Source organism: Thermosediminibacter oceani DSM 16646 (genome assembly GCF_000144645.1).
GTDB lineage: Bacteria > Bacillota > Thermosediminibacteria > Thermosediminibacterales > Thermosediminibacteraceae > Thermosediminibacter > Thermosediminibacter oceani.
In genome coordinates this window covers 115,344-172,324 of record NC_014377.1, presented here as the reverse complement: position 1 = coordinate 172,324, position 56,981 = coordinate 115,344, and the positions used below count along the sequence as shown (strand labels likewise).

Annotated in this window: 59 protein-coding genes, 6 rRNA genes and 1 riboswitch (2 of these 66 cut by a window edge); of the genes, 4 read left to right on the top strand and 61 right to left on the bottom strand. The window is 51.3% G+C overall.

The window, feature by feature from the left end; translation table 11 throughout:
- From TOCE_RS12220 to greA, 13 genes are all read right to left on the bottom strand, one after another.
- A protein-coding gene (locus tag TOCE_RS12220) for a FeoB small GTPase domain-containing protein (protein ID WP_013275010.1) crosses the window boundary here: on the bottom strand, positions 1 to 371 show its 5' portion. The gene continues 220 nt to the left of window position 1, outside the view; the window shows 371 of its 591 coding nt (coding positions 1–371); it begins with the start codon at positions 369 to 371; its stop codon lies off the left edge, out of view.
- Positions 372 to 591: 220 nt separating this feature from the next.
- Entirely contained in the window at positions 592 to 981 is a 390-nt protein-coding gene (locus TOCE_RS00885) for an MATE family efflux transporter (RefSeq protein WP_041423810.1), read from the bottom strand.
- A 32-nt stretch (positions 982 to 1,013) separates the two neighbouring features.
- Positions 1,014 to 1,175, bottom strand: coding sequence for a hypothetical protein (locus tag TOCE_RS12215; RefSeq protein ID WP_013275009.1), 162 nt, complete (start codon positions 1,173 to 1,175; stop codon positions 1,014 to 1,016).
- A gap of 149 nt (positions 1,176 to 1,324) precedes the next feature.
- Positions 1,325 to 1,439 (bottom strand): 5S ribosomal RNA (gene rrf, locus TOCE_RS00880).
- A gap of 96 nt (positions 1,440 to 1,535) precedes the next feature.
- A 23S ribosomal RNA gene (locus TOCE_RS00875) occupies positions 1,536 to 4,500 on the bottom strand.
- Between the two features lie 107 nt (positions 4,501 to 4,607).
- Positions 4,608 to 6,127: ribosomal RNA gene (locus TOCE_RS00870) — 16S ribosomal RNA — on the bottom strand.
- The 16S, 23S and 5S rRNA genes sit together here, the layout of an rRNA operon.
- A 258-nt stretch (positions 6,128 to 6,385) precedes the next feature.
- Positions 6,386 to 6,643 carry a hypothetical protein gene (locus TOCE_RS00865; protein WP_013275008.1) on the bottom strand — a complete coding sequence of 86 codons (258 nt, stop codon included), beginning with the start codon at positions 6,641 to 6,643 and terminating at the stop codon, positions 6,386 to 6,388.
- 108 nt (positions 6,644 to 6,751) lie between these two features.
- Complete coding sequence (locus tag TOCE_RS00860; protein ID WP_013275007.1) at positions 6,752 to 8,110, bottom strand: stalk domain-containing protein; 1,359 nt, start codon at positions 8,108 to 8,110, stop codon at positions 6,752 to 6,754.
- 376 nt (positions 8,111 to 8,486) lie between these two features.
- Positions 8,487 to 8,601 (bottom strand): 5S ribosomal RNA (gene rrf / locus TOCE_RS00855).
- Positions 8,602 to 8,697: 96 nt separating this feature from the next.
- Positions 8,698 to 11,662, bottom strand: a 23S ribosomal RNA gene (locus TOCE_RS00850).
- 107 nt (positions 11,663 to 11,769) lie between these two features.
- A 16S ribosomal RNA gene (locus TOCE_RS00845) occupies positions 11,770 to 13,289 on the bottom strand.
- Between the two features lie 313 nt (positions 13,290 to 13,602).
- Positions 13,603 to 15,075 carry a lysine--tRNA ligase gene (lysS, locus tag TOCE_RS00840; RefSeq protein ID WP_013275006.1) on the bottom strand — a complete coding sequence of 491 codons (1,473 nt, stop codon included), beginning with the start codon at positions 15,073 to 15,075 and terminating at the stop codon, positions 13,603 to 13,605.
- Positions 15,076 to 15,095: 20 nt separating this feature from the next.
- Complete coding sequence (gene greA, locus TOCE_RS00835; protein WP_013275005.1) at positions 15,096 to 15,572, bottom strand: transcription elongation factor GreA; 477 nt, start codon at positions 15,570 to 15,572, stop codon at positions 15,096 to 15,098.
- 392 nt (positions 15,573 to 15,964) lie between these two features.
- On the opposite strand from greA, the gene TOCE_RS00830 reads away from it, so the two are divergent.
- The 4 genes from TOCE_RS00830 (at position 15,965) to cobT (ending at position 21,538) form a co-directional block, all read left to right on the top strand.
- The gene (locus TOCE_RS00830) at positions 15,965 to 16,855 is read left to right on the top strand and encodes a cation diffusion facilitator family transporter (protein WP_013275004.1); all 891 of its coding nucleotides are present in this window, start codon (positions 15,965 to 15,967) and stop codon (positions 16,853 to 16,855) included.
- A gap of 188 nt (positions 16,856 to 17,043) precedes the next feature.
- On the top strand, positions 17,044 to 18,345 hold the full coding sequence (gene brnQ / locus TOCE_RS00825) for a branched-chain amino acid transport system II carrier protein (RefSeq protein WP_013275003.1): 1,302 nt from the start codon (positions 17,044 to 17,046) through the stop codon (positions 18,343 to 18,345).
- Between the two features lie 207 nt (positions 18,346 to 18,552).
- Complete coding sequence (gene brnQ, locus TOCE_RS00820) at positions 18,553 to 19,854, top strand: branched-chain amino acid transport system II carrier protein (RefSeq protein ID WP_013275002.1); 1,302 nt, start codon at positions 18,553 to 18,555, stop codon at positions 19,852 to 19,854.
- 368 nt (positions 19,855 to 20,222) lie between these two features.
- A riboswitch (cobalamin riboswitch) is annotated at positions 20,223 to 20,398 on the top strand.
- An 84-nt stretch (positions 20,399 to 20,482) separates the two neighbouring features.
- Positions 20,483 to 21,538, top strand: a complete 1,056-nt coding sequence (gene cobT, locus TOCE_RS00810) for a nicotinate-nucleotide--dimethylbenzimidazole phosphoribosyltransferase (protein WP_013275000.1) — start codon at positions 20,483 to 20,485, stop codon at positions 21,536 to 21,538.
- A gap of 182 nt (positions 21,539 to 21,720) precedes the next feature.
- Here the strand turns inward: cobT and argH are convergent, their stop codons facing one another.
- The 48 genes from argH to TOCE_RS00570 all read right to left on the bottom strand — a co-directional run.
- Positions 21,721 to 23,037, bottom strand: coding sequence for an argininosuccinate lyase (gene argH, locus TOCE_RS00805; RefSeq protein WP_013274999.1), 1,317 nt, complete (start codon positions 23,035 to 23,037; stop codon positions 21,721 to 21,723).
- A gap of 4 nt (positions 23,038 to 23,041) precedes the next feature.
- Entirely contained in the window at positions 23,042 to 24,253 is a 1,212-nt protein-coding gene (locus tag TOCE_RS00800; protein ID WP_013274998.1) for an argininosuccinate synthase, read from the bottom strand.
- A 235-nt stretch (positions 24,254 to 24,488) separates the two neighbouring features.
- Complete coding sequence (trxB, locus tag TOCE_RS00795) at positions 24,489 to 25,409, bottom strand: thioredoxin-disulfide reductase (RefSeq protein WP_013274997.1); 921 nt, start codon at positions 25,407 to 25,409, stop codon at positions 24,489 to 24,491.
- Between the two features lie 109 nt (positions 25,410 to 25,518).
- Positions 25,519 to 25,908, bottom strand: coding sequence for a 30S ribosomal protein S9 (rpsI, locus tag TOCE_RS00790; protein ID WP_013274996.1), 390 nt, complete (start codon positions 25,906 to 25,908; stop codon positions 25,519 to 25,521).
- A 15-nt stretch (positions 25,909 to 25,923) separates the two neighbouring features.
- Entirely contained in the window at positions 25,924 to 26,358 is a 435-nt protein-coding gene (rplM, locus tag TOCE_RS00785; protein WP_013274995.1) for a 50S ribosomal protein L13, read from the bottom strand.
- Between the two features lie 59 nt (positions 26,359 to 26,417).
- Entirely contained in the window at positions 26,418 to 27,149 is a 732-nt protein-coding gene (gene truA / locus TOCE_RS00780) for a tRNA pseudouridine(38-40) synthase TruA (protein WP_013274994.1), read from the bottom strand.
- 9 nt (positions 27,150 to 27,158) lie between these two features.
- Positions 27,159 to 27,956 (bottom strand): energy-coupling factor transporter transmembrane component T family protein, encoded by a 798-nt coding sequence (locus TOCE_RS00775; RefSeq protein ID WP_013274993.1) that lies wholly within the window; start codon positions 27,954 to 27,956, stop codon positions 27,159 to 27,161.
- Positions 27,949 to 28,812: an energy-coupling factor transporter ATPase gene (locus TOCE_RS00770; protein WP_013274992.1), complete on the bottom strand. Its 864-nt coding sequence runs from the start codon at positions 28,810 to 28,812 to the stop codon at positions 27,949 to 27,951. Before TOCE_RS00770 ends, TOCE_RS00775 begins: the two co-directional genes overlap by 8 nt.
- Positions 28,797 to 29,627, bottom strand: a complete 831-nt coding sequence (locus TOCE_RS00765) for an energy-coupling factor transporter ATPase (protein ID WP_013274991.1) — start codon at positions 29,625 to 29,627, stop codon at positions 28,797 to 28,799. Before TOCE_RS00765 ends, TOCE_RS00770 begins: the two co-directional genes overlap by 16 nt.
- A 31-nt stretch (positions 29,628 to 29,658) precedes the next feature.
- Positions 29,659 to 29,991: a 50S ribosomal protein L17 gene (gene rplQ, locus TOCE_RS00760; protein WP_013274990.1), complete on the bottom strand. Its 333-nt coding sequence runs from the start codon at positions 29,989 to 29,991 to the stop codon at positions 29,659 to 29,661.
- 15 nt (positions 29,992 to 30,006) lie between these two features.
- Entirely contained in the window at positions 30,007 to 30,957 is a 951-nt protein-coding gene (locus tag TOCE_RS00755) for a DNA-directed RNA polymerase subunit alpha (RefSeq protein WP_013274989.1), read from the bottom strand.
- Between the two features lie 43 nt (positions 30,958 to 31,000).
- The gene (rpsD, locus tag TOCE_RS00750; RefSeq protein WP_013274988.1) at positions 31,001 to 31,627 is read right to left on the bottom strand and encodes a 30S ribosomal protein S4; all 627 of its coding nucleotides are present in this window, start codon (positions 31,625 to 31,627) and stop codon (positions 31,001 to 31,003) included.
- A 29-nt stretch (positions 31,628 to 31,656) separates the two neighbouring features.
- Positions 31,657 to 32,040, bottom strand: a complete 384-nt coding sequence (rpsK, locus tag TOCE_RS00745; RefSeq protein WP_013274987.1) for a 30S ribosomal protein S11 — start codon at positions 32,038 to 32,040, stop codon at positions 31,657 to 31,659.
- A 20-nt stretch (positions 32,041 to 32,060) separates the two neighbouring features.
- On the bottom strand, positions 32,061 to 32,432 hold the full coding sequence (rpsM, locus tag TOCE_RS00740; protein ID WP_013274986.1) for a 30S ribosomal protein S13: 372 nt from the start codon (positions 32,430 to 32,432) through the stop codon (positions 32,061 to 32,063).
- A 15-nt stretch (positions 32,433 to 32,447) separates the two neighbouring features.
- Positions 32,448 to 32,561, bottom strand: a complete 114-nt coding sequence (gene rpmJ / locus TOCE_RS00735; RefSeq protein ID WP_006307538.1) for a 50S ribosomal protein L36 — start codon at positions 32,559 to 32,561, stop codon at positions 32,448 to 32,450.
- Positions 32,562 to 32,582: 21 nt separating this feature from the next.
- Positions 32,583 to 32,801 carry a translation initiation factor IF-1 gene (gene infA / locus TOCE_RS00730; protein WP_013274985.1) on the bottom strand — a complete coding sequence of 73 codons (219 nt, stop codon included), beginning with the start codon at positions 32,799 to 32,801 and terminating at the stop codon, positions 32,583 to 32,585.
- A 19-nt stretch (positions 32,802 to 32,820) separates the two neighbouring features.
- Positions 32,821 to 33,108, bottom strand: coding sequence for a KOW domain-containing RNA-binding protein (locus TOCE_RS00725; RefSeq protein WP_013274984.1), 288 nt, complete (start codon positions 33,106 to 33,108; stop codon positions 32,821 to 32,823).
- A gap of 12 nt (positions 33,109 to 33,120) precedes the next feature.
- Positions 33,121 to 33,867, bottom strand: coding sequence for a type I methionyl aminopeptidase (gene map / locus TOCE_RS00720; RefSeq protein WP_013274983.1), 747 nt, complete (start codon positions 33,865 to 33,867; stop codon positions 33,121 to 33,123).
- A complete protein-coding gene (locus TOCE_RS00715) occupies positions 33,867 to 34,517 on the bottom strand; it encodes an adenylate kinase (protein WP_013274982.1) in 651 nt (216 codons plus the stop codon). Before TOCE_RS00715 ends, map begins: the two co-directional genes overlap by 1 nt.
- Positions 34,518 to 34,529: 12 nt before the next feature.
- On the bottom strand, positions 34,530 to 35,786 hold the full coding sequence (gene secY / locus TOCE_RS00710; protein ID WP_013274981.1) for a preprotein translocase subunit SecY: 1,257 nt from the start codon (positions 35,784 to 35,786) through the stop codon (positions 34,530 to 34,532).
- Entirely contained in the window at positions 35,786 to 36,226 is a 441-nt protein-coding gene (gene rplO, locus TOCE_RS00705) for a 50S ribosomal protein L15 (protein ID WP_013274980.1), read from the bottom strand. Before rplO ends, secY begins: the two co-directional genes overlap by 1 nt.
- Before the next feature lie 26 nt (positions 36,227 to 36,252).
- Entirely contained in the window at positions 36,253 to 36,753 is a 501-nt protein-coding gene (rpsE, locus tag TOCE_RS00700; RefSeq protein WP_013274979.1) for a 30S ribosomal protein S5, read from the bottom strand.
- A gap of 17 nt (positions 36,754 to 36,770) precedes the next feature.
- Positions 36,771 to 37,136 (bottom strand): 50S ribosomal protein L18, encoded by a 366-nt coding sequence (gene rplR, locus TOCE_RS00695; protein ID WP_013274978.1) that lies wholly within the window; start codon positions 37,134 to 37,136, stop codon positions 36,771 to 36,773.
- A gap of 20 nt (positions 37,137 to 37,156) precedes the next feature.
- Positions 37,157 to 37,696 (bottom strand): 50S ribosomal protein L6, encoded by a 540-nt coding sequence (gene rplF / locus TOCE_RS00690; protein ID WP_013274977.1) that lies wholly within the window; start codon positions 37,694 to 37,696, stop codon positions 37,157 to 37,159.
- 24 nt (positions 37,697 to 37,720) lie between these two features.
- A complete protein-coding gene (rpsH, locus tag TOCE_RS00685) occupies positions 37,721 to 38,119 on the bottom strand; it encodes a 30S ribosomal protein S8 (RefSeq protein ID WP_013274976.1) in 399 nt (132 codons plus the stop codon).
- 25 nt (positions 38,120 to 38,144) lie between these two features.
- Positions 38,145 to 38,330, bottom strand: a complete 186-nt coding sequence (locus TOCE_RS00680; RefSeq protein WP_013274975.1) for a type Z 30S ribosomal protein S14 — start codon at positions 38,328 to 38,330, stop codon at positions 38,145 to 38,147.
- A gap of 15 nt (positions 38,331 to 38,345) precedes the next feature.
- Complete coding sequence (gene rplE, locus TOCE_RS00675) at positions 38,346 to 38,885, bottom strand: 50S ribosomal protein L5 (protein ID WP_013274974.1); 540 nt, start codon at positions 38,883 to 38,885, stop codon at positions 38,346 to 38,348.
- Positions 38,886 to 38,908: 23 nt separating this feature from the next.
- Positions 38,909 to 39,232, bottom strand: a complete 324-nt coding sequence (gene rplX, locus TOCE_RS00670; RefSeq protein ID WP_013274973.1) for a 50S ribosomal protein L24 — start codon at positions 39,230 to 39,232, stop codon at positions 38,909 to 38,911.
- Between the two features lie 13 nt (positions 39,233 to 39,245).
- Positions 39,246 to 39,614: a 50S ribosomal protein L14 gene (rplN, locus tag TOCE_RS00665; protein WP_013274972.1), complete on the bottom strand. Its 369-nt coding sequence runs from the start codon at positions 39,612 to 39,614 to the stop codon at positions 39,246 to 39,248.
- 25 nt (positions 39,615 to 39,639) lie between these two features.
- Positions 39,640 to 39,897, bottom strand: a complete 258-nt coding sequence (rpsQ, locus tag TOCE_RS00660; RefSeq protein WP_013274971.1) for a 30S ribosomal protein S17 — start codon at positions 39,895 to 39,897, stop codon at positions 39,640 to 39,642.
- Positions 39,898 to 39,927: 30 nt separating this feature from the next.
- Positions 39,928 to 40,125 carry a 50S ribosomal protein L29 gene (gene rpmC, locus TOCE_RS00655; RefSeq protein WP_013274970.1) on the bottom strand — a complete coding sequence of 66 codons (198 nt, stop codon included), beginning with the start codon at positions 40,123 to 40,125 and terminating at the stop codon, positions 39,928 to 39,930.
- Positions 40,115 to 40,549 (bottom strand): 50S ribosomal protein L16, encoded by a 435-nt coding sequence (rplP, locus tag TOCE_RS00650; protein WP_013274969.1) that lies wholly within the window; start codon positions 40,547 to 40,549, stop codon positions 40,115 to 40,117. The genes rpmC and rplP overlap by 11 nt, the downstream gene beginning before the upstream one ends.
- A complete protein-coding gene (gene rpsC / locus TOCE_RS00645) occupies positions 40,521 to 41,213 on the bottom strand; it encodes a 30S ribosomal protein S3 (protein ID WP_013274968.1) in 693 nt (230 codons plus the stop codon). Before rpsC ends, rplP begins: the two co-directional genes overlap by 29 nt.
- 3 nt (positions 41,214 to 41,216) lie before the next feature.
- Complete coding sequence (rplV, locus tag TOCE_RS00640; protein WP_013274967.1) at positions 41,217 to 41,555, bottom strand: 50S ribosomal protein L22; 339 nt, start codon at positions 41,553 to 41,555, stop codon at positions 41,217 to 41,219.
- A 25-nt stretch (positions 41,556 to 41,580) separates the two neighbouring features.
- Positions 41,581 to 41,865, bottom strand: coding sequence for a 30S ribosomal protein S19 (gene rpsS / locus TOCE_RS00635; RefSeq protein ID WP_013274966.1), 285 nt, complete (start codon positions 41,863 to 41,865; stop codon positions 41,581 to 41,583).
- Between the two features lie 21 nt (positions 41,866 to 41,886).
- On the bottom strand, positions 41,887 to 42,714 hold the full coding sequence (rplB, locus tag TOCE_RS00630; protein ID WP_013274965.1) for a 50S ribosomal protein L2: 828 nt from the start codon (positions 42,712 to 42,714) through the stop codon (positions 41,887 to 41,889).
- Between the two features lie 36 nt (positions 42,715 to 42,750).
- Positions 42,751 to 43,041 carry a 50S ribosomal protein L23 gene (gene rplW / locus TOCE_RS00625; RefSeq protein WP_013274964.1) on the bottom strand — a complete coding sequence of 97 codons (291 nt, stop codon included), beginning with the start codon at positions 43,039 to 43,041 and terminating at the stop codon, positions 42,751 to 42,753.
- The gene (gene rplD, locus TOCE_RS00620; protein ID WP_013274963.1) at positions 43,038 to 43,664 is read right to left on the bottom strand and encodes a 50S ribosomal protein L4; all 627 of its coding nucleotides are present in this window, start codon (positions 43,662 to 43,664) and stop codon (positions 43,038 to 43,040) included. The genes rplW and rplD overlap by 4 nt, the downstream gene beginning before the upstream one ends.
- Positions 43,665 to 43,691: 27 nt before the next feature.
- Positions 43,692 to 44,321 (bottom strand): 50S ribosomal protein L3, encoded by a 630-nt coding sequence (gene rplC, locus TOCE_RS00615; protein ID WP_013274962.1) that lies wholly within the window; start codon positions 44,319 to 44,321, stop codon positions 43,692 to 43,694.
- A gap of 23 nt (positions 44,322 to 44,344) precedes the next feature.
- Positions 44,345 to 44,653 (bottom strand): 30S ribosomal protein S10, encoded by a 309-nt coding sequence (gene rpsJ, locus TOCE_RS00610; protein WP_013274961.1) that lies wholly within the window; start codon positions 44,651 to 44,653, stop codon positions 44,345 to 44,347.
- Between the two features lie 41 nt (positions 44,654 to 44,694).
- On the bottom strand, positions 44,695 to 45,897 hold the full coding sequence (gene tuf / locus TOCE_RS00605) for an elongation factor Tu (protein ID WP_013274960.1): 1,203 nt from the start codon (positions 45,895 to 45,897) through the stop codon (positions 44,695 to 44,697).
- Between the two features lie 19 nt (positions 45,898 to 45,916).
- Entirely contained in the window at positions 45,917 to 47,983 is a 2,067-nt protein-coding gene (gene fusA, locus TOCE_RS00600; RefSeq protein WP_013274959.1) for an elongation factor G, read from the bottom strand.
- 58 nt (positions 47,984 to 48,041) lie between these two features.
- Complete coding sequence (gene rpsG, locus TOCE_RS00595) at positions 48,042 to 48,515, bottom strand: 30S ribosomal protein S7 (RefSeq protein ID WP_013274958.1); 474 nt, start codon at positions 48,513 to 48,515, stop codon at positions 48,042 to 48,044.
- Between the two features lie 17 nt (positions 48,516 to 48,532).
- The gene (gene rpsL, locus TOCE_RS00590) at positions 48,533 to 48,907 is read right to left on the bottom strand and encodes a 30S ribosomal protein S12 (protein ID WP_013274957.1); all 375 of its coding nucleotides are present in this window, start codon (positions 48,905 to 48,907) and stop codon (positions 48,533 to 48,535) included.
- Between the two features lie 62 nt (positions 48,908 to 48,969).
- The gene (locus tag TOCE_RS00585; protein ID WP_013274956.1) at positions 48,970 to 49,218 is read right to left on the bottom strand and encodes a L7Ae/L30e/S12e/Gadd45 family ribosomal protein; all 249 of its coding nucleotides are present in this window, start codon (positions 49,216 to 49,218) and stop codon (positions 48,970 to 48,972) included.
- 91 nt (positions 49,219 to 49,309) lie between these two features.
- On the bottom strand, positions 49,310 to 52,864 hold the full coding sequence (gene rpoC / locus TOCE_RS00580; protein ID WP_013274955.1) for a DNA-directed RNA polymerase subunit beta': 3,555 nt from the start codon (positions 52,862 to 52,864) through the stop codon (positions 49,310 to 49,312).
- A 78-nt stretch (positions 52,865 to 52,942) separates the two neighbouring features.
- The gene (gene rpoB, locus TOCE_RS00575) at positions 52,943 to 56,572 is read right to left on the bottom strand and encodes a DNA-directed RNA polymerase subunit beta (protein WP_013274954.1); all 3,630 of its coding nucleotides are present in this window, start codon (positions 56,570 to 56,572) and stop codon (positions 52,943 to 52,945) included.
- Between the two features lie 196 nt (positions 56,573 to 56,768).
- Positions 56,769 to 56,981, bottom strand: partial view of a Ppx/GppA phosphatase family protein gene (locus TOCE_RS00570; RefSeq protein ID WP_013274953.1) — the 3' end only. Its footprint extends 699 nt past the window's final position; the window shows 213 of its 912 coding nt (coding positions 700–912); its start codon lies off the right edge, out of view; the stop codon is at positions 56,769 to 56,771.

The window sequence follows — 56,981 nt, the reverse complement described above, 5'->3', positions numbered from 1 at the left end:
CTCTCTATATTTTTGGCGTCCACCACGTGTACCACGATGTCGAAGTTTTCGTTGAACAGCAGCGTCCTTGTAACCCTCTCCTCCTCGGTGATCGGCATCAGCGAATACATGCCAGGCGTATCTATTATCTCGAATATTTCGCCGCCGATCCGGCCGGTACCTCTGAATATCTCCACCGTAGTGCCCGGATAATTGGACACCGTCACGTAAGCCCCGGTGAGTCTGTTGAATATAACGCTTTTTCCAACGTTAGGTGTCCCTACCAACACCAATTTTTTCCTGGTATTGCAGTTCTGGTGGGAAAAAGAATTGTCCTGTTTTCTCTTGAAAAATCTCGATAATACGTTTCCCTTTTGGCTGCAGCAGTCCATGAACCCTTCCTCCTTGAAAATCATTCTCATTTGTAGTGCAAAAAAATTAATTTCATTATTTATTTACTAAGCGGTCTGTTTTTTTATTCCCGGGATAATTGAGAAACGTTTTCATCGGGCCCACTTTTATTATATGACATCGGGCGGCCCTTGTCAATTATTTAATTACTACTAAATCAATGTGTTTTCTCTAATTTGATGACCACTTTCATAGACGCCTTCAGGCTATGTTTTTCATCGCCTTTTTCCACCAGCGCGAATAATAGTAGGCGAGGGTCAAAGCGGGGCTGATAATCATGCTGGAGGAAATGGCAACCCAGATCCCCGTGCTCTTAAGGGGAGTAAAATTAGCTAGGTAATAAGCCAGAGGTACCCTCATCCCCCACAGAGAAAATATAGATATAATCATGGGTACGAGGGTATTTCCGGCTCCCCGGAGGATGCCGTTGGAAACCCAGAGAAGTCCTAAGGGAATATATGCTACACCTAATATCCTGAGGATCACAGTCCCCACGGCAACCAGAGCGGGATTGCTGGTAAAAAGAGCGAGGAGTTTTTCGGGAATAGTAAACACAGCAATCGTCATATCTCTTTCGCACTTGAACTCCAAAACCCTCAGGCTCATGATGTGATTTTTTCTGTTCAGGTACCTGGCGGCCAGGTAAGCGGTATCGAGAATTTAATCAGATGGGCCGGTATACTGCCAACGGTAAAATCCATCTCCGGCAGGCCGGCCTTTGCCTTCTTATTTTCTTCCTGAAGTTCCGCACCTAGATATTCAGTGTTTTCGCCTCTGGCCTCCATATTTATAGACCTACGCTTTCCCTTTTGTGTATTAAAAACCAACGGCATAAACTTAGTTTAACAGATTTCTTATAATATGCAAAAATTAATTTTGAGATAAAAAAAAGACCTGATCAGGTCTTTTTTTAGCGTAGAAAATGAAAATAAGATTTCGGCGGCGACCTACTCTCCCAGGGGACCTCCCCCAGTACCATCGGCGCTGGAGGGCTTAACCTGTGTGTTCGGAATGGGAACCGGTGTTTCCCCTCCGCTATGGCCACCGAAATCTTTCTTTCGCTTTTTTACATCAAATTTTAATCCATTCTTTTTCAGTGCGTCAATACTGCACCCTCAAAATCACACAGTGGGTATGCTTTTTTCTTGGTCAAGCCCTCGACTGATTAGTACCAGTCGGCTCAAGGCCTCACGACCCTTACACCCCTGGCCTATCTACCGGGTCGTCTCCCCGGTGTCTTACCCCTTTCGGGTGGGATACCTTATCTTGGGGTGGGCTTCGCACTTAGATGCTTTCAGTGCTTATCCCTTCCGGACTTGGCTACCCAGCTGTGCCCCTGGCGAGACAACTGGTACACCATCGGTCCGTCCACCCCGGTCCTCTCGTACTAGGGGCGGATCCCCTCAAGTATCCTGCGCCCGCAGCGGATAGGGACCGAACTGTCTCACGACGTTCTGAACCCAGCTCGCGTGCCGCTTTAATGGGCGAACAGCCCAACCCTTGGGACCTGCTCCGGCCCCAGGATGCGACGAGCCGACATCGAGGTGCCAAACCTCCCCGTCGATGTGGACTCTTGGGGGAGATCAGCCTGTTATCCCCGGGGTAGCTTTTATCCGTTGAGCGACGGCCTTCCCATTCAGTACCGCCGGATCACTAAGCCCGTCTTTCGACACTGCTCGAGACGTCTCTCTCGCAGTTAGGCCACCTTATGCCTTTGCACTCATCGCGCGATTCCTAACCGCGCTGAGGTGACCTTTGGGCGCCTCCGTTACCCTTTAGGAGGCGACCGCCCCAGTCAAACTGCCCACCTGACACTGTCCCACCGCCGGCTTACGGCTCGTGGTTAGAACTTCAGCATTGGAAGAGTGGTATCCCACCGGCGGCTCCCCTGGCCCTGACGAGCCAGGTTCTCTGCCTCCCACCTATCCTGTACATCCAATGCCGAAATCCAATATCAGGCTACAGTAAAGCTCCACGGGGTCTTTCCGTCCAGCTGCGGGTAATGAGCATCTTCACTCATACTACAATTTCGCCGGGCCCCTCGTCAAGACAGCGCCCAAGTCGTTACGCCTTTCGTGCGGGTCGGAACTTACCCGACAAGGAATTTCGCTACCTTAGGACCGTTATAGTTACGGCCGCCGTTCACTGGGGCTTCGGTTCGAGGCTTCGCGGTTTCCCGCTAACCCCTCCCCTTAACCTTCCAGCACCGGGCAGGCGTCAGCCCCTATACGTCGGATTCCTCCTTAGCAGAGACCTGTGTTTTTGCTAAACAGTCGCTTGGGCCTATTCTCTGCGGCCCTTTCACCAGCAGTTTCCTACCAGCTACTCGGGCACCCCTTCTCCCGAAGTTACGGGGTCAGTTTGCCGAGTTCCTTAACGAGGGTTCTCCCGTTCGCCTTAGGATTCTCTCCTCGCCTACCTGTGTCGGTTTGCAGTACGGGCACCCTCAACCTCGCTAGAGGCTTTTCTTGGCAGTGTGGGTTCAGCCGCTTCGGTACTTTTTTTCCCTCCCCGTCACCCTTCAGCACCGCCAGACGGTTTTGCCTATCTGGCTAGCCTTTGGGTTTGGACGCGCTCTACCAACCGCGCGCTCGGCCTACCCTCCTGCGTCACCCCTTCGCTCAAACGGTCTCGGGTGGCACGGGATTGTCAACCCGTTGTCCATCGCCTACGCATTCCATGCCTCGGCTTAGGCCCCGGCTAACCCTGAGCGGACGAGCCTTCCTCAGGAATCCTTAGGCTTTCGGCGGGCAGGATTCTCACCTGCCTCTCGCTACTTATACCGACATTCTCACTTCCTACCAGTCCACCTAACCTTCCGGTTAAGCTTCGGCCCAGTAGGAACGCTCCCCTACCACGATGACCTTACGGCCATCATCCGCAGCTTCGGTGTAAGCCTTCAGCCCCGTTACATTTTCGGCGCAGCACCGCTTGACCAGTGAGCTATTACGCACTCTTTAAATGATGGCTGCTTCTAAGCCAACATCCTGGTTGTCTCAGCAGTGCCACATCCTTCCCCACTTAGGCTTACTTCGGGACCTTAGCTGACGGTCTGGGCTGTTCCCCTCTCGACTATGAAGCTTATCCCCCATAGTCTGACTCCCAACTATCCTCTGCCCGGCATTCGGAGTTTGATAGGGTTCGGTAACCTCTCGGCCCCTAGCCCATTCAGTGCTCTACCTCCGAGCAGGTCCAGTTGAGGCTAGCCCTAAAGCTATTTCGGGGAGAACCAGCTATCTCCGCGTTCGATTGGCATTTCACCCCTACCCACAGCTCATCCCATGACTTTTCAACGTCAACGTGGTTCGGGCCTCCACGGAAGGTTAGTTCCGCTTCACCCTGGCCATGGGTAGATCACGCGGTTTCGGGTCTACTGCGCCAAACTATCGCCCTCTTCAGACTCGCTTTCGCTTCGGCTCCGGTGCTCTAGCACCTTAACCTCGCTTGGCACAGTAACTCGCCGGTCCGTTCTGCAAAAAGTACGAGGTCGCTTCCGCTCCCTCTGCTTGTAGACACACGGTTTCAGGTTCTATTTCACTCCCCTCCCGGGGTTCTTTTCACCTTTCCCTCACGGTACTATGCGCTATCGGTCGCAAGGTGGTATTTAGCCTTGGAAGATGGTCCTCCCTGCTTCCCACGGGGTTCCACGTGTCCCGTGGTACTCGGGATGTGCCAGACGGCTGTCAGAGTTTCGCCTACAGGGCTGTCACCTTCTGCGGCCCCGCTTTCCAGCGGTGTTCGGCTACCCCTTCAGCTCGCCTCGCCTTACCGCCAGTCAGGCCCGGCACTCCCTCAACCCCCATCATGCAACGGTGGCGGCCTTTTACACATGATGGGTTTGGGCTCTTCCCCTTTCGCTCGCCGCTACTCAGGGAATCGCTGTTGCTTTCTTTTCCTCGGGGTACTTAGATGTTTCAGTTCCCCCGGTTCGCCTCCCATGCCTATGTGTTCAGCATGGGATACCGCAGGTTCTCCTGCGGTGGGTTCCCCCATTCGGGTACCCCCGGATCAACGCTTGCTTGCAGCTCCCCGGGGCGTTTCGCCGCTTGCCGCGCCCTTCTTCGCCCCCTCGCGCCAAGGCATCCACCGTGTGCCCTTAGTAGCTTGACCAAAAGCCTCAGACGCTCATTTTCATACCCACTGTGTAATTTTCAAGGTGCAGTTCCCTTCTAAAATTTATATAACCAAACAGTGTCACGCCCGGTCAAGCTCCTTAGAAAGGAGGTGATCCAGCCGCACCTTCCGGTACGGCTACCTTGTTACGACTTCACCCCAGTCGCTGGCCCCACCTTCGACGGCATCTTATGCCGGCTTCGGGTGTTGCCAACTCCCATGGTGTGACGGGCGGTGTGTACAAGGCCCGGGAACGTATTCACCGCGGCATGCTGATCCGCGATTACTAGCGATTCCGCCTTCATGCAGGCGAGTTGCAGCCTGCAATCTGAACTGAGACCGGTTTTTAGGGATTCGCTCCAGCTCGCGCCTTCGCTTCCCGCTGTACCGGCCATTGTAGCACGTGTGTGGCCCAGGCCATAAAGGGCATGATGATTTGACGTCATCCCCACCTTCCTCCGCCTTGTCGGCGGCAGTTCCTCTAGAGTGCCCGGCTTTACCCGCTGGCAACTAGAGGTAGGGGTTGCGCTCGTTGCGGGACTTAACCCAACATCTCACGACACGAGCTGACGACAACCATGCACCACCTGTGCAGGCTCCCTCGGTTTCCCTCGGGTCGCTCCCCTTTCGGTTCGCTACTACCTGCATGTCAAGGCCTGGTAAGGTTCTTCGCGTTGCTTCGAATTAAACCACATGCTCCACCGCTTGTGCGGGCCCCCGTCAATTCCTTTGAGTTTCAACCTTGCGGCCGTACTCCCCAGGCGGGTCACTTATTGCGTTAGCTCCGGCACGGACAGCTTGACAACTGCCCACACCTAGTGACCATCGTTTACGGCTAGGACTACCGGGGTATCTAATCCCGTTCGCTCCCCTAGCTTTCGCGCCTCAGCGTCAGGGTCGGTCCAGAGAGCCGCCTTCGCCACTGGTGTTCCTCCCGGTATCTACGCATTTCACCGCTACTCCGGGAATTCCACTCTCCTCTCCCGCCCTCAAGATCCGCAGTTTTGCAGGCACCTCCAGGGTTGAGCCCTGGCTTTTTACCCGCAACTTGCAGACCCGCCTACACGCCCTTTACGCCCAGTGATTCCGGACAACGCTCGCCCCCTACGTATTACCGCGGCTGCTGGCACGTAGTTAGCCGGGGCTTCCTCCCCGGGTACCGTCCTCTTCGTCCCCGGTGACAGGAGTTTACAACCCGAAGGCCTTCTTCCTCCACGCGGCGTCGCTGGGTCAGGGTTTCCCCCATTGCCCAAGATTCCCCACTGCTGCCTCCCGTAGGAGTCTGGGCCGTGTCCCAGTCCCAGTGTGGCCGTCCACCCTCTCAGGCCGGCTACCCGTCGTCGCCTTGGTGGGCCGTTACCCCGCCAACTAGCTGATGGGCCGCAGGCCCATCCACCACCGCTAAATCGCTTTCTTTACCAGCCATGCAGCCAGTAAAGGTATCGGGTATTACCCCCGGTTTCCCAGGGCTATCCCCGTGTGGTGGGTAGGTTGCCTACGTGTTACTCACCCGTCCGCCGCTGGGTAAATCTCGTGGAAAACCACTCAATTTACCCCGCTCGACTTGCATGTGTTAGGCACGCCGCCAGCGTTCGTCCTGAGCCAGGATCAAACTCTCAGGTTAATCCTTCCAATTAAGCCTTTCGGCTTTCCTTATCTCAATTACACACCTTTTGTCCGTTGAAACTCTCAGGCGTGACACTGTTCAGTTTTCAAGGATCTTGCGCCACAGTTATTTATATTACCACGTTTTTCGCCTTTTGTCAACTTCTTAGCGTTCTTTTTTCGCCTTCCGTCGACTCCGGCTTTCCCGTGAGCGCTTAAATAATATACCATAATCCTTGACGTGTTTTCAAATGACCCTATCCGCATTTATCGGTCTTTAATGCGGTATATTTGATGTTAAATAATTTATGCTCCTAATAGCTCTCTTATGTTTTGGTTTATAAAGGCCGACAAAATCGTTAATAATCCCTTCCTCCAGAAGCTCTTTGTAATCGCCGTAATCGCTTTTCAAAATCCTGTTTAATATTTGAATGTAATCCCTTCCGGTTATAGGTTGATCGAGCTCAAAGCCGCCCAGGGCGTGCATGTCGATCTTCAGGGAGAATTGTAATTTAAGGTGAATGTCGACCAGCAACGTTTTTAGGCCGTCCTGGCGGCGGATACGGCGGCTATATCTTCCGGATCGATCCCATTACCACCACCTGGTAGTCCAGTTCCTCTTTTATTCCGACGGCAGGTCCGGTCAAGTCCGATCCGCCAGCACCACTTTAATCAGCTTTTCACTATTGTCCCACATTACCCTATAACCAAGTGCATCGGCCGCCTCCCGCAATGGGAGGTAAGATGTACCCTTCAACGTGAAGGCGCCTTTTGCCCCTCTAAGGACATTGGCATACGACACCACATTTAATACGGCAGATCTTTCGCCTTTCTTTATCGTGATTTGTTTTTTCTTCGAGTCCCAGTTTACCGAAGCCTTCATATATTCCTTCAGCACCCGGGAAGACACAAAAATCTTTCCTTTTACTATGTGCACCCCGTCTCTTACGTGCATCAATTCCCTATCAGTTCTGCCCTCGAGGTTGGGCCCTATGTCGCTTAAAAAGTGAGGATCTTCTATCAATTCTGAATAAGTGCCTAAAATCCTTTTATTATCTGTAATGGCGTAGTTGTTTATCCTGCGCCCTTCAGGGGCGTTGGCCAGGTTGTTCACGTTAAAATAGAATATGGACTTGACCCTGGGATACCTTGTCTTTATGCCGTTGTACATGCGCGTTATCTTTTGTATTGCAAAGTCTTCGTAATATTTACCATCGGTTACGGTATAGTGCGTGGCGCCATACTCCGATATCTGGATGGGTTTTCTCATGCTGAAGGTATCGTAGACGTAGTCCAGAAGTTCCAATGGGTCTTCGTGGGAAGCTTTGTGCTTTATATTGTTATTATGGTAGACCACATTGTATATATTTACTCCCACCCAATCCACGTATTCGTCACCGGGGTAATATTTTATTATAGTAGACTGGGGGAAGGTGAAAACGGTCCACACCATCATCACATTGGGAGCTTCCTGCTCCATCACATCATGGACGAGCCTCCATTTTTCTATGTATTTTTTTGGGTCTCCGCTGTAGGCGGTCCAGTCGCCGTTCATTTCCGAGGCAAAACGCAAAAAAACCGGTATGCCCGCCTCTTTCAGTTTTCTGGCAAATCCCCGCAGGTATTCATCGTCCTTTACCTGATCCAGACCTTTGTTGGGCTCCCAGGCGATGTGGGCCGCTGCTCCTACCTCCTTTAATTGGTCTATCCACCATTGGGGAAACTTTTGGCCGTAACCCACGTAGAGGAAGAACGACGCATGTTTTTTCCCGGTAAGCCGGTTGAATTCCTTCATGTCACCCTTTATCAGTGTGTCCTGATAAACGTATGCGCCAAGGTATGTACCTTCAACGGGTTCGTACTTTGCAAGTTTATAGCCTTCCACTTCAATCAATACCCTTATGTCTTGCGGTTTTTGTTTAAAAGCGGGCTCAGCCTTAGCGGGCACCGGCCAGGCCAGCAAAAAAATAAGGCCCCATATGACAAACTTTAATCTCATCATACCAGTACCTCCTGATATATTTTTATTTATATTTTTAACTCTCCTTTCATAAAAGCATTGTAGTAAAGCCGCATCGACTTTTATCCCTGATGGCTTCAGCATAGACCTGATTCCACAAAGGACATAACAGCATGAGCAATTTCCACATATTCCGTCATAATTTTTCTCCCATTCATTATAATATAAAAACATTATACTACAAAATGGTCATTTTTTGGGTAAATATGTGAAAAACTGCCGACAAATAGCTGTCGGCAATCTCAATTTACGTTATTTAAAATTGGATACTATGTCCTTACCTACAGAAAAATTGATATTAAAATAAAAAAAGACCTGATTGATCAAGGTCTTTTTAGCGGAATATATAAAAATAAGATTTCGGCGGCGACCTACTCTCCCAGGGGACCTCCCCCAGTACCATCGGCGCTGGAGGGCTTAACCTGTGTGTTCGGAATGGGAACCGGTGTTTCCCCTCCGCTATGGCCACCGAAATCTTTCTTTCGCTTTTTTACATCAAATTTTAATCCATTCTTTTTCAGTGCGTCAATACTGCACCCTCAAAATCACACAGTGGGTATGCTTTTTTCTTGGTCAAGCCCTCGACTGATTAGTACCAGTCGGCTCAAGGCCTCACGACCCTTACACCCCTGGCCTATCTACCGGGTCGTCTCCCCGGTGTCTTACCCCTTTCGGGTGGGATACCTTATCTTGGGGTGGGCTTCGCACTTAGATGCTTTCAGTGCTTATCCCTTCCGGACTTGGCTACCCAGCTGTGCCCCTGGCGAGACAACTGGTACACCATCGGTCCGTCCACCCCGGTCCTCTCGTACTAGGGGCGGATCCCCTCAAGTATCCTGCGCCCGCAGCGGATAGGGACCGAACTGTCTCACGACGTTCTGAACCCAGCTCGCGTGCCGCTTTAATGGGCGAACAGCCCAACCCTTGGGACCTGCTCCGGCCCCAGGATGCGACGAGCCGACATCGAGGTGCCAAACCTCCCCGTCGATGTGGACTCTTGGGGGAGATCAGCCTGTTATCCCCGGGGTAGCTTTTATCCGTTGAGCGACGGCCTTCCCATTCAGTACCGCCGGATCACTAAGCCCGTCTTTCGACACTGCTCGAGACGTCTCTCTCGCAGTTAGGCCACCTTATGCCTTTGCACTCATCGCGCGATTCCTAACCGCGCTGAGGTGACCTTTGGGCGCCTCCGTTACCCTTTAGGAGGCGACCGCCCCAGTCAAACTGCCCACCTGACACTGTCCCACCGCCGGCTTACGGCTCGTGGTTAGAACTTCAGCATTGGAAGAGTGGTATCCCACCGGCGGCTCCCCTGGCCCTGACGAGCCAGGTTCTCTGCCTCCCACCTATCCTGTACATCCAATGCCGAAATCCAATATCAGGCTACAGTAAAGCTCCACGGGGTCTTTCCGTCCAGCTGCGGGTAATGAGCATCTTCACTCATACTACAATTTCGCCGGGCCCCTCGTCAAGACAGCGCCCAAGTCGTTACGCCTTTCGTGCGGGTCGGAACTTACCCGACAAGGAATTTCGCTACCTTAGGACCGTTATAGTTACGGCCGCCGTTCACTGGGGCTTCGGTTCGAGGCTTCGCGGTTTCCCGCTAACCCCTCCCCTTAACCTTCCAGCACCGGGCAGGCGTCAGCCCCTATACGTCGGATTCCTCCTTAGCAGAGACCTGTGTTTTTGCTAAACAGTCGCTTGGGCCTATTCTCTGCGGCCCTTTCACCAGCAGTTTCCTACCAGCTACTCGGGCACCCCTTCTCCCGAAGTTACGGGGTCAGTTTGCCGAGTTCCTTAACGAGGGTTCTCCCGTTCGCCTTAGGATTCTCTCCTCGCCTACCTGTGTCGGTTTGCAGTACGGGCACCCTCAACCTCGCTAGAGGCTTTTCTTGGCAGTGTGGGTTCAGCCGCTTCGGTACTTTTTTTCCCTCCCCGTCACCCTTCAGCACCGCCAGACGGTTTTGCCTATCTGGCTAGCCTTTGGGTTTGGACGCGCTCTACCAACCGCGCGCTCGGCCTACCCTCCTGCGTCACCCCTTCGCTCAAACGGTCTCGGGTGGCACGGGATTGTCAACCCGTTGTCCATCGCCTACGCATTCCATGCCTCGGCTTAGGCCCCGGCTAACCCTGAGCGGACGAGCCTTCCTCAGGAATCCTTAGGCTTTCGGCGGGCAGGATTCTCACCTGCCTCTCGCTACTTATACCGACATTCTCACTTCCTACCAGTCCACCTAACCTTCCGGTTAAGCTTCGGCCCAGTAGGAACGCTCCCCTACCACGATGACCTTACGGCCATCATCCGCAGCTTCGGTGTAAGCCTTCAGCCCCGTTACATTTTCGGCGCAGCACCGCTTGACCAGTGAGCTATTACGCACTCTTTAAATGATGGCTGCTTCTAAGCCAACATCCTGGTTGTCTCAGCAGTGCCACATCCTTCCCCACTTAGGCTTACTTCGGGACCTTAGCTGACGGTCTGGGCTGTTCCCCTCTCGACTATGAAGCTTATCCCCCATAGTCTGACTCCCAACTATCCTCTGCCCGGCATTCGGAGTTTGATAGGGTTCGGTAACCTCTCGGCCCCTAGCCCATTCAGTGCTCTACCTCCGAGCAGGTCCAGTTGAGGCTAGCCCTAAAGCTATTTCGGGGAGAACCAGCTATCTCCGCGTTCGATTGGCATTTCACCCCTACCCACAGCTCATCCCATGACTTTTCAACGTCAACGTGGTTCGGGCCTCCACGGAAGGTTAGTTCCGCTTCACCCTGGCCATGGGTAGATCACGCGGTTTCGGGTCTACTGCGCCAAACTATCGCCCTCTTCAGACTCGCTTTCGCTTCGGCTCCGGTGCTCTAGCACCTTAACCTCGCTTGGCACAGTAACTCGCCGGTCCGTTCTGCAAAAAGTACGAGGTCGCTTCCGCTCCCTCTGCTTGTAGACACACGGTTTCAGGTTCTATTTCACTCCCCTCCCGGGGTTCTTTTCACCTTTCCCTCACGGTACTATGCGCTATCGGTCGCAAGGTGGTATTTAGCCTTGGAAGATGGTCCTCCCTGCTTCCCACGGGGTTCCACGTGTCCCGTGGTACTCGGGATGTGCCAGACGGCTGTCAGAGTTTCGCCTACAGGGCTGTCACCTTCTGCGGCCCCGCTTTCCAGCGGTGTTCGGCTACCCCTTCAGCTCGCCTCGCCTTACCGCCAGTCAGGCCCGGCACTCCCTCAACCCCCATCATGCAACGGTGGCGGCCTTTTACACATGATGGGTTTGGGCTCTTCCCCTTTCGCTCGCCGCTACTCAGGGAATCGCTGTTGCTTTCTTTTCCTCGGGGTACTTAGATGTTTCAGTTCCCCCGGTTCGCCTCCCATGCCTATGTGTTCAGCATGGGATACCGCAGGTTCTCCTGCGGTGGGTTCCCCCATTCGGGTACCCCCGGATCAACGCTTGCTTGCAGCTCCCCGGGGCGTTTCGCCGCTTGCCGCGCCCTTCTTCGCCCCCTCGCGCCAAGGCATCCACCGTGTGCCCTTAGTAGCTTGACCAAAAGCCTCAGACGCTCATTTTCATACCCACTGTGTAATTTTCAAGGTGCAGTTCCCTTCTAAAATTTATATAACCAAACAGTGTCACGCCCGGTCAAGCTCCTTAGAAAGGAGGTGATCCAGCCGCACCTTCCGGTACGGCTACCTTGTTACGACTTCACCCCAGTCGCTGGCCCCACCTTCGACGGCATCTTATGCCGGCTTCGGGTGTTGCCAACTCCCATGGTGTGACGGGCGGTGTGTACAAGGCCCGGGAACGTATTCACCGCGGCATGCTGATCCGCGATTACTAGCGATTCCGCCTTCATGCAGGCGAGTTGCAGCCTGCAATCTGAACTGAGACCGGTTTTTAGGGATTCGCTCCAGCTCGCGCCTTCGCTTCCCGCTGTACCGGCCATTGTAGCACGTGTGTGGCCCAGGCCATAAAGGGCATGATGATTTGACGTCATCCCCACCTTCCTCCGCCTTGTCGGCGGCAGTTCCTCTAGAGTGCCCGGCTTTACCCGCTGGCAACTAGAGGTAGGGGTTGCGCTCGTTGCGGGACTTAACCCAACATCTCACGACACGAGCTGACGACAACCATGCACCACCTGTGCAGGCTCCCTCGGTTTCCCTCGGGTCGCTCCCCTTTCGGTTCGCTACTACCTGCATGTCAAGGCCTGGTAAGGTTCTTCGCGTTGCTTCGAATTAAACCACATGCTCCACCGCTTGTGCGGGCCCCCGTCAATTCCTTTGAGTTTCAACCTTGCGGCCGTACTCCCCAGGCGGGTCACTTATTGCGTTAGCTCCGGCACGGACAGCTTGACAACTGCCCACACCTAGTGACCATCGTTTACGGCTAGGACTACCGGGGTATCTAATCCCGTTCGCTCCCCTAGCTTTCGCGCCTCAGCGTCAGGGTCGGTCCAGAGAGCCGCCTTCGCCACTGGTGTTCCTCCCGGTATCTACGCATTTCACCGCTACTCCGGGAATTCCACTCTCCTCTCCCGCCCTCAAGATCCGCAGTTTTGCAGGCACCTCCAGGGTTGAGCCCTGGCTTTTTACCCGCAACTTGCAGACCCGCCTACACGCCCTTTACGCCCAGTGATTCCGGACAACGCTCGCCCCCTACGTATTACCGCGGCTGCTGGCACGTAGTTAGCCGGGGCTTCCTCCCCGGGTACCGTCCTCTTCGTCCCCGGTGACAGGAGTTTACAACCCGAAGGCCTTCTTCCTCCACGCGGCGTCGCTGGGTCAGGGTTTCCCCCATTGCCCAAGATTCCCCACTGCTGCCTCCCGTAGGAGTCTGGGCCGTGTCCCAGTCCCAGTGTGGCCGTCCACCCTCTCAGGCCGGCTACCCGTCGTCGCCTTGGTGGGCCGTTACCCCGCCAACTAGCTGATGGGCCGCAGGCCCATCCACCACCGCTAAATCGCTTTCTTTACCAGCCATGCAGCCAGTAAAGGTATCGGGTATTACCCCCGGTTTCCCAGGGCTATCCCCGTGTGGTGGGTAGGTTGCCTACGTGTTACTCACCCGTCCGCCGCTGGGTAAATCTCGTGGAAAACCACTCAATTTACCCCGCTCGACTTGCATGTGTTAGGCACGCCGCCAGCGTTCGTCCTGAGCCAGGATCAAACTCTCAGGTTAATCCTTCCAATTAAGCCTTTCGGCTTTCCTTATCTCAATTACACACCTTTTGTCCGTTGAAACTCTCAGGCGTGACACTGTTCAGTTTTCAAGGATCTTGCGCCACAGTTATTTATATTACCACGTTTTTTGTTTTTTTGCAACACCTTTTGTCATTTTTTTCGATATCTGTGTCGTTTTTTGCTACCGTGGCGTCGCAAAGGGTAATATACCACAAAGCTGAGTCTCGTTTCAACCATTATTAATTGTCTTTATCCGGCAATTTTATGCATTAAAACCAGCGATACTTTATATACCTCATTTTTTCTACGGATTAGGACTTTGGCCTCATGGTGGGGAACAGGATGACGTCCCTTATGGAATAGGAGTCCGTAAGCAGCATTACCAGCCGATCTATGCCTATCCCGAGCCCTCCCGTCGGAGGCATTCCGTACTCCAGAGCGTTTATGAAGTCCTCATCAAAGGCATGGGCCTCCTCGTCTCCGGCCTCCCGTTCTTTTAGCTGCTGCAGGAACCTCTCCCGCTGATCGATTGGGTCGTTCAGCTCGGAAAAGGCATTTGCCGTTTCCCTGCGGGTTATAAAGAGCTCGAATCGGTAAGTGAAATCGGGGTTGTCCTCTTTTCGCTTGGCCAGAGGCGATATCTCGATGGGGTAGTCCAGTATAAAAGTAGGCTGAACCAGGTGTTCTTCCACCTTTTCCTCGAATATGGTATTTAAAACCTTGCCCCTGGTATCATTATCTCCAACTTCAAGGCCCAGTTTTCTGGCAACCGCTCTTGCCTCCTCATCGGTTTTCAGCTCGTTAAAGTCCACCCCGGCGTATTTCTTTACAGCCTCCACCATGGTCATTCTGGTCCAGGGTGGAGTGAGGTCTATTTCCTCGCCCTGATATACCACCTTCGTAGTCCCCAACACTTCTTTCGCCACGTGGGAAATCATGTCTTCGGTAAGTTCCATCATATCTTGGTAGTCAGCGTAAGCCTGGTAGAGTTCTATCATCGTGAATTCGGGATTATGCTTTATCGATATACCTTCATTCCTGAAATCCTTGCCTATCTCGTAGACCTTTTCAAAGCCGCCGACGATGAGCCTCTTTAAATAAAGCTCGGTGGCGATCCGCAGGTACAGGTCAATGTCGAGCGCGTTGTGGTGGGTTATGAAGGGCCTTGCGGCCGCACCACCCGCCAGAGGCGTGAGTACCGGCGTCTCTACCTCTATAAATCCGCGACTGTCCAGGTAGTTCCTTATAGCCCTTATTATTTTGCTTCTGGTGACGAAGGTCCTCCTCACATCGGGGTTCACGATGAGGTCCAGGTAGCGTTGGCGGTATCTTGTATCCACATCTTTCAAGCCGTGCCACTTCTCGGGCAGGGGTCTTAAAGATTTGGCCAGCACCGTTATCCTGTCGGCCATGACCGATATCTCACCTTTTTGAGTTTTGAATATTTTCCCTTCTACGCCTATAATGTCCCCGATGTCGAGTTTCTTAAAGATCTCGTAAACTTCGTCACCCACGTGGTCCTTCTTTATGTATATTTGCAGGCGGCCCTTTTCGTCCTGAATGTCAAAAAAAGCCGCCTTGCCGTGACCCCGTATGGCCATTATTCGTCCGGCTATAGAAGTCTCGCTGCCTTCGAGCTTCTCGAAGTTCTCTTTGATCTCAAGGCAGTTGTGAGTTCTAACGTATTTTTGCCCGTATGGGGCTATCCCCATGGAACGGAGTTCCTCCAGTTTCTGCAGTCTAGCCCTTATTATTTCGTTGGCTTCAAGCTCCAAATTCCCCATCAATTAACCCTCCAATTAGATTACTTCTTTATCTCTTCCACCCTGTACCTTACCTGGCCCGCCGGCACCGATATCTCGATCACGTCGCCCTTTTTGGCCCCCATAAGGGCTTTGCCGACGGGAGATTCGTTGGATATTTTGAAGTCAATGGGATTGGCTTCGGCGGAACTGACGATGGTATACTCGATGGCTTCCTCGGTATCCAGATCTCTTATCAGCACCTTGGAGCCCAGGGTAACCGTCTCGGTGGAAATGTCGGCATCATCTATAACCTTGGCATTCCTCAGCTTTTCTTCCAGCATGGCGATTTTGCCTTCGACGAAGGCCTGCTCGTTTTTGGCCTCGTCGTATTCGGAATTCTCGCTGAGGTCACCGAAGGATATGGCCTGTTTTATGCGATCGGCTACTTCTTTCCTCTTAACGGACTTGAGATACTCCAGCTCCTTTTCTAATTTTCTCAGCCCTTCCTGAGTCAATACAACTTCCTTTTTCGGCATACTCTTTCTCCCCTCTTGGATATTATAAATTTTTGAAATACATGTCTATAATATATACCTCGAGCCCCACATTTATTCTAGTATAAAACGGAAAAACCGATCGTCAGCGTCACGTTAAGCTTTCGCCGTCACCTCGACAAAACCCCCTTTTTATACTTTTGTTATTATAATGCAGCGGCTAGTCGTTGTCAAGAATTTTCTATAATTTATCGTTTTAATAGCGCCGCTTTGAGTAACCAACAGTTTTCACTGTAATATAATATGTATATAAAGTCAAAGGCTTTAATACCTCCATTTTTACGTTTGTTGACCCGATACTTTCGTTATGTTATAATCTCATAAAATGTCGCGAAGAGCTACTCTTTCGCGACTATTTACTGGAGGAGTAACTGATGAACGAAAGGGTGGAAAATTTTAAAAAAATTAAAAAGGTTTTGTGGGCTGTGCTGGGCCTTAACCTGTCGGTAGCCTTTTTGAAAATTCTGGTAGGTTACAGCATATCGTCCTCAAGCATGATGGCCGACGGCTTTCACTCCCTTTCCGACGCCAGCACCAATATAATCGGCCTCATCGGCGCCGCCCTTGCGTCGAAACCCGCCGACGCGACCCACCCGTACGGGCACGGAAAATTCGAGACTTTTACGGCTACCGGAATAGCGTTGATGCTATTCCTGGTGAGTTTCAATATAATCAAAAGCGGTATCGAAAGACTCCTTAACCCACGGATTCCCGAAGTGAATTCCTTCAGCCTTATTATCATGTTCATCACCTTGGCCGTCAATATAGGGGTAATATTATACGAGGACATGGAAGGCAAAAAGCTCCACAGCCACATTCTGATATCCGACGCCGCTCATACAAGGAGCGACTTATACGTATCATTGTCGGTTATCGCAGGCCTTATCGCAGTTAAGCTGGGATATCCAATTGTAGATCCTTTAATATCCTTTGTAATAGCCCTGCTGATATTAAAAGCCGGCATTGAGATTATAAAGGATACCAGCAGAGTCCTGTGCGACGCCGCAGTGGTCGACCCGGAAAAGATAGCTTCTTTAGTCAGGAACATAAGAGGAGTCGTGGACTGCCACGGAGTGAGAACCCGCGGGCGGGAGGACGATTTTTCCATGGACCTTCACATACTGGTAAACCCATCGATGACCGTGGAGGAATCCCACAGGCTCCACCATTCTATCGAAGAGGAAATACGCCGCAACTTCAAAGGCGCCCACCACATCCTCATCCATATAGAACCTTATCCGGACTCATCCAACCAAAATACTTAAAGGGGCCGTTACTTTTCCCCCGAAAACGGCCCTTTTTTTATTTCCCCAAGGCAGGTTCTCTTTTTACATCTCATCAAAACTTGTCGAAAAGTATTAAAAGTATGTTATAATATTAACAACTAAAGATAATATTTTAAAATGACCTTTCAATGCTAAAAATTTTTTATATTTTGCAGGAGGTGTGACCGATGAACAAAAAATTCAGCGACTTAATGGTGATTGGTTTTGCCCTCTTTGCTATGTTTTTCGGGGCAGGTAACCTGATCTTTCCGCCGTCTATAGGTTTTCAGTTGAGCAGCAAATGGTTTTTGGGCTTTTTAGGATTCATGCTTACCGGCATTGGTCTTCCACTCTTAGGCATTATTGCAATGGCTCAAAACGAAGGAAGTTTTGATAATTTTGCCGGCAAAGCAGGCAAGACTTTCGCAAATGCATTAAATTTTGTTATTGTTTTATGTATCGGACCTCTTCTTGCAATACCGAGGACGGGAGCAACTACGTATGAAATGGGTATAGCACCGATTATGCCGGATTTCAACATATTGCTGGCATGTTTAATCTATTTTGCAATAAACATATATTTTACTATTAACCAATCCAGGGTAATAGACAACGTAGGTAAAATATTAACCCCTACTCTACTTATAATGCTCGCGATAATCATAATCAAAGGAATAATAGACCCAATAGGCGGATTTACTGCTTCTAAAATACCGAATCCCTTTGGTAAATCCTTTTTAGAAGGATATCAGACAATGGATGCCCTTGCTTCTACTATTTTTGCAGGAATCATAATAAATGCAATAAAAGAAAGAGGATATAACGATGTAGGGGATAAGATCAAATTAACAATTCTTTCCGGACTAATAGCTGCCCTTGGGTTACTTTTCGTATACGGCGGTCTTATGTATCTCGGGGCTACTGCTTCGACCCTCTTTGATGGAGAAATAGGAAAGACAGTGTTATTAATTTCCATAATCGAAAAGGAATTCGGGAATTTCGGCAAAGTCGCTCTCGGGCTTGCAGTCTCTCTTGCATGCATGACCACATCGGTAGGTTTAACGGCAACTGCCGCCGAATATTTCAGCCGCTTGACAAAAAACAGGATTAGCTATAAGACCATGGTAGTAATTATATCCCTCTTCAGCGCTTTTATGGGTGCTTTTGGAGTAGAAAAGATTATTAAATTCTCAGTCCCAATTCTGGTATCGGTATATCCGGTAGTCATAGTTTTAATCCTGATGAACGCCTTTGGTCCGTTTATTAAAAATAATCGTTGCTATGTATATGCAACCATTTTTACGTTGCTGATAAGTGTTGTTGATGGATTGTCAGCAGCCGGATTAAACGTTAATAAAATATATGAAGTTATGTATTATTTGCCTTTTGCCAAAGAAGGATTCGCCTGGGTATATACAGCAATTTTTGGAATTATGCTGGGCATGATGCATTCTGCTTTCAATAAGACATTGGAAAAAGAAAATAACTAATATGAGGTCTTTCCATCTATGGACGACAAAGTCAAGGGGCCGTGACTTTTTCCCGAACGGCCCTTTCTTAACTTCCCTTTTTCATACCTTATAAAACCCTGTCGACAAGTATTAAATTATGTTATAATATTGTCAACAAAAGATAATATTTTAAAATGACCTTTTAATGCTAAAAATTTTTTATATTTTTGCAGGAGGTGTCGGCCGATGAATAAAAAACTCCAAGACGTTATTGTAATTGGCTTTGCCCTTTTTGCTATGTTTTTCGGGGCAGGTAACCTGATCTTTCCGCCGTCTATAGGTTTTCAATTGAGCAGCAAATGGTTTTTGGGATTGTTAGGATTTATGCTCACCGGTATAGGCCTTCCACTCTTAGGTATTATTACAGTGGCCCTAAACGAAGGAAGTTTTGATAATTTTGCCGGCAAAGCAGGCAAAACTTTCGCAAATGCATTGAACTTTGCTATTGTTTTATGCATCGGACCTCTTCTTGCAATACCGAGGACGGGAGCAACTACGTATGAAATGGGTATAGCACCGATTATGCCGGATTTCAACATATTGCTGGCATGTTTAATCTATTTTGCAATAAACATATATTTTACTATTAACCGATCTAAGGTAATAGATTATATAGGTAAAATATTAACCCCTACTCTACTTATAATGCTCGCTATAATCATAATCAAAGGAATAATAGACCCCATAGGCGGATTTACTGCTTCTAAAATACCGAATGCTTTTGGTAGATCCTTTATGGAAGGCTATCAAACAATGGATGCCCTCGGTTCTATAATTCTTGCAGGAATCATAGTAAATGCAGTAAGAGAAAAAGGATATGATAAGCCAGGGGATCAGATCAAATTAACAATTCTTTCCGGACTAATAGCTGCCCTTGGGTTACTTTTCGTATACGGCGGTCTTATGTATCTCGGGGCTACTGCTTCGACCCTCTTTGATGGAGAAATAGGAAAGACAGCGTTATTAATTTCCATAGTCGAAAAGGAATTCGGGAGTTTCGGCAAAGTCGCTCTCGGGCTTGCAGTCTCTCTTGCATGCATGACCACATCGGTAGGTTTAACGGCAACTGCCGCCGAATATTTCAGCCGCTTGACAAAAAACAGGATTAGCTATAAGACCATGGTAGTAATTATATCCCTCTTCAGCGCTTTTATGGGTGCTTTTGGAGTAGAAAAGATTATTAAATTCTCAGTCCCGATTCTGGTATCGGTATATCCGGTAGTCATAGTTTTAATCCTGATGAACGCCTTCGGTTCGTTTATTAAAAATAATCGTTGTTATGTATATGCAACCATTTTTACGTTGCTGATAAGTGTTGTTGATGGATTGTCAGCAGCCGGATTAAACGTTAATAAAATATATGAAGTTATGTATTATTTGCCTTTTGCCAAAGAAGGATTCGCCTGGGTATATACAGCAATTTTTGGAATTATGTTAGGCATGATGCATTCTGCTTTCAACAAGACATTGGAAAAAGAAAATAACTAATATGAGGTCTGATTTGGCATATGGAGGACAAAGTCAATGACATAATAATAGAATTTATAGAGGTGAATATTCAACCAAAGTTCATCATACCGAAGAAAATATATCGCTGGCTTACGGAAACTTTCGGGGTAAAAGTAATTTATATAATCTTTTCCATTATATTGTTGGTAATATCCTATTGCGGAATAGTATCTTTACTAAAAAGAAAATACGATGTATTTCTGATGATTATTATTGCATTTTTCATAGTATTGGGTTTTATGCTTACACTGCTCGGATGGTAGGTTTTCTATCCTTTGTCGTTAAGGAATGTAATATTGATTTATTTAAAATATTCTATTATAATATTATTAACTGAAAAGTAAAACTGAATACTCAGCGGACAGGTGCCCGTATAAGGGAGAATAGGGAATCAGGTGAAAGTCCTGAGCGGTCCCGCCACTGTGAGGGGGATATTACCTTATATAATGCCACTGGGAAACCGGGAAGGCGTAAGGTAAAGATGAACCCGAGCCAGGAGACCTGCCTGTCTTGCTTTTGCTTTCGGGATGATGGTAAAGTCCCTAGCTGTGTTTTTACGCAGTTAGGGACTTTTTTAATTAATAATCCTTAAAAGGGGGTTTTTACAATGAAACTTTTAGAAGAGGCCTTAAAAAACATAGGTGATCTGGATGAAATTTCAATGAAAAAAGCCAAAGAACGCCTGGACAACCTCACCAAACCTCGGGGTAGTCTCGGAATTCTAGAGGATTTAGCCGTAAAAATGGCAGGCATAAAAAGAGAACTCTACCCGAAAATAAAAAACAAAGTAATAACAATCATGGCGGGAGACCATGGCGTCGTAGAGGAAGGCGTAAGCGCTTTTCCCCAGGAAGTTACTCCCCAAATGATATTAAATTTTCTTTCCGGTGGAGCGGGAATAAATGTTCTTGCCCGCCACGCCGGGGCCAAAATAGTATGCGTGGATGTGGGCACCGCTGCCGATGTTTTTCATCCCGATTTGATAATAAAAAAAGTAAGGCGGGGAACGGACAACATCTCACGGGGACCCGCGATGACCAGGGAGGAAGCAATAAAGGCAATAGAGGTTGGCATTGAAACGGCATGGAACGAAATAGACAAAGGTGCCGATATTTTAGGCACCGGTGATATGGGTATAGGCAACACTACCCCGAGCAGCGCAATTTTAGCCGTATATTCCGATGAACCTCTGGAAAAATTGGTCGGCAGGGGAACGGGAATTAATGACGAAAGGCTGAAATTAAAAATCAAGGCTATAAATAGGGCTCTTGAGATAAACCAACCGGACCCCAATGACCCTATAGGAGTCCTCTCCAAGGTAGGCGGGTTGGAAATAGGGGCCATAGCCGGATGCATCCTCGGAGCCGCATCACGCAGAATACCGGTAGTTATCGATGGCTTTATATCGACGGCTGGCGCAATTATAGCAGCCAAAATCGAGCCCCTCTGTACCAATTATATGATCGCATCCCATTCTTCGGAGGAGCCGGGCCATAAAACCATGTTAAAGCTCCTGGGGCTCGAGCCGATGCTCTCCATGAGAATGAGGTTAGGAGAAGGCACGGGAGCGGCTTTAGCTTTTAACCTTGTCGAAGCAGCATTAAAAATAATCAGCGAAATGGCAACCTTCGATGAAGCGGGTGTATCCGGACAATTAGAATAAAAATTATAAGAACACCCCGAACAGGGAACATATGGTATTTGCCTTTGGTTCCGGGTTTGGGGTGTATACATTTTTAGTTTCAGTATTTTCGCTTCAATGATTTAATAAATTCTTCGACTTTGTTTTTATTTTCGGGTTGAAACTTAAAAGTTTTAGCTCACCTTGCCGGTGAGCTAAAAACCCTATAAAACTTTTTTATTTTTCACTTTTTCCGGATAGCGGGAAAGGTCCAGCACATCTTCATCAAAGAGCTTGGAAAAGTTCTTGAATTCCCGAAGGCTCAAATCACTCAGTTTCTTATTCTTCTTGATACAGTAGGAAACCATCTTCCCCACCACCTCGTGGGCTGCCCGAAAGGGCATGCCCTTTTTCACCAGGTATTCGGCGTAATAGGTGGCGTCGGAAAAGCTTTCTTCTACGGCTTTCTTCATGTTTTCCTTCTTGATCTTCATGGTGGAAAGCAATTTCGGCAGTACCTTAAGGCACCCAATCACGGTATCCGCCGTGTCGAAGAGCGGCTCTTTGTCCTCCTGCATATCCCGGTTGTATGAAAGCGGCAGGCCTTTCATCACGGTCAGGACCGACATCAGGTTGCCGAAGACCCGCCCCGCCTTCCCCCGGATGAGTTCCAGCACGTCGGGATTCTTTTTCTGCGGCATAATGCTGCTGCCGGTGGCGAAGGCGTCGTCCAGCTCTATAAAATCGAATTCGGAGGTGCTCCACAGGATCAGATCTTCGGCCATCCTGGAAAGGTGGACCATGAGTATTGCCGAACAGGATATGAATTCGATGACGAAATCCCTGTCGCTGACGGCATCTATTGTGTTTTCGTAAATTCTAGAAAACCCGAGAAGTTCCCCGGTGTATTCCCTGTCTATGGGGAGCGTGGTTCCGGCCAGGGCGCATGCCCCCAGGGGCATTATGTCGGCGCCCTTTAACGCTTTCGAAAAGCGCTCCTTATCCCTCCGGAGCATGTAATAATAGGCTTTTAAGTGCCGGGAAAGGGTCACCGGCTGCGCCCTCTGGAGATGGGTGTATCCGGGCATGACCGCATCACGGTTTTCCGCAGCCAGTTTCCGGAGTACTTTCATGAGTTCGTCGATTTTTCCGACGACCTCCGCAATCTTCTCCTTTACGTAAAGGTGTAGGTCCAGAGCCACCTGGTCGTTGCGGCTGCGGGCCGTATGGAGCTTGCCAGCTACCGGGCCTATTTTCTCAAAGAGCCGGCTTTCCACATGCATGTGTATGTCTTCCAGTTCGCAGGTGAAGGGGAATTCGCCCCGTTCTATTTCAAGCTTGATCTCCAGGAGCCCCTTTATGATCTCGGCGGCCTCTTCTTTCGGGATTATGCCGGCTCTTGCCAGCATCCTGGCGTGGGCCATACTGCCTTTTATATCCTGTTCGTAAAGTCTCTTATCAAAATCTATCGATGCGGTGAATTTTTCAACCAGATCGTCGGTTTCCTTCTCAAACCTTCCGCCCCATAGTTTTTTGCTCATGCGATTATCCCTCCGTTTGAGGCTCGTTTTTCTTATTGACCCGGGCGTAAACCTTTGTGGAAAGCCCCCACAGAGTTATGAACCCCATGGCCGCCCTGTGCTCGAACAGGTCCTCCTCGGAGTACGTGGCAAGTTTTATATCGTACAGCGAACGGGACGATTTCCTGCCCACCACCATGGCGCTGCCTTTGAAAAGCTTCACCTTAACAGTGCCGCTGACGACCTTCTGGGTTTCATCTATAAAAGCATCCAGGGCTTCCTTCAGTGGCGAATACCAGAGGCCGTTGTATATCAGCTCGGCGTATTTCCGCTCGACGCCGTACTTGAAGTGCAGCACCTCTCTCGGTAGGGTCAGGCTTTCAAGATTCCTGTGGGCGTTTATGAGTAGCAGGGATGCGGGGCATTCGTAAACTTCCCTGGACTTTATGCCTACAAGGCGGTTTTCCACGTGGTCTATCCGCCCGAAACCGTTATTGCCGGCGATCTTATTAAGCTCCTGCACCAGTTCCACCGGTGCCATTTCTTTTCCATTCAGAGCTACGGGCACGCCCTTTTCGAAGGTTATCTCAACGTAAGTGGGCTCATCCGGGGTTTTTTCCGGCGACACGGTCCACTGGAAGACCTCTTCCGGCGGCTCCACCCACGGGTCTTCCAGGACGCCACATTCTATACTCCTTCCCCAGAGATTCTGGTCTATGCTGAACGGGTTTTGCCTGCCGACGGGCACCGGGATGCCGTTATTTACTGCGTACTCTATTTCTTCTTCCCTGGACATGGGCCATTCCCTTACCGGAGCGATTACCTTCAGGTCCGGTGCCAGCGCCGCCACCGACACGTCAAATCTGACCTGGTCGTTGCCCTTTCCGGTACAGCCGTGGGCCACCGCAAAGGCCCCTTCACGCCTTGCCACATCCACCAGGAGCTTTGAGATGAGCGGCCTGGAAAGGGCTGCGCTCAGGGGGTAAACCCCTTCGTAAAGGGCGTTGGCCTTCAGGGCGAAAAATGCGTAATTTTTAATAAACTCTTCCTTTGCGTCCACCACATAACACTTTATCGCTCCAACTCTCTCAGCCTTATTTTTTATAAACTCCAGGTCCTTGCCCTCTCCCAGGTCTGCGCAGAGGGCCACCACATCACAGTTGTAATTTTCTTTTAGCCATTTTATGGCAACCGAAGTGTCGAGTCCACCCGAATAGGCGAGCACCACCTTCTTCACGATATCATCTCCCCGCTGAGAAATTTTTTATAATTATACATCATTATGTATATATATTCAACCGGTGTTATAAAAATAAATACACTGAGTGTGATTTTTTTATTATCCTGCAAGAGGAGGCGGCACTTCAAGTAGCTCACATTTGGAAATAACCCATCACACAGATTATACGTTGGGCAAAATACAATAAAAAAGGACCTCGCATAAACCGCGAAGGCCCTTTTTTCAAAGGCATTTATCTCATCTGGTGCTCTTCCAGATACTTTTCGGCTGAAACTGCCGCAATGGCTCCGTCGGCAACGGCTGTTACAACCTGGCGCAGGGATTTTTCCCTTATATCCCCTGCGGCAAAAAGTCCCGGTACGTTTGTTGCCATGTTTTCATCGGTTACTATGTAACCCCGTTCGTTCAGCTGTACCAGGTCCTTCACTATGGCGGTGTTGGGATCCCACCCGATTGCTACGAAGATGCCGTCGACGGGGACCGAGGTTTTCTCTCCCGTTTTTACGTTTCTAACGACAACTTCCTCTACGGCGTCGCCGCCCTTTATCTCGTCGACCACGGAGTCCCATATGAACTTAATCTTCTCGTTTTTGAAGGCCCTTTCCTGGAGTATTTTGGTGGCCCGAAGTTCGTTCCTGCGGTGCACCACCGTGACGCTGGTGGCAAAGTGAGTGAGGTAGATGGCCTCCCCTATGGCGGTATCGCCACCGCCCACCACCATTACGGGCCTATCAGTATAGAAAGCGCCGTCGCAGGTGGCGCAGTAGGAGACTCCCCTGCCGGTGAACTCCTTCTCGCCTTTAACCCCGAGCTTCCTTGCTTCGGCACCCATGGCGAGGATGACGGTCTTAGCCTCCAAAGTCTCGGTTTTTAGCCGGATTAGGAATTTTTCTCCTACTTTTTCGATCTTCTCCACGTTTCCGTTCAAAAACTGTGCTCCAAAACGCTCGGCCTGTTTTTTCATGGCTTCGGTTAGTTCCGCCCCGCCTATGCCCTCGGGAAAGCCGGGGTAGTTCTCGATAATGTCGGTAATTGCAGCCTGCCCGCCGGGATACATTTTTTCGATCATCACCGTGGAAAGCCTGGCGCGGGCGCCGTAAATCGCTGCCGAAAGCCCCGCCGGCCCGGCTCCGATAATGGCAAGATCGTACATAGTTTCAGCCTCCCGTTTAAGTTTACAAAGTAGGCTTTTTTAAATTTATAGTACAATTTTTAACAGCTTTTGTCCAGCAAAAAAGAAAAAAGAAGGACTGCGTCCTTCTTTACCTCTTCGAGAACTGCGGTGCACGGCGGGCTTTCTTGAGACCGTACTTTTTCCTCTCGACCATACGCGGGTCGCGGGTGAGCAGACCTTCCTTTCTGAGCATGGGCTTGAAGGTCTCGTCGATCTGCAGCAAGGCTCTGGCTATGCCGTGCCTTACGGCTCCGGCCTGGCCTGTAACTCCGCCGCCCCTTACATTTGCTATAATGTCAAACTTGCCCAGGGTGTTTGTCACAACGAGAGGTCTGGTTACGTCGTTCCTCAGCGTTTCCAGCGGGAAGTACTCTTCAAAGGGCCTTTTATTGATAAGGATTCTTCCCGTTCCAGGCGTAAGCCACACCCTGGCGACAGAGGTCTTTCTCCTTCCAGTGGCGAGAACAGCTTCTTTCATGCTTAACCTCCTTCTTTATCCCTCGTAAGGTAATTCCTTAGGCTGCTGGGCCTGATGGGGATGTTCCGGCCCCCTGTAGATCTTCAGCTTTTTGATCATCCTGCGGCCCAGGGAATTGTGGGGAAGCATACCCCATACGGCTTTATATATGGCCTTTTCAGGAGCTCTCTGCAGGAAGTGACGGTAGGTTTCCGCCTTCAGACCGCCCGGATAAAGGGAATGACGGTAATAAATCTTCTTATCCAGCTTCTTGCCGGTAAGTACGACTTTATCGGCATTGACGATAATCACGTGGTCGCCGGTGTCCACATGGGGAGTGTAAATGGGCTTGTGCTTTCCCTTTAATATTTTGGCTACCTGAGCTGCAAGTCTCCCTAAGGGTTTATCGGTTGCATCTATGACGTACCATTCGCGCTTAATTTCCTCTTTTTTCGCCATAAACGTGCTCATTTTATCCCTCCTCAAATCACAAGGTTATTTTATTATAACGCTCCGGGCGTGTCAAGCTGTCAGTATATAACTTTTTCCAGGCAGAGTCCGTGAGCCGGCAGAGTCACCCCGGCTCTTTCCCGGTCCCGGGACTCTATAATCGACGGTATCTCTTCCGGATCCTTTTTACCCGTCCCTACCTCCAGCAGGGTGCCTGCGATAATCCTCACCATATTGTATAAAAACCCGTCGGCTTCCACCTCTATGGTTAAAAGCTTCCCGCACTTTTTCACATCCAGCCTCGTAATATTTCTAACCGACGTCTTTACCGAGCTTCCGGACGCCCTGAAAGCTGCAAAATCGTGGACGCCTATAAAGGCTTTTGCCGCTCTTCTCATCGCCTCCACGTCCAGCGGCAGCGGGAAGAAATAGCTGTACCTCCGCAGGAGAGGCGACGGAAAAGGGGCATTGTATATGCTATAGGTGTACACCTTGGCCTTGGCGCTGTAGCGCGCGTGAAAGTCGTCGGGAACCGCTTCGGCACCTTTGACTGCTATGTCTTCGGGCAGTTTACTGTTTATGGCGTACGGCAGCCTCTCGACCGGTATGCGGGTATTCGTTCGGAAATTGGCCACCTGTCCCCTAGCGTGAACGCCCGCATCGGTCCTGCCGGCTCCGATTATGCTTACCCTTTCTCCCGTCAGGGCATATATTGCCTTCTCCAGCACTTCCTGGACGGAAAGGGCGTTGTTCTGCTTCTGCCACCCGTGGTAATTGGTGCCGTCGTACTCCAGCAGGATCTTTACGTTCAAGGCCGTCACCTACCAGATAAACCGGCTCATGATGCTCCCGACTGCAAGAAGGCCTGTCGCGATAAAGGCGGCAAGGTCCGCTGACGTCATCCTCAGCTGCTTCATTCGGGTGCGGTTTTCGCCTCCACGATAGCACCGGGATTCCATGGCCATGGCCAGGTCGTCGGCCCTCCTGAAGGCGTTTATGAACAGGGGAACTAGCAAGGGTACCAGGCTTCTGGCCCGCTGTACTACGTTGCCGCTGGCAAAATCGGCGCCTCTTGCCATCTGGGCCTTCATTATCTTATCGGTCTCTTCCATGAGAGTGGGTATGAACCTCAGCGCTATGGTCATCATCATTGCCAGCTCGTGGGCCGGCACTCCCACCCTCCTGAAGGGCTTTAAAAGGCTCTCAATACCGTCGGTCAGGGCGATCGGCGATGTCGTAAGGGTGAGCAGCGATGTGCCGACTATGAGCATTATGAGCCGCAGCACCATGAAAGTGCCCTGGTAAAGCCCCTCGTACGTTATATCAAGGGGGCCGATCTCGTAAATCACCCTTCCCTTTATCATGAAAAGGTTAAGGACGAAGGTCAGCACTATTATAATGACCAGCGGCCGCAGACCCCGCATCATATATTTCAGCGAAATTCCCGACAAGATCGAAACTGCTATTATGAAAACAGCGGGGAACGCGTACCCCGTGAAATCGTCTATGACGAACAGCAACACCATGAACGCAGTGGTTATCAATATCTTGGTTCTGGGATCCAGCCGGTGTATAACCGAATTTCCGGGTATATACTGCCCTATGGTTATCTCACGCACGGCCCTTCCTCCTCGCTGCCTCTAAAATCTCCGCCTCGGCTTCCTCGACGGTCAGCACTTCGGTAGAGACGTCCTTTCCACAGTTTTTCAGCTTCAGCATCAGGTGGGTGACCTGGGGTATGTCAAGCCCGATCGAGGAAAGGCCTTCGTAGTTTTTGAATATTTCCCGCGGTGTGCCGCTTTCAACCATCCGCCCCCGGTGCATAACAGCGATCTTATCCACCAGCTTCGCGATGTCCTCCATACTGTGAGATACGAGTATCACGGTAATGTTCTGCCTTTCCCTTAGCTGCACAATCTCCCGCAGGATCTCGTCCTTGCCCCTGGGGTCAAGACCCACGGTGGGCTCGTCAAGGATCAGCACCTTGGGCTTCATCGCTAGAACCCCTGCAATGGCAACCCTCCGCATCTGGCCGCCGCTGAGCTCGAAGGGGGAGCGGTCCTTTATTTCCGAAAAGTTTAAGCCCACCAGCTCGATGGCTTCCCTGACCCTCCGGTCGATTTCCTCCTCGGGCAGGCCTATGTTCCTTGGCCCGAAAGCCACATCCTTTTCTACGGTCTCTTCAAAAAGCTGGTGTTCCGGATACTGGAAGACCAGGCCCACTTTCTGCCTGATCTCTCTGAGGTTTACTCCCCGTTCGTTTATATTGACGCCGTCTATTATCACTTCTCCCGAGGTGGGTTTCAGAAGGCCGTTAAGGTGCTGTATCAGGGTTGACTTGCCCGACCCGGTGTGTCCGATGAGCCCCCAGAATTCCCCATCCTGGACAGTCCAGTTTACGTCCTGCAGGGCCACCGATTCGAAAGGAGTACCGGGCATGTATATGTGCGTGAGGTTTTTTACAACAACGGGCATAGGCATTCCACCATTTCATCTATCGTTAAAATGTCGCCCCTCACTTCCAGCCCCCTGCCCTTAAGCCGGTGGGCAAGTTCGGTGACCTGAGGGACGTCAAGGCCAATAGCCTTCAGTTCTTCCACCCGGGAAAAAATCTCCCTGGGAGTGCCCTCCATCACCACCTGGCCCCGGTTCATGGCGATGACCCTGTCGGCCTGTACGGCTTCTTCCATGAAATGGGTGATGAGCACGATGGTCTTACCTTCTTCCCTGTTCAGCCGCTTTACGGTATTAATAACTTCCCGCCTGCCGACGGGGTCCAGCATGGCCGTAGGCTCATCCAGGATGATGTAATCGGGCTTCATGGCGAGTACGCCGGCAATGGCCACCCTCTGTTTCTGGCCGCCGGATAAAAGATGCGGTGCTTTCTGAGCGAAATCGACAAGCTCCACTATTTTTAAAGCCTCATAGACCCTCTTTTTTATCTCTTCTGGGGGCAGGCCCAGATTTTCCGGACCGAAGGCCACGTCTTCTTCAACGAGCGTCGCCACTATTTGGTTGTCGGGATTCTGAAACACCATGCCGGCCTTCTGACGGATTTTCCAGATGTTATCCCGGTCCCGGGTGTCGAGGCCGTCCACGCGGACGCTGCCCTTCGTCGGCAGGAAAAGGCCGTTGAAGAGTTTGGCCAGCGTGGATTTGCCCGACCCGTTGGGGCCGATTATAGCCACAAATTCTCCCTTTTGAATCCTGAGGTTTACATCCTTCAGGGCCAGGTCTTTGGCCTGCGAGTATTGGTAGTACACGCTTTCAGCCAGAATTTCGGCGGCCATTGTACCGCCCCCTTTACATCGAAATAGGGAGTTATACCAGTTCCAGCACTACCATTGGAGAAGAATCTCCACGCCTGGGACCGAGCTTGATTATCCTGGTATAGCCACCGTTCCTGTCGTTGTATTTAGGAGCAATTTTTTCAAAAATGTTCTTAACAGTAGTCTCGTCCAGCACTTCGGCCAACACCATGCGCCGGGCAGCGAGATCGTTCTTTTTGCCAAGAGTTATTATTTTTTCAGCGATGCTGCGGACTTCCTTGGCACGGGTCTCGGTGGTTATTATCCTGCCGTGCTTAAATAGTGATGTTACCATGTTTCTGAGCATCATTTTCCTGTGACCGCTGTCTCTGCCCAATTTTCTCATCTTCCCAACCCCCTTTTACGCATCTTCGGATTTTTTCAAGGATAGGTTAAGTGCTGCCAGTTTTTCCTCGACCTCTTCCAGGGACTTCTTGCCCAGGTTCCTGACCTTCATCATCTCTTCGGGCGTCTTCTGTATCAGCTCTCCGATGGTGTTGATGCCGGCCCGTTTCAGGCAGTTATACGATCTGACGGAAAGGTCCAGTTCCTCAATGGGCATTTCCAGAATCCTTTCCCTCTCATCCTTTTCCTTTTCCACCGGAGCTTCCACTTTTTTGACCGCCGTTGTGAGGCCGGTAAACAGGTTGAAATAATCGATCAGTATTTTTGCTGCGGCGCTGACGGCCTCATCGGGCTTTATGGTGCCGTTGGTCCACACTTCCAGGGTGAGCTTATCGTAGTCGGTCACCTGGCCCACCCTGGTGTGCTCTACAGTGTAATTGGCCTTGATGACCGGAGTGAAAATGGAGTCTATGGGTATTATTCCTATAGGCTGGCCGGGTTTTTTGTTTTTTTCGGCCGTCACGTAACCCTTCCCCTTTTCCAGGGTAAGTTCCGCAAACAGCCTGCCGTCCTTATCAAGCGTGGCGATATGGTGATCCTTATTGATGATCTCCACATCGGCGTCGCAGATGATGTCTTTTGCCGTGACTTCCCCTTCTCCCTGGGCTTCTATTCTGAGCAGCTTGGGCTCATCGCTGTGCATTTTTATCGCAAGGCCTTTTATATTCATTATTATTTCTACGGTATCTTCAAGCACACCGGGAATCGTGGAAAATTCATGCTGTACTCCATCGATTTTCACGGAAGTTATCGCAGCCCCCGGCAGCGACGACAGGAGTACCCTGCGGAGCGAATTGCCAAGGGTGGTTCCGTAGCCCCTTTCCAGAGGCTCTATGACGATCTTGCCATAGGTGTTGTCTTCGCTTATTTCCACCAACTCAATCCTTGGCTTTTCAATCTCAGTCATCAATAACATTACCCTCCTCGTACAGATTTGGAATGAGGGCACATTACTTGGAGTAGAGCTCGACTATGAGGTGCTCCTGTATCGGTACGTCGATGTCTTCGCGGTTGGGCATCCTCACGACTTCTCCCGTAAGCGTGTCGTAATTTACCGACAGCCATTCGGGAACAATCCTGCCTTTACCTGCTTCCGCCATCTCTTTGAAGAAGTCCAGGGACCTGCTTTTCTCCCTGACGGCTATGACGTCTTTTTCCCTCACCTGGTAGGACGGAATGGTAACCTTTCTGCCGTTAACTTCTATATGGCCGTGCCTCACTATCTGGCGGGCCTGAGCTCTGGATTTAGCGAATCCCAGGCGGTATACCACATTGTCGAGGCGGCACTCCAGAAGGCGAAGCAGGTTCTCACCGGTAACGCCCTTTCTCCTGATGGCTTCCTCAAAGTATATCTTAAACTGCCTTTCCAGCACACCATAAATTCTTTTGGCTTTCTGCTTTTCTCTTAGCTGCAGCCCGTATTCGGAAAGTTTCCTCTTCATCTGCCCGTGCTGACCGGGGGCATATCCGCGCCTGTCAATGGCGCATTTGGGCGTATAGCACCTCTCGCCCTTCAGATACAGCTTCATGCCCTCGCGGCGGCACAGGCGGCATACAGGACCCGTGTATCTTGCCATTTAAACTTCCACCTCCTGATTTTTATCTGTTACACGCGCCTACGCTTTGGCGGCCTGCACCCGTTGTGGGGAATGGGTGTGACGTCCTTTATCACGCTTATTTCCAACCCGGCTGCCTGCAGTGAACGAATTGCGGCTTCGCGTCCGGGACCGGGGCCTTTAACGAATACTTCAACGGTTCTCAGCCCGTAGTCCATGGCCTTCCTCGCAGCCGATTCCGCCGCCATCTGGGCTGCGAAAGGCGTACCCTTCCTGGAGCCCTTGAAACCTACTGTGCCGGCGCTTGCCCAGGTGATCGGATTGCCGGCTTCATCGGTTATTGTCACGATGGTATTGTTAAACGTCGAGTGAATATGGGCTTTGCCTTTTTCGACGCGCCTTTTTTCTCTGCGCTTTCTAGATGTAAGGGCCAATTTGTGCTCACCTCCGAAAATTATTTACTGCGCCTTGCTCCGACCGTCTTTCTGGGACCTTTTCTGGTCCTGGCGTTGGTACGGGTTCTCTGTCCGCGAACGGGTAGACCCCTGCGGTGGCGTATTCCCCTGTAGCAGCCGATCTCTATTAGCCTCTTAATATTGAGCGCCACCTCGCGGCGCAGGTCGCCCTCAACCTTGTAGTTTTTTTCTATAATATCCCTGAGATTGGAAATCTCCCGCTCGGTCAGGTCCTTTACCCGCGTATCGGGGTTAACGCCCGCTTCCTTCAGTATCTTGTTGGAAAGGCTCCTGCCGATGCCGTAAATGTAAGTCAGGGCTATTTCAACCCTCTTATCCTTCGGCAGGTCAACACCCGCAATCCTGGCCATCCAGTCACTCCTCCTTTAACCCTGTCTTTGCTTGTGTTTGGGATTTTCGCAAATTACCATTACCCTGCCCTTGCGCTTTATGATCTTGCACTTTTCGCATATCTTCTTGACAGAAGGTCGAACCTTCAAGGTAATTCCTCCTTTTCCCCTTTATTTGTAGCGGTAAACGATTCGACCCCGGGTGAGATCGTAAGGAGAAAGCTCTACCGTAACTTTGTCACCTGGTAGTATCCTTATATAGTTCATCCTTATTTTCCCGGATACATGGGCCAAAACCTTGTGACCGTTTTTCAGCTCTACCCGGAACATCCCGTTGGGAAGAGGTTCCACTACAGTGCCTTCTACCTCTATTACATCCGATTTGGACATAAAGGCCCTTCTACCTCCTTTAAACCCTATTATCATCGGGTTTTTCCACCAATTCCTCGAGGGCTCTTCTTATCTCTTCGTTGTATACTTTGCGACCGCTTGCGAGCTTTTCGTGGATAAAACCTGCTTTTTTATTTAAAATCTTCAGGTGCTTCAACTTTTTCTTTTTGGGTTTTTCTATCCTGCGGAGTTTCCCGTCGGCCACATATACGTATTGGGAATCGATAACCCTGATCACCAGCATGAATCGCCCCTTATCGCGCCCCGCGCACGACATGACCACCTGGCCCGGTTCTACCTCTTTCATATTAACACCTGCCTATATCCTGGTCAGTATTTCCGGCTCCCCATCGGTTATAGCGATGGTGTTTTCGTAATGTGCCGAAAGGCTCCCGTCTTTGGTTACAACCGTCCAGTTGTCCTCGAGGATGTATACTTCGTATCCTCCGGCGTTGACCATCGGCTCGATCGCCAGCGTCATGCCGGGTCTCAGCCTCGGGCCTTTGTTAGGCGGCCCGTAGTTGGGCACATGAGGGTCTTCATGCATCTGCCGGCCTATTCCGTGGCCGCCCCATTCCCGAACCACCGAAAAATTCCGGCTTTCAACGTAGGTCTGGATGGCATGGGAGATGTCGGAGAGCCTGTATCCAGCCTTTGCAAAAGTCAAACCCTCGTAAAAGCTCTGTCTGGTCACTTCGATGAGTTCAAGGGCCTTTTCAGAGACGTTTCCAACCGGATAGGTTCTGGCCGCATCCGAACAGTATCCTTCTACAATGGCTCCCACATCCACACTAATAATATCACCATCTTTAAGGGTTCTTAAACCAGGAATACCATGTACTACCTCTTCGTTAATCGAAGTACAGATGGTAGCCGGAAAACCCCTGTACCCCTTGAAAGCCGGGACAGCACCGTTTTTGAGTATGACCTCTTCCGCGATCCTGTCGAGCTCGCCCGTAGTAACGCCGGGCTTTATGTGCCTTTTTAACTCTTCCAGCACCAGCGCTACCACACGGCCAGCCCTTCGCATTATTTCTATTTCCCGTTTGGACTTTATGATTACCATCAGCCTTCGCCTCTTAAACGGCTCTTTATGTCCTCGAAAACAACGTCAATGGGCCTGTTGCCGTCGATGTTTACAAGCAGATTCTTTCTGTCATAATACTCTATCAGGGGTCTTGTTTGCTGTTCGTATACGTTTATCCTGTTTTCAACGGTCTTCACGTCATCGTCGGCCCTCATAATGAGCTTTCCACCGCATTTGTCGCAGATACCTTCTTTTTGGGGAGGGTTGTACTTCACGTGGTAGGTGAAGCCACATACCTCGCAGACCCTCCGCCCGGTAAACCTCTCGATGAGCTCCTCCCTGGGGACCACGATGTTTACGACCGCATCGAGCCTTATGCCCATTTCCCCAAGAGCTTCTTCCAGGCTTTCCGCCTGGGGTATCGTCCTGGGGAAACCGTCCAGAATAAAACCTTTTTCGCAGCTTTTATCCCGAAGCCTTTCCCTCACAATGCCTGTTATTACCTCGTCGGGCACCAGCAAACCCTTATCCATGTATTCCCTGGCTTTCTTCCCCAGAGGCGTACCTTCCTGAACCGCCGATCTCAGCATATCTCCCGTAGAAATATGGGGGACGTCGAAGGCCTCGGCCAGTTTTTTGGCCTGGGTCCCTTTGCCGGCCCCTGGAGGTCCCATGAGTACGATGCGCATCCTGTCTCACTCCTACTTCAGGAAGCCCTGATAATGCCTCATCAGCATCTGGGCTTCGATGAGTTTCATAGTCTCCAGCGCCACACCTATCACTATCAGCAGAGCCGTGCCTCCGAAGTAGATGTTTAGGCTGGTAACGCCGGTTATTAAATAGGGCAAAACTGCTATCGCCGCCAGGAAAATGGCACCAATAAGAGTTATCCTAGTCATAATCTTGTTAAGATACTCAGCCGTGGACCTTCCAGGCCTTATTCCCGGTATAAACCCGCCGTACTTCTTCATATTGTCCGCCACATCCACCGGGTTGAAGGTAACCGCGGTGTAGAAGTAGGTGAAGAAGATTATCAGCAGCGCGTAAAGGCTGGCGTAAAGCCACCCGCCAGGTTCTATGAAATTGGCGATGCTCACTGCCACCTTGCTGTTTGGGAAAAATCCAGCGATGGTGCTGGGAAATAGCAGTATGGACATCGCGAAGATTACCGGTATAACGCCGGCTGCGTTCAGTTTCATGGGTATGTGGGTGGTCTGACCTCCGTAAACCCGCCTGCCCACCACCCGCCGGGCGTACTGGACCGGTATCCGCCGTTCGGCCTGCTGCACCGCGATCACGCCCACGATTACGACCAGGGCGAACACCGCAAACAGAAGTACCATCAACACGTTCGCAGTTCCCACTCTGATGTAATCGTACATCTGGTAAACGCCGCTGGGAAGCCTGGATACGATGCCCGCGAAGATCAGAAGGGAGATCCCATTCCCGATGCCTTTGTCGGTTATCTGTTCACCAACCCACATCAGAAATGCCGTGCCTGCCGTAAGGCTTAAAACCACCAGGAGGCTGCCGAAAAACCCGGGATTCGTAAGGGCACTCCTGAAGCCCACCGCCAGCCCTGTGGCCTGTATAAGCCCCAGGATTACGGTGCCATAACGGGTGTATCTGGCCAGGACTTTTCGCCCTTCTACGCCCTCCTTGGCCAGCTCTTCCCACCTGGGTATGACTATTGTGAGGAGCTGGACTATAATCGAGGCGTTAATGTATGGGGTAATGCTCATGGCGAAAACGGAGAATTGCTTGAAAGCGCCACCCGCAATTATGTCAAAAAAGCCCAATAGCGCTCCTCTTTCGATGAGCTGCCTTACGGCTTCGGGATTCATACCCGGCACCGGCACGAAAGCACCTATCCTGAAGACCACCAGCATCAAAAGGGTGAATTGCAACCGCCTTCTCAAATCCGGGATCTTCCAGGCATTTTTTAGGGCTTCAAGCATTATATCACCTCTGCTTTCCCGCCGGCAGCTTCAATCTTTTCTTTTGCGGAACCGGAAAAAGCGTGGGCTACTACTTCCAGTTTAACTTTCAGCTCGCCGTCGCCCAGGATCTTTACGCCGTCCTTTACCTGCTTAATGAGGCCCTTTTCTACGAGGAGCTCCGGAGTGACTCTGGTGTTCTCTTCGAACACATTCAGGTCCTTCACGTTCACGATAGCATACTCTTTCTTAAATATGTTGGTGAATCCCCTCTTGGGTAACCGGCGGTAGAGAGGCATCTGGCCGCCCTCAAAACCTGGTCTTACCCCCCCGCCGCTGCGGGCGTTCTGGCCTTTGTGGCCCCGGGTGGAAGTTTTGCCGTGACCAGAACCTATGCCACGTCCCACCCTCTTGGGTCTTTTCCTGGAACCTTCTGCAGGCTTAAGGTCGTGAAGTCTCATCGTTACACCTCCTCTATTTCAGCCTTTTATCCTAACAGTTCCTGCACTGTTTTTCCTCTCATTTTTGCTACTTCTTCGATGCTCTTCAGCTGTTTTAGAGCCTCTATGGTGGCGTCCACCATGTTTTTAGCGTTGCTAGAACCCAGCGACTTGCTGACCACGTTCCTTATCCCGGCCAGCTCCAGCACGGCCCTGACGGGACCTCCGGCTATAACACCCGTACCTTCAACTGCCGGCTTCACCAGTACCCGGCCGGCGCCGGATTCGCCTATAGCTTCGTGGGGTATGGTGCCGTTTATTACCGGCACATTGATGAGGTTTTTCTTGGCATCCTCTATGGCTTTTCTGATAGCGTCGGGAATTTCATGGGCTTTACCGGTACCGACCCCTACTTTGCCGTTCTTGTTGCCAACCACCACCAGGGCGGAAAACCTGAAATTCTTGCCGCCTTTTGTAACTTTCGATACCCTGTTAATGGTGACAACTTTTTCCGAAAATTCGTGTTCGATGTCCCTTTCCCTCTGCATTCGCCTACCTCCCTTTTTTAGAATTCAAGACCGGCACGCCTTGCAGCTTCGGCTAAGGCCTTGACGCGACCGTGATACAGGTATCCACCCCTGTCGAAAGCCACTTTTGTGATGCCCTTTTCCAGGGCTCGTTTTGCTATGAGTTCGCCTACCTTTTCCGCCGCTTCAACGTTGCAGCCTTTCACGCTATCCCTTATGGCCGGATCTAAAGTAGAGGCCGCCACCAGGGTCCTTCCCTCTTCGTCGTTAATAATCTGGGCATAGATGTGTTTCAGGCTGCGGAAGACGTTCAACCTGGGCCTTTCGGCGGTGCCGAAGACTTTTTTGCGAATTCTCAGATGCCGTCTCTTGCGGGCTAGGTTCCTGGGTTCCTTTTTAATCATGCCTATCCCTCCTCCTACCGTTATTTAGCTCCGGCCTTTCCTACTTTGCGCCTTACAACCTCGTTTTCGTATCTTATACCCTTGCCTTTATAGGGCTCCGGCTCCTTGACCTTCCTGATATTCGCTGCCGTGATACCGACCAGTTCCTTGTCGATGCCCCTTACAATGATCTTGTTCTGGGCGGGTACTTCGAACTCTATTCCCTTCGGAGCCTCTATTTCAACCGGGTGGGAGAAACCCACGGTTAGCACCAGTTTGTTGCCCTGTTTGCTGGCCCTGTAGCCGACACCCTCCAGCATCAGGCTCTTTTCATAGCCGTTGACCACGCCGTTTACCATGTTGGCCAGGAGACTGCGGGTCAAGCCGTGCAGGGCCTTGTGGTTCTTGTCGTCCGACGGCCGCTTTACAATGATTTTGCCGTCTTCCTGTAAAATTTGCATATCTTTGTGGAACTCTTTTGTAATGGAACCCTTGGGTCCTTTGATTGTAACGATGTTTCCTTCAATTTTTACTTCCACGCCCTTGGGTATTTCGATGGGCTTTTTGCCTATCCGCGACATTTCAGGCACCTCCTTTGCATGTTTTTACCACACGTAGCAGATTACTTCTCCGCCGACTCCTTCTTTTCTGGCCTTTTTATCGGTCATAATTCCCTTGGAGGTGGAGAGGATAGCTATGCCCAGCCCCCCTAAGACTCTGGGAATCTGGTCTTTTCTCACGTATATCCTGAGGCCCGGTTTGGAGATTCTCTTGATGCCCGTGATGACCTTTTCTTTGTTGGGTCCGTATTTCAGGTGAATTTTTATTATACCCTGCTTACCGTCCTCGATGACCTCGTAGTCTTGAATGAACCCCTCTTCTTTCAGGGTTTCGGCTATCGCCCTTTTTATCTTGGAGCAGGGGATTTCCACTGTCGGGTGCCCCGCATCGTTGGCGTTTCTTATTCGGGTTAGCATATCGGCAATGGGATCGGTTATAGCCATTTTGCGAAACCTCCTTTCCACACTTTTACCAGCTGGCCTTTCTCACACCGGGGATCTCTCCGCGGTGTGCCAGAACCCTGAAGCAAAGGCGGCATACGCCGAACTTACGCAGGTATGCCCGCGGCCTGCCGCAAATCTTGCAGCGGTTGTAGTATCTGGTGGAGAACTTCTGAGGCCTCTTCTGTTTTGCTATAAGGGACTTCTTCGCCACTTTTTATCCTCCTTTCTACCGAGCAAACGGCATTCCAAGACCTTTCAGGAGTTCGCGAGCCTCTTCGTCGGTTTCTGCCGTGGTTACTATCGTGATGTCCATTCCGCGTATCTTATCGATTTTATCGTAATCTATCTCGGGGAAAATTAGCTGTTCCTTTATTCCAAGGGTGTAATTGCCCCGGCCGTCGAAGGCATCGGGAGAAACCCCTTTAAAGTCTCTGACCCTGGGCAGGGCAACGTTAAACAGTTTGTCTAGAAATTCGTACATCCTGTCGCCCCTTAAGGTGACCTTCGCACCTATCGGCATGCCCTGTCTTATTTTGAACGAAGCTATGGACTTTCTCGCCTTTGTCACCACAGGCTTTTGGCCGGCAATCGCCGCCATATCCCTGGTGGCCGATTCAACGGCTTTCGGATTTTCCTTGGCGTCGCTGATGCCCATATTGAGCACCACTTTTTCCAGCCTCGGCACCTGCATGACGTTTTTGTAGTTGAATTTATTCATCATTGCAGGGATTACTTCTTTTTCGTATTTTTCCTTCAGCCTGGGCATGAAATTCCCTCCTTTCAACCTACTTACTTATCTATAACCTCACCGCATTTTTTGCAGGTTCTTACTTTCGTGCCGTCAGCAAGGAAGGTATGTCCTATACGGGTTGGGGCGCCGCACTTGCCGCATACCACCATGAGTTTTGACGTATTTAAAGGCATTTCCTGATGAATAATGCCGCCCTGGGGGAATTTGGGGGAAGGTCTCCGGTGCTTTGTGGCCATGTTTACGCCTTCTACAATGGCCACTCCTTTTTTTGGCAGCACTTTGAGCACCTTACCCTTTTTGCCCCTGTCCTTGCCGGACAGCACAACTACCGTGTCGCCCTTTTTTACGTGGACCTTTGCCAAAGGTTACACCTCCTTATAAGACTTCGGGCGCAAGCGATATAATTCTCATGAAGTTTTTGTCCCTGAGTTCGCGAGCCACCGGTCCGAAAATACGCGTTCCTCTCGGGTTAAGGTCATCGTTTATTATGACAGCCGCATTCTCGTCGAATTTTATATATGAACCATCAGGGCGCCTCTTGGGGGCTTTGGTCCTGACGATAACGGCCTTGACCACGTCGCCCTTTTTCACTATTCCGTCCGGAGCCGCGTCTTTCACCGAAGCCACGATGATGTCACCGATGCCGGCGAATTTCCTGTTGGAGCCGCCCAAAACCCTGATGCACATTATCTCCTTTGCACCGGTGTTATCTGCTACGTTAAGCCGGGTTTGAACCTGGATCATCTTTTAACCCTCCCCTCGTTAAAAGTTACTCGGCTCTCTTTACTATTTCCAGAAGTCTCCAGCGCTTTGTCTTGCTGAGAGGTCTAGTTTCCATGATTTTTACAACATCTCCGATCTGGCACTGGTTGTTTTCGTCGTGGGCCTTGAATTTTTTGGTGCGCTTTATGGTCTTGCCGTAAAGGGGATGGCGAACCAGAGTTTCAACAGCCACCACGATGGTTTTATCCATCTTATTGCTGACTACCACTCCGGTGCGAACCTTTCTTTTTGGTCTTTCCTCCATTTTATCCCTCCTTCGACACGAAAAATTTCATTAAGCCCTAGCCCGCTCTCTTTCGGTCAGTATCGTCTTTATGCGCGCGATGGTCTTTCTAACTTCCCTTATTCTCTTGGGATTATCCAACTGGCCTGTAGCCGACTGAAACCTCAGGTTGAAAAGTTCACCCTTCAGGTCCTTCAGCTTCTGTACCAGTTCCTGGTCGGAAAGCTCTCTTATCTGTTTAGCCTTCATTTTCATCACCGCCTAACCCTTCGCGTTTCACTATCTTTGTCTTTATGGGCAGCTTGTGAGAGGCAAGAGTCAAAGCTTCCTTGGCAACTTCTTCCGAAACTCCGGCCAGTTCGAACAGCACACGCCCGGGCTTTACCACCGCCACCCAGTACTCCGGCGAACCCTTACCGCTACCCATACGGGTTTCGGCGGGTTTCTTGGTTACCGGTTTGTCCGGGAAGATTTTTATCCAGACCTTACCGCCCCTTTTGATATACCTCGTTATGGCTATCCTGGCAGCCTCAATCTGGCTGCTGGTGATCCAGGCGGGCTCCAGGGCCTGCAGTCCGTATTCGCCGTAAGTCACTTCCGTTCCCCGGGTAGCTTTACCCCTGATTGTGCCCCGCTGCTGTTTCCTATATTTGACCCGCTTCGGCATTAACATTGGCCTCTCCTCCTTCCACCTGCTTTTCCTGTTTCCTGGTCGGGAGGACGTCGCCCCTGTAAATCCATACTTTTACACCGATCCGCCCGTAGGTGGTATGGGCTTCGGCAAACCCGTAGCTGATATCGGCGCGCAGTTTCTGGAGCGGAATGGTGCCCTCGCGGTACCATTCGGTCCTGGCAATTTCAGCGCCGGCCAGCCTTCCGCTTACCATCGTCTTAATACCCTTGGCCCCGGCCTTTAAAGCTCTAGCGATAGCCTGTTTCATGGCTCTGCGGTAGGATATGCGCCGCTCTATCTGGGCAGCTATGTTCTCGGCCACCAGCTGAGCTTCGACGTCGGGGTTCTTGATCTCGATGACGTTTATGGAGATTTGCTTGCCGGTCATAGCCTCCAGGTCTTTCCTGAGCTCTTCGACACCGGCTCCGCCTTTACCTATCACCATTCCGGGCTTCGCCGTGTGGATGGTCACCTTTATACGGTTGGCCGCCCTCTCTATCTCAACCCGGGATATTCCGGCAGTATAAAACTTGTTCTTGATATGCTTCCTTATATTAAAGTCTTCCAGCACCAGATCGGCGAAGTTTTTTTCCGAGTACCACCTGGAGTCCCAATCTCTGATGATTCCGATCCTCAAACCATGAGGGTGTACCTTTTGGCCCAAATTTTATCCCTCCTTTTCCCTTAATACCACCGTGATGTGGCTGGTCCTCTTGCGGATCATAGCCGCCCTGCCCATGGCTCTCGCCCTGAACCTTTTAAGAGTGGGGCCCTGGTCCGCGTAGCACTTGTATACGTAAAGGGCATCCGGGTTCATATTGTGGTTGTTTTCCGCATTTGCCGCAGCGGAGCGTATGAGCTTCTCCACGATTTTTGAAGCCCTCTTGGGAGTAAACTGCAGTATGCTAAGGGCTTCGTCAAGCTTTTTGCCCCTTATGAGGTCGAGGACTATTCTGACCTTTCTCGGGGCAATTCTAACGTATCTTGCCTGTGCCCTGGCTTCCAACTTGCCAACCTCCTTTACCCGCTGTTTACTTTAACGCTGTCGACTTTTCCGTATGGTCTCCGTGTCCCCTGAAAGTCCTCGTAGGAGCGAATTCGCCAAGTTTATGACCTACCATGTCTTCGGTTATATATACGGGGACGTGCTTCCTGCCGTCATGAACCGCGATGGTGTGTCCCACCATTTCAGGTATTATCGTGGAATCCCTTGACCAGGTCTTTATTACCTTCTTTTCCCTCTTCTCGTTCATCGCTCTTATCTTCTTCAGCAGTTTGGGGTCCACAAAGGGTCCTTTTTTTACAGAGCGACCCATTATCCTGCCTCCCTTCTCCTGTTATTTGCGGCGCTTGACAATGAATTTATCCGAGGGTTTATTCTTCTTGCGGGTCTTGTAGCCCAGTGTGGGTTTGCCCCAAGGTGTAACGGGATGTTTGCGACCGATGGGCGCTTTACCTTCACCGCCACCGTGCGGATGGTCGATCGGGTTCATAGCGGAACCGCGCACATGGGGCCTTCTACCCAGCCACCGGGAGCGACCGGCTTTACCGATGCTTATGTTCTCGTGCTCCAGGTTTCCTACCTGCCCCACTGTTGCTCTGCATTCGACAGGCACCATTCTCATCTCACCGGAAGGCAGCCTCAATGTGGCGAGACCGTTTTCCTTTGCCATGAGCTGCGCCGCTGCACCAGCAGCCCTTACCAACTGGCCGCCCTTGCCCGGGTAGAGCTCCACGTTATGCACTATGGTACCCACCGGAATGCTGGCAAGGGGAAGGGCGTTCCCCGGCTTTATATCGGCGTTGGGGCCCGATTCAACAATATCTCCTACTTTCAGCCCTACCGGCGCCAGGATGTACCTTTTTTCTCCATCCCTGTAATGCAGAAGGGCTATCCTGGCGGAACGGTTCGGGTCGTACTCGATGGCCGCAACCTTGGCGGGTACTCCGTCCTTGTCACGCTTGAAATCTATGATCCTGTATTTCCTCTTATGGCCGCCGCCCCGGTGTCTCGCGGTAATTCTGCCCTGGGCGTTGCGACCGGCCTTGCTCTTCAGTATCTCCACCAGCGACTTTTCGGGCTCTTTTTTCGTTATTTCTTCGAAGGTGGAAACGGTCATGAATCTAATGCCCGGCGATGTGGGTTTAAATTTCTTTATACCCACCTGTTATCCCTCCTTTTTCCGGTTTTCAGTTGCCCACTATAAGCTCTCGAAGAATTCTATGGCTTTGCTGTCCTTTTTGAGCGTGACGATGGCCTTCTTCCAGTCGGGGCGCTTACCTTCCGAGAGGCCCATCCTCTTTTTCTTGCCCCTCATATTCATGGTGTTTACCTTTTCTACCTTAACCCCGAAAATAGCTTCCACCGCATTTTTGATCTCGGTCTTATTGGCGTCGGGGTGGACGACGAAGGTGTATTTTCTGTTTTCCTTCATTGCCATGGATTTTTCTGTAATCCACGGGCGGATTATTATGTCATGGGGATCTTTCATCCTGCGTACACCTCCTCTACCCGCTTCACCGCATCCATTGTCATTATCAGCTTGTCGTGATTGAGGATGTCGTAGACGTTCAGGGTGTTCACCGTGGTGGTAGTGACACCGGGTATGTTGCGGGCAGATTTCACTACGTTTACGTCGGAAGCATCCAGAACGATGAGAGATTTGGTATCGGCTTTCAGGTTGGAGAGCACCTTGACCATCTCTTTAGTCTTGGGGGCCTCCATCGTCAGTCGATCCAGAACGATTATCTCGTTATCCCTTACTTTCGCGCTCAATGCCGATTTCAGAGCAAGCCTCTTCAGTTTTTTGGGCAGAGTGTATTTATAAGAACGGGGTTTGGGACCGAACACGATACCGCCTTTTCTCCACAGAGGCGACCTTATGCTGCCGTGTCTGGCCCTGCCGGTACCCTTCTGCCTCCAGGGTTTGCGGCCGCCGCCCCTGACCTCTGCCCGGGTTTTGGTGGAAGCGGTACCTACCCTCTGGTTTGCCAGGTAGTTGAGCACCACCTGATGCATCACTTCGGGCTTAACCTCTACCCCGAAAACGCTGTCGGAAAGCTCCACTTCCCCTACCTGCTGGCCCTGCATATTGTACAAAGCTACTTTTGGCATTGGGCTCCTCCTTTCCTGGCGTATTTTTTAGCTCTTTACCGTGCTTTTGATGTAAAGCAGCGATTTTTTCGTGCCGGGCACGGAACCTTTAATCAGGAGTAGATTTCTCTCGGGGTCGACTTTAACGATTTCCAGGTTCTGTACAGTTACCCTTTCGTGACCCAGGTGACCGGGCATCTTCTTGCCCTTGAAGACCCTTTCCGGGTCGGTGGCGCCGCCTGAACCGGGTCTACGGTGATACATGGAACCGTGAGACATGGGTCCCCGGTTGAAGTTCCAGCGTTTTACACCGCCGGCAAACCCCTTACCGATGGATATGCCGGTGACATCCACCCTCTCGCCGGGCTTGAAGATGTCGACCTTTATTTCATCGCCCACGTTGTATTTGTCGACTTCGTCTATCTTCAATTCCCTGATGTACTTTTTGGGCTTGAGCTGGTATTTCCTAAATTGGCCCAGCACCGGTTTTGTCAGCCTGTGTTCCTTTACATCTACAAAGCCCACCTTAAGGGCGCTGTAGCCGTCGATTTCCGGTGTCTTCTTCTGCATGACCACGCAGGGACCCGCTTCTACCACGGTAACCGGCACGGCCTGCCCAGCCTCATCAAAAATCTGGGTCATTCCCAGTTTTATGCCCAGAATAGCCTTTCCGGCCATCCTTACCACCTCCTCAAGAAAAATTACAGTTTGATCTCTATATCAACTCCTGCTGGCAAATCCAGTCTCATAAGCGCGTCGACGGTTTTGGGAGTTGGTTCGTGTATATCTATGAGTCTCTTATGGGTCCTGGTCTCGAACTGCTCCCTGGAGTCCTTGTACTTGTGGGGAGCTCTTAGTATTGTAATCAGGGTCCTATCGGTGGGCAGCGGAATGGGGCCTGAAACCTTGGCCCCGGTGCGCTTAGCCGTCTCGACAATCTTTTGAGCCGACTGATCCAGTATCCCGCTGTCGTAAGACTTCAAGCGTATTCTGATCTTCTGTCGGGCCACTTTTCTCCCTCCTCGGATGAAAGCTTATTTTGTAGCCTCTTTTATTCGATTATCTCGGTCACCACACCGGCCCCTACGGTCCTGCCACCCTCGCGGATAGCAAAGCGAAGGCCTTCTTCTATCGCTATGGGAGCTATAAGCTCGATCTCCATCACTACGTTGTCACCAGGCATGACCATCTCGGTGCCCTCGGGCAGCTTTATTACTCCAGTTACGTCGGTCGTCCTGAAGTAGAACTGCGGCCTGTATCCGTTGAAAAACGGTGTGTGCCTTCCCCCTTCTTCCTTCTTCAATACGTATACCTGGCCCTTGAATTTGGTGTGCGGATGTATGGATCCGGGTTTGGCTATTACCATACCCCTTTCTACTTCGTCCCTGTCTACGCCTCTCAAGAGTGCTCCGATGTTGTCTCCTGCTACCGCCTGGTCCAGGATCTTCCTGAACATCTCTACACCGGTCACTACGGTCTTCTTCTTCTCAGGAGCCAATCCTACTATCTCTACTTCGTCGCCTACTTTCAGGGTGCCCCTCTCTACTCTTCCGGTCACTACGGTGCCGCGCCCGGTTATGGTGAATACGTCTTCAACCGGCATGAGGAAGGGTTTGTCGGCGTCGCGCTCCGGTGTCGGTATATATTCGTCTACAGCGTCCATGAGCTGCCATATCTTGCCGCACCATTCGCATTCCCTCTTACCGCATCCGCATTCCAGAGCCTTTAATGCAGAACCCGCCACTACGGGTATCTCGTCGCCCGGGAATTCATAGGAGGACAAGAGTTCCCTTACTTCCATTTCGACCAGTTCTAAAAGTTCTGGGTCGTCTACCATGTCTACTTTGTTCATGAATACTACGATGTAGGGTACGCCTACCTGCCTGGCAAGCAGTATGTGTTCCCTGGTCTGGGGCATGGGGCCGTCCGCTGCCGATACTACCAGGATGGCTCCGTCCATCTGGGCGGCTCCGGTAATCATGTTCTTTACGTAGTCGGCGTGGCCCGGGCAGTCCACGTGGGCGTAGTGCCTCTTTTCAGTCTCGTATTCCACGTGAGCCGTGGCTATTGTTATTCCGCGTTCCCTCTCTTCGGGAGCTTTGTCTATCTGGTCGTATGCTACGAAGTTGGCAAGCCCCGAGCTGGAAAGGGTTCGGGTAATCGCTGCCGTTAATGTGGTCTTTCCGTGGTCTACGTGGCCTATCGTACCTACGTTAACGTGAGGCTTCGTCCTCTCAAATTTTTGCTTTGCCATCGCATTTCCTCCTTACAATTTATTTGTTAATGATGGATTCCGCAATATTCTTGGGCACTTCCGCATAGTGGGAGAACTGCATGACGTAGGTGCCCCTGCCCTGAGTCTTAGACCTCAGGTCCGTGGCGTAACCGAACATCTCAGCAAGCGGCACGTAACCCCTCACAACCTGGGCTCCGCTCCGCGGCTCGATGCCCTCTATATGGCCTCTCCTCGAGTTGAGGTCGCCTATCACGTCGCCCATGTATTCTTCGGGCACCGTCACTTCCACTTTCATGATGGGCTCCAAAAGTACCGGTTCGGCTTTCTTCATGGCTTCCTTGAACGCCATCGATGCGGCGATCTTGAAGGCCATTTCCGAAGAGTCCACTTCGTGGTAGGAGCCGTCGAACAGCGTTACCTTTACGTCAACTACCGGATATCCTGCGAGCACGCCGTTTTGCAGAGCTTCACGCACACCGGCGTCCACGGCGGGTATATATTCCTTGGGTATTACGCCGCCGACAATCTTGTTGACGAACTCGTAACCCTTGCCAGGCTCCAGAGGTTCGATCTCCAGCCATACGTGGCCGTACTGACCGCGGCCGCCGGTCTGGCGGATGTACTTGCCTTCCGCTTTGACGGCTTTCCTGATGGTCTCCTTGTAGGCGACCTGGGGTTTGCCTACGTTGGCCTGGACCTTGAACTCCCTGAACATCCTGTCGACTATTATCTCCAAGTGCAGCTCGCCCATACCGGATATTATGGTCTGGCCGGTCTCCTGATCGGTGTACGTCCTGAAAGTGGGGTCTTCCTCGGCCAGCCTCTGAAGGGCGATGCCCATTTTTTCCTGGTCCGCCTTGGTCTTGGGCTCTATAGCTACCGATATAACCGGTTCGGGGAACTGCATGGACTCCAGGACGATGGGTTTTTCTTCAGCGCACAGCGTATCGCCGGTCGTGGTATCTTTAAGGCCGACGGCGGCGACGATTTCGCCGGTCATGGCTTCTTCCATTTCCTGCCTGTGGTTAGCGTGCATCCTGAGTATTCTGCCGATCCTTTCCTTCTTGTTCTTTGTGGAGTTATAGACGTAAGAACCGGCTTTCAGCGTCCCCGAGTAAATTCTAAAGTAGGTCAGCTTACCCACGTAGGGGTCGCTCATGATCTTGAACGCGAGAGCGGAAAACGGTTCGTCATCACTGGGCTGTCTTTCAATTTCCTCGCCGGTTTCGGGGTCGATTCCCTTAACAGCCGGGATATCAAGGGGTGAAGGCAGGTAGTCGATTATTGCATCCAGGAGAAGCTGCACACCTTTGTTCCTGTAAGAGGAACCGCAGAGCACGGGGACGGCCTTTACCTCGACACAGGCCTTTCTGATGGCTGCTTTGAGTTCGGCTTCGGAGATCTCCTGCCCTTCCAGGAATTTTTCCATTATTTCTTCGTTGACGTCGGACAGCGACTCCAGCATCTTTTCCCTGTACTCTTCGGCTTTATCCCTGATCTCGTCGGGAATTTCCGTCACCTGGATGTCGGTGCCCAGGTCGTTGGTATAAATGTAGGCTTTCATTCCTACCAGGTCCACGATTCCCCTGAAGGTATCCTCGCTGCCGATGGGGATCTGGACGGGTACCGGGTTGGCTCCCAGTCTTTCTTTTATCTGCTTTATGACATTGTAAAAATCGGCGCCCATGATATCCATCTTGTTTACATAGGCGATCCTGGGAACCATGTATTTATCGGCCTGGCGCCAGACCGTCTCGGACTGGGGTTCAACACCGCCTTTTGCGCAGAATACCGCAACGGCTCCGTCGAGAACCCTCAGGGACCGCTCTACTTCCACCGTGAAATCCACGTGGCCTGGCGTATCGATAATGTTAATCTGATGGTCCTTCCAGTAGCAGGTTGTAGAAGCCGATGTAATGGTAATGCCTCTTTCCTGCTCCTGCTCCATCCAGTCCATGACAGCGGTGCCTTCGTGGACCTCTCCCAGTTTATGCACTTTTCCGGTGTAAAAGAGAATCCTCTCGGTAGTGGTGGTCTTACCGGCATCTATGTGCGCCATTATACCTATATTCCGTAGTCTGTCGAGCGGAATCTGTCTAGGCATATGCTACACCCCTTTCTGTAACGAATACCAAAAAATGTACTTTCGGTACTTTAACGAATTACCACCTGTAATGGGCAAAGGCTCTGTTGGCTTCTGCCATCCTGTGTGTTTCGTCTTTCTTCTTAACGGCGCCGCCGGTGCCGTTGGCCGCATCCATGATCTCGGCAGCCAGCTTTTCCCTGATGGTCTTTTTGTCAGTGCGCTGGCGGGCGTATTCCACAAGCCACCTGATACCCAGAGAAAGCCTCCTGTGCTCGGGAACCTCGATGGGCACCTGATAGGTAGCACCGCCCACCCTGCGAGGCCTTACCTCCAGTACGGGCATTACGTTTTTTAAGGCCTCCTGGAAGACCTCAAGGGGGTCCTTGCCCGTCTTTTCCCTGATTATCTCAAAAGCCCCGTAGCAAGCCTTCTGGGCAACGCTCTTTTTCCCGTCGTACATGAGTTTGTTGATGAGCTTGGTCACCAGCTTGCTCTTATATATGGGATCCTCGGGTACATCCCTGCGCGCAACATGACCCTTTCTTGGCATCCTCTTCCCTCCTTCACTTAAGACTTCGGCTTCTTAGCTCCGTAGAGCGAACGTCCCTGCTTCCTGTTGGCAACACCTGCTGCATCCAGAGCGCCGCGGATGATGTGATATCTCACACCGGGAAGGTCCTTTACCCTGCCTCCCCTCACGAGAACCACCGAGTGTTCCTGCAGGTTATGCCCTATACCGGGGATGTACGCGGTAACCTCCACGCCGTTGGTAAGCCTTACCCTGGCTATCTTCCTAAGAGCGGAGTTGGGCTTCTTGGGCGTGGTGGTCTTTACTACGGTACACACCCCGCGCTTCTGGGGACATCCCTTTAATGCGGGAGACTTGGACTTGTGCTGAACTTTTTGTCTTCCTCTCCTTACCAGCTGATTGATCGTTGGCATCGTTACACCTCCTTCCTATACATTAAAAAAGAATGCCCCAAAGAGGGGCATCCAATATTCCCTTATTGATTTAAAATTGCAGCCGATGCTGCCCCTACATCAATACCGCATGCTTCCCCCAATTCCTTCATTGTAGCCACCGGAACTACTTCTACACCCTTTTGCTGGCATAGTTCCTTTAAGCCCGATACCACATGCTCTTCTGCGTCCTGGGCTATAAACACTACGGCTGCCTGATCCCTTTCGACTGCTTTGAGAGTTTGCTTTGTCCCTACCGTTTTTTTGGGGGCACTTTTTAACTTGTTAAGCATTTCATGCCCTCCTCAAGCTCAGTGCTTTTGGTGAAGCTTGAGCACGCACCTATATATTTTAGCATTATCGCTGATGGCTGTCAATAAGGATTTACGCTTCCTCCGGGGCATTCGCGCCCTCCGCCGGCGGCTGGTTTTCAGCTCCCGGTTCCTGACCTTCGACGTAAATTTTGATACCCCTGTACCGCTTCATTCCGGTACCGGCGGGGATAAGCTTTCCTATTATTACGTTTTCCTTTAAGCCCAAGAGCGGGTCTACCTTGCCCTTTATGGCCGCTTCGGTGAGTACCCTGGTGGTCTCCTGGAAGGAAGCGGCAGAGAGGAACGAATCGGTGGCAAGGGAAGCCTTGGTTATGCCCAAGAGGACTCTTCTTGCTTCGGCCGGCTTCCTGCCTTCCTGCTTGGCCCGCTCGTTTATCTCCTCGAACTCAAAAATGTCTATCAGCTCGCCCGGCAAGAGTTCCGTATCGCCCGGGTCCTCCACCTTTACTTTGCGCAACATCTGGCGAATTATAATCTCTATGTGTTTATCGTTGATATCCACGCCCTGCATCCTGTAAACTTTGAGCACTTCCTGCAGTAGGTAGGTCTGGACACCGCGCACACCCTTTATCCTGAGGATGTCGTGAGGATTGATTGGGCCTTCGCACAGAGAGTCTCCGGCTTCCACCCGGCTGCCGTTTTCCACTGTAAGCCTTGCACCGTAGGGAATCTGATATACCCTGATCTCCCCATCGTCGCTGGTGACCTCGACTTCCCTCTTCTTCTTGGTGTCGAGAATCCTCACTATACCCGAGTTTTCCGTGATGACCGCCTGCCCCTTGGGCCTGCGGGCCTCAAAAAGCTCCTCTACCCTGGGAAGACCTTGAGTTATGTCGTGACCGGCGATTCCACCGGTGTGGAAGGTCCTCATGGTAAGCTGGGTACCCGGCTCGCCGATGGACTGGGCCGCTATGATGCCCACAGCTTCGCCCACCTCCACGGGCCTGCCGGTAGCCAGGTTTTTCCCGTAACACTTGGCACAGACCCCGTGGCGCGTCCTGCAGGTGAGCACCGACCGGATCTTGACTTCTTTAATACCCGCGGCGATTATCCTGTCGGCAATGGTGTCGGTAATCATCTCATCGGCGCGCACCAGCACCTCGCCGGTGTTGGGGTCTACTACATCTTCCAGGGCATAACGCCCGTCGATACGCTCTTTAAGCGGCTCTATTACCTCTTTGCCGTCCATTATGGCCCTTACCGTTATGCCCTCGGTTGTGCCGCAGTCCAGTTCTCTCACTATCACGTCCTGGCTGACGTCTACCAGACGCCTGGTGAGGTAACCGGAGTCCGCGGTCCTGAGAGCCGTATCGGCAAGACCTTTTCTCGCTCCGTGGGTCGATATGAAGTATTCCAGCACTGTGAGGCCTTCGCGGAAGTTAGCCTTTATAGGCAGGTCTATGATGCGGCCCGCCGTGTCAGCCATAAGACCCCTCATGCCGGCCAGCTGTCTTATCTGCTGCTTGTTACCCCTGGCGCCGGAGTTGGCCATCATGTAGACGGGGTTCAGCCTGTCGAGGCTGTTCATAAGGCTTTCGGTGACGCGCTCGGTCGCATCGGCCCAAATTTCGATGACCTTTTCGTACCGTTCCTCGTCGGAAATCAGCCCTCTCCTGTACATGAGTTCTACCTGGTCAACCTTTTCTTCAGCCTCGGAGAGGATCTTCTCCTTGTCCGCCGGTATCTCTATGTCGGTGATGCCTATTGTGATACCGGCCTTTGTGGCGTAATGGAAACCTGTTGCTTTTATCCTATCGAGGACCTGGGCGGTTACCGTAGTGCCATGCTTTTTGTAGCAGCGTTCCACTATTTCCGCGAGCTTTCCTTTGTCGACCAAGGTGTTGAGCTCCGGTTCGAAAAGATTTTCCTCCTTGGTCCTATCCACAAATCCCAGATCCTGCGGTATGCACTCGTTGAATATTATGCGGCCCGGTGTCGTCTTTACAATTTTCGAGCGCTTTTTGCCGTCGATTTCCTTTGTTATCCTCACGTTTATCTTGGCGTGGAGGGAAACCTCACCCATGCTGTAGGCCAGTAAGACCTCCTCGGGAGAGGAGAAGTACTTGCCCTCGCCTTTTTCGCCATCGCGCTCGATAGTAAGGTAATAGGCTCCGAGCACCATATCCTGTGTGGGCGTAACCACCGGCTTGCCGTCGGCAGGCTTCAGCATGTTGTTGGTGGAAAGCATGAGAAGCCTCGCCTCTGCCTGGGCCTCCGCCGAAAGGGGCACGTGCACGGCCATCTGGTCGCCGTCGAAGTCGGCGTTGTAAGCGGTACACACCAGCGGGTGGATCTGTATGGCCCGGCCCTCAACCAGCACCGGCTCGAAAGCCTGAATACCCAGGCGGTGCAGCGTAGGAGCCCTGTTCAAGAGCACCGGGTGCTCCTTTATGACCTCTTCGAGCACGTCCCATACTTCGGGCTTTACCCTTTCCACCATGCGCTTGGCGCTCTTTATGTTGTGGGCATGACCGTCTTCCACCAGCTTTTTCATCACGAAGGGCTTGAAGAGCTCCAGCGCCATCTCCTTGGGAAGACCGCACTGGTAGAGCTTAAGCTCGGGACCGACTACTATTACCGAACGGCCGGAGTAGTCGACGCGCTTACCCAGAAGGTTTTGCCTGAAGCGCCCCTGCTTACCCTTGAGCATGTCGCTCAGGGACTTCAGCGGCCTGTTGCCCGGGCCGGTAACCGGCCTTCCCCGCCTGCCGTTGTCTATGAGCGCATCTACCGCTTCCTGCAGCATCCTCTTTTCATTGCGCACTATTATGTCGGGAGCTCCCAGGTCCAGGAGCCTCTTTAAACGGTTGTTCCTGTTGATAACCCTGCGGTAGAGGTCGTTCAGGTCGGAGGTAGCAAAGCGGCCGCCGTCCAGCTGAACCATAGGCCTTAGGTCCGGCGGAATGACCGGTATGACCTCGAGTATCATCCACTCGGGCCTGTTGCCCGACTTCCTAAAGGCTTCTACTACTTCAAGTCTTCTTAGGATACGTACTTTTTTCTGTCCGTTGGCCTCCTTGAGCTCAGCTCTTAGCTCTTTAGATAGCTTTTCCAGGTCGATCTCTTCCAAAAGCTCCTTTATGGCCTCGGCTCCCATGCCCGCCCTGAAGGCGTTACCGTATTTTTCCCTGTACTCCCGGTATTCCTTTTCCGTAAGAAGCTGTTTCTTGGCGAGCGGCGTGTTGCCTGGATCGATTACTATATATGAAGCGAAGTATATGACCTTTTCCAGGGAACGGGGGGACATGTCGAGCATGAGGCCTATACGGCTCGGGATGCCTTTCAGGAACCAGATGTGGGATACGGGAGCAGCAAGTTCTATGTGCCCCATCCTCTCGCGGCGCACTTTTGACTTGGTGACCTCTACGCCGCAGCGGTCGCAGATAACGCCCTTGTACTTAACCCTCTTGTATTTTCCGCAGTGACACTCCCAGTCCTTGACGGGTCCGAAGATCCTCTCGCAGAACAAGCCCTGCTTTTCCGGTTTCAAAGTGCGGTAGTTTATCGTCTCGGGCTTTTTGACTTCACCCTTTGACCATTCCCTTATCTGTTCTGGAGATGCAAGACCTATTTTTATGGAATCGAAAAAGTTAAGCTCAAGCAAAGGGTGTCTCTCCCTTCATTATTATTGAGCATCATTCCGGGATAGCCGGTGAGGGATTCATCCTCCCCGGCATCGAAATTAATAATCTTCTATCTCACTCTCGTCGAAGTCAAATTGACCATTAAAATCCTCTTCGTCCAAGCCCAGGTCCCGTGTAAGTTCCCTGTCTTCCTCGCTTAATTCCTCGTATATGTCTTCTTCCGGTTCTTCTTCCTCCAGGTCTTCGTCGGGTTCTTCTTCTTTTACAGGCGTTTCTCCCTGATCTTCCAGACCCTCCATATTCACATCGAGGGTTTCAGTCTCCTCGTATTCGTCGGCGTCCTTGATCTCGATCTCCTGGGCGTCCTCGGAAAGTATCTTCACGTCAAGGCACAGGGACTGCAGTTCTTTAATAAGCACCTTGAAGGATTCGGGTATCCCCGGTTCCGGCACGTTCTCGCCCTTTACTATAGCCTCGTAGGTCTTTACGCGGCCCATCACGTCGTCGGATTTCACCGTTAGGAGTTCCTGTAAGGTATAGCTTGCCCCGTACGCCTCCAGGGCCCATACTTCCATTTCACCGAACCTCTGGCCGCCGAACTGGGCTTTACCGCCCAGCGGCTGCTGGGTAACCAACGAGTATGGACCCGTAGACCTGGCGTGGATCTTGTCATCCACGAGGTGGGCCAACTTCAGCATGTACATGTAGCCCACCGTAACCTTTTTATCGAAGGGTTCGCCCGTGCGCCCGTCCCTTAGTTCTATCTTGCCGTCTTCGGGCAAACCGGCCTTCCTGAGGCACTCGAATATTTCTTCTTCGGTCGCACCGTCGAAAACCGGCGTGGCTACATGCCATCCCAGCGCCTTTGCCGCCCATCCGAGATGCGTCTCCAGCACCTGGCCGATGTTCATTCGGGAAGGCACACCCAGGGGGTTCAGCACGATATCTACCGGCGTCCCATCGGGTAGATACGGCATGTCTTCCACGGGTAATATCCTTGAAATTACACCCTTATTTCCGTGGCGGCCGGCCATCTTGTCGCCTTCGGAGATCTTCCTCTTCTGGGCTATGTAAACTCTGACCAGTTGGTTGACTCCCGGCGGCAGTTCGTCTCCGTTTTCCCTGCTGAACACTTTGACATCAACGACGATACCGTACTCTCCGTGGGGAACCCTGAGGGAAGTATCCCTGACTTCCCTCGCCTTTTCTCCGAATATGGCCCTGAGCAGCCTTTCCTCGGCGGTGAGTTCAGTTTCGCCCTTGGGAGTCACCTTGCCCACCAGGATGTCCCCGGCCCGGACCTCGGCGCCTATTCGGATGATTCCCCTTTCGTCCAGGTCCTTCAAGGCATCCTCGCCTACGTTGGGTATATCCCTTGTGATCTCCTCGGGGCCTAGTTTGGTGTCCCGGGCCTCAGCCTCGTACTGCTCTATGTGAATCGAGGTGAAAACATCATCCCTCACCAGCCGTTCCGAAATCAGGATGGCGTCCTCGTAGTTGTAACCTTCCCAGGGCATGAAGGCCACCAGCACGTTCTTGCCCAGCGCCAGTTCGCCGTGGTCCGTGGATGGACCGTCGGCTATGGGCTGACCCGCTTCAACCCTATCGCCCTTTTTCACTATAGGCCTCTGGTTGATGCAGGTCCCCTGGTTTGACCTCATGAATTTATGCACTTTATACACATCAAGGCCATTGTCGCTATCCCTGCGGATTACAATCTCTCTTGCCGTTACCCTTTCAACAACGCCCGAATTCTTGGCCACAATCATGACGCCAGAATCTAAAGCGGCTTTCCACTCTATTCCCGTACCCACCAGCGGAGCTTCCGTGGTTATAAGGGGAACCGCCTGGCGCTGCATGTTAGCGCCCATGAGGGCTCGGTTGGCGTCGTCGTGTTCCAGGAAAGGAATCAGAGCGGTGGCTACGCTGACCAGCTGTTTCGGCGATACGTCCATGTAATCGACTTCTTCGGCCGGAACTACCACGATGTCGTCCTTGTACCTGGCCGTAACCCTTTTTTGGACGAACCTGCCCTCTTCATCCAGGGGCACGTTGGCCTGAGCTATGATGAATTCCTCTTCCTCGTCGGCGGTCAGGTATTCTACTTCGTTGGTAACAACGCCTCTTTCTTTGTCGACCTTGCGGTAAGGCGTCTCTATAAATCCGTACTGGTTTACCCGGGCATACGTGCTGAGGGAGCTGATGAGCCCGATGTTGGGGCCTTCAGGAGTCTCGATAGGACACATGCGGCCGTAGTGGGAATAGTGTACGTCCCTTACCTCGAAGCCCGCCCTCTCGCGGCTCAAGCCTCCGGGCCCGAGGGCGCTGAGCCTTCTCTTGTTAGTAAGCTCCGCCAAGGGGTTGGTCTGGTCCATGAACTGGGACAGCTGGCTGCTGCCGAAGAACTCCTTTATAGCTGCTACCAGGGGCCTTATGTTGATGAGTCCCTGCGGAGTTATGGCGTCCACGTCCTGGATGGTCATGCGCTCTTTGACGACCCGCTCCATTCGGGCAAGCCCTATGCGGAACTGGTTTTGCAAAAGTTCGCCTACCGACCTCACCCTGCGGTTGCCCAAATGGTCGATGTCGTCCACATCACCGATACCGTAGGAAAGATTCAGGAGGTAGTTTATGGAAGCAACTATATCTTCAACGGTGATATATTTTTCCGTGGGAAAAACATCGGGACCATCGCCGTCGTTGTATCCGTTGGCTATGACTTTTACGACCCTGTCTTCATCGACCATTACCTTGATCTCGTTTATTCTAAGGGACTCAAGGGTTTCGGCTGTCTTTCTGGTAATTTTTTCACCTTTTTTGAGAATAATCTCTCCGGTGTTGGGGTCCTCAACGTTTTCCGCCGCTATTTTCCCTACGATACGGTTCCTGAGCCTCAGTTTTTTGTTGAACTTGTACCTGCCCACGTTCGCAAGATCATAGCGCTTGGGATCGAAAAACAACGACTCCAAGAGAGCTCTTGCGTTTTCCACAGTGGGCGGCTCTCCGGGTCTCAGCCTCTTGTATATTTCGAGGAGCGCCTCTTCTTGATTTTCAGTGTTATCCTTTTCTAAAGTCCTGAGGATTTTTTCGTCTTCGCCTAAAAGTTCGATGATTTGCGCGTTGGTTCCGTAACCGAGAGCCCTTAAGAGCACGGTTATGGGGATCTTTCGGGTCCTGTCGACCCTCACGTATATGACCTCGTTGGAATCGGTCTCCATTTCAAGCCAGGCACCGCGGTTGGGGATAATGGTCCCCATGTAGAGGGCCCTGCCGTTCTTGTCGATCTGCCGGTCGAAGTACACACCAGGGGAACGCACGAGCTGGCTGACGATAACCCTCTCGGCTCCGTTTATTATAAAGGTACCGTTTTCAGTCATGAGCGGGAAGTCACCCATGAACACGTCCTGTTCCTTTACCTCGCCCGTCTCTTTATTTATCAGCCTTACGCGGACCTTGAGGGGAACGGCGTATGTAACGTCCCTTTCCTTACACTCATCCACCGAGTACTTGGGGTTATTGTCGAGGCTATAATCGAGAAACTCCAGCACCATGTTGCCGGTAAAATCCTCGATGGGAGAAAACTCCTGCAGAACTTCTCTCAGACCTTCTTTTAAAAACCACTCGTATGAATTCTTCTGTATCTCCAACAGGTAAGGGAGGTCTCTTACTTCCTCGATCTTGGCGAAACTCCAGCGGGTGCGTCCTCCCACTTTTACGGGACGAACCATCCTTTCCTTCACCCCTTTATAAAAGTAAAAATAGACCAAAAGCAAGGCCCCCAACAAAAAACCTGCTTTTGGTTTTTGCGGTCAATGTTTCTCATCTATATAATATTTACCATTATCGGCCTGATATATTCAGCCGTTGAGGTATTTGACTAATTTTGTCCATAATCGTGCAGTTTATAATAATATCATACGGGAGTTAATTTGTCAACAAAATTCCCTCCATGAGATCGGATTCGCTCACGGTTATGGACCCCAGTTCGAGAAACCTCATTATCTCGAGAGCTATAAGAGCTCCCGCAGGTATGATGTCCGCCCGGTCGGCTGCAAGGCCGGCAATCTCTTTTCTTTTCGGGGAAGGAAGGCGGCAAAGCCTTCCGGCGATCTCTTCCATCGCCTTAAGCGCCAGGAC

Coding starts and splice junctions, on each gene's coding strand:
- TOCE_RS12215 (WP_013275009.1), bottom strand. CDS start 1,175: ATGGAGGCCAGAGGCGAAAACACTGAATATCTAGGTGCGGAACTTCAG.
- TOCE_RS00860 (WP_013275007.1), bottom strand. CDS start 8,110: ATGATGAGATTAAAGTTTGTCATATGGGGCCTTATTTTTTTGCTGGCC.
- lysS (WP_013275006.1), bottom strand. CDS start 15,075: ATGGGGAATTTGGAGCTTGAAGCCAACGAAATAATAAGGGCTAGACTG.
- greA (WP_013275005.1), bottom strand. CDS start 15,572: ATGCCGAAAAAGGAAGTTGTATTGACTCAGGAAGGGCTGAGAAAATTA.
- TOCE_RS00830 (WP_013275004.1), top strand. CDS start 15,965: ATGAACGAAAGGGTGGAAAATTTTAAAAAAATTAAAAAGGTTTTGTGG.
- brnQ (WP_013275003.1), top strand. CDS start 17,044: ATGAACAAAAAATTCAGCGACTTAATGGTGATTGGTTTTGCCCTCTTT.
- brnQ (WP_013275002.1), top strand. CDS start 18,553: ATGAATAAAAAACTCCAAGACGTTATTGTAATTGGCTTTGCCCTTTTT.
- cobT (WP_013275000.1), top strand. CDS start 20,483: ATGAAACTTTTAGAAGAGGCCTTAAAAAACATAGGTGATCTGGATGAA.
- argH (WP_013274999.1), bottom strand. CDS start 23,037: ATGAGCAAAAAACTATGGGGCGGAAGGTTTGAGAAGGAAACCGACGAT.
- trxB (WP_013274997.1), bottom strand. CDS start 25,409: ATGTACGATCTTGCCATTATCGGAGCCGGGCCGGCGGGGCTTTCGGCA.
- rpsI (WP_013274996.1), bottom strand. CDS start 25,908: ATGAAAGAAGCTGTTCTCGCCACTGGAAGGAGAAAGACCTCTGTCGCC.
- rplM (WP_013274995.1), bottom strand. CDS start 26,358: ATGAGCACGTTTATGGCGAAAAAAGAGGAAATTAAGCGCGAATGGTAC.
- TOCE_RS00770 (WP_013274992.1), bottom strand. CDS start 28,812: ATGCCCGTTGTTGTAAAAAACCTCACGCACATATACATGCCCGGTACT.
- TOCE_RS00765 (WP_013274991.1), bottom strand. CDS start 29,627: ATGGCCGCCGAAATTCTGGCTGAAAGCGTGTACTACCAATACTCGCAG.
- rplQ (WP_013274990.1), bottom strand. CDS start 29,991: ATGAGAAAATTGGGCAGAGACAGCGGTCACAGGAAAATGATGCTCAGA.
- TOCE_RS00755 (WP_013274989.1), bottom strand. CDS start 30,957: ATGACTGAGATTGAAAAGCCAAGGATTGAGTTGGTGGAAATAAGCGAA.
- rpsD (WP_013274988.1), bottom strand. CDS start 31,627: ATGGCAAGATACACGGGTCCTGTATGCCGCCTGTGCCGCCGCGAGGGC.
- rpsM (WP_013274986.1), bottom strand. CDS start 32,432: ATGGCCAGGATTGCGGGTGTTGACCTGCCGAAGGATAAGAGGGTTGAA.
- infA (WP_013274985.1), bottom strand. CDS start 32,801: ATGTCCAAATCGGATGTAATAGAGGTAGAAGGCACTGTAGTGGAACCT.
- TOCE_RS00725 (WP_013274984.1), bottom strand. CDS start 33,108: ATGAAAGAGGTAGAACCGGGCCAGGTGGTCATGTCGTGCGCGGGGCGC.
- map (WP_013274983.1), bottom strand. CDS start 33,867: ATGGTAATCATAAAGTCCAAACGGGAAATAGAAATAATGCGAAGGGCT.
- TOCE_RS00715 (WP_013274982.1), bottom strand. CDS start 34,517: ATGCGCATCGTACTCATGGGACCTCCAGGGGCCGGCAAAGGGACCCAG.
- secY (WP_013274981.1), bottom strand. CDS start 35,786: ATGCTTGAAGCCCTAAAAAATGCCTGGAAGATCCCGGATTTGAGAAGG.
- rplO (WP_013274980.1), bottom strand. CDS start 36,226: ATGAGACTTCACGACCTTAAGCCTGCAGAAGGTTCCAGGAAAAGACCC.
- rpsE (WP_013274979.1), bottom strand. CDS start 36,753: ATGCAGAGGGAAAGGGACATCGAACACGAATTTTCGGAAAAAGTTGTC.
- rplR (WP_013274978.1), bottom strand. CDS start 37,136: ATGATTAAAAAGGAACCCAGGAACCTAGCCCGCAAGAGACGGCATCTG.
- rplF (WP_013274977.1), bottom strand. CDS start 37,696: ATGTCGCGGATAGGCAAAAAGCCCATCGAAATACCCAAGGGCGTGGAA.
- rpsH (WP_013274976.1), bottom strand. CDS start 38,119: ATGGCTATAACCGATCCCATTGCCGATATGCTAACCCGAATAAGAAAC.
- rplE (WP_013274974.1), bottom strand. CDS start 38,885: ATGCCCAGGCTGAAGGAAAAATACGAAAAAGAAGTAATCCCTGCAATG.
- rplN (WP_013274972.1), bottom strand. CDS start 39,614: ATGATCCAGGTTCAAACCCGGCTTAACGTAGCAGATAACACCGGTGCA.
- rpsQ (WP_013274971.1), bottom strand. CDS start 39,897: ATGGAGGAAAGACCAAAAAGAAAGGTTCGCACCGGAGTGGTAGTCAGC.
- rpmC (WP_013274970.1), bottom strand. CDS start 40,125: ATGAAGGCTAAACAGATAAGAGAGCTTTCCGACCAGGAACTGGTACAG.
- rplP (WP_013274969.1), bottom strand. CDS start 40,549: ATGTTAATGCCGAAGCGGGTCAAATATAGGAAACAGCAGCGGGGCACA.
- rpsS (WP_013274966.1), bottom strand. CDS start 41,865: ATGGGTCGCTCTGTAAAAAAAGGACCCTTTGTGGACCCCAAACTGCTG.
- rplW (WP_013274964.1), bottom strand. CDS start 43,041: ATGAAAGATCCCCATGACATAATAATCCGCCCGTGGATTACAGAAAAA.
- rplD (WP_013274963.1), bottom strand. CDS start 43,664: ATGCCAAAAGTAGCTTTGTACAATATGCAGGGCCAGCAGGTAGGGGAA.
- rplC (WP_013274962.1), bottom strand. CDS start 44,321: ATGGCCGGAAAGGCTATTCTGGGCATAAAACTGGGAATGACCCAGATT.
- tuf (WP_013274960.1), bottom strand. CDS start 45,897: ATGGCAAAGCAAAAATTTGAGAGGACGAAGCCTCACGTTAACGTAGGT.
- fusA (WP_013274959.1), bottom strand. CDS start 47,983: ATGCCTAGACAGATTCCGCTCGACAGACTACGGAATATAGGTATAATG.
- rpsG (WP_013274958.1), bottom strand. CDS start 48,515: ATGCCAAGAAAGGGTCATGTTGCGCGCAGGGATGTACCCGAGGATCCC.
- rpsL (WP_013274957.1), bottom strand. CDS start 48,907: ATGCCAACGATCAATCAGCTGGTAAGGAGAGGAAGACAAAAAGTTCAG.
- TOCE_RS00585 (WP_013274956.1), bottom strand. CDS start 49,218: ATGCTTAACAAGTTAAAAAGTGCCCCCAAAAAAACGGTAGGGACAAAG.
- rpoB (WP_013274954.1), bottom strand. CDS start 56,572: ATGGTTCGTCCCGTAAAAGTGGGAGGACGCACCCGCTGGAGTTTCGCC.